Consider the following 45,493-nt stretch of genomic DNA (forward strand, 5'->3'; position numbering starts at 1 on the left):
CGCGGTTTAACGCATAGGCGCAATGAAGTACATCGTACTCCTTGCCCGAAAAATTCAATCTAGCTTTGAAAGCCATAAGTTTTAAATTTAAAGGTTAAATAATAGGTTCATTGTAGCATCCGCTACAATAACTATAGCCCAAATATTAAGCCAATTATCCTGTATGTTACTCATAATTAATTGTTAACGGTAAGTCTTTTTTTGAAAACATGAGCTCAACTGTATCTGAATGCAGATTTTAACGATAAAATTATTTGTATTTCTTTTGAAATTATTTTTGTCTCAGTTTAGCTATGTCATTTGACAGGAAAAGTATTGTAGACTTTTGAGACATTGTGTAGCTTTTTTCTACAGGATCACTTCACAAGTTACTTCCTATAGTGATGTCTTAATGATCTGTTTGCTATCGCTCAATGCCAGCGCTTACGCAGGTAGACCGGGATTTACTCTGGCGCTTTTGGATCGTTCCAATTTGCATTGACAACAATTTTAGGAATATTGAAAGTGCTGACTGTCGAATTCCGGGCCTGATCAAAGAATTTAGAGGCAATAACTTCATAAGTGATTGTTTAAATTATTGGATCTATCTTCCGGGCGAGATTAGAAAGCAACTAACAAGCGCCTTACAAGGTTGCTATGGATGTGATATTAATTCCGACAAAACAATCATCTACACATCCTTCTGGTGTAAAACCACAGGTAGAGATCATACCATTATTTCCTGCTTCAAAGATCGAGCTGGAACCCTTTCTTTTTAATAACCAATTCGTTTTAGCTAAATCATAAATTTCATCTAAAGTTAGCGGTTGGGCCGCAGGAGTGGTTTTGTGCGTATTTAAATCACTTTCATTCTCTACCCATTCCAGCGCCTCTTTAGGTATGTTTTCCAATCCTTCGGTCGAAATATTTTTATAATGTCGCTGCGTTACCTTACCATTAGTAATGGTAATTATTGTAGTACTTCTATGGTCAGGCCATGAATAATTTGATACTTTGTACTGATAGGTATTATTAGATGATTCTTTAAAACTCAACCAGGTACTGAAGCTTCGTTCAAAGCTCTTGCTATTTTCAATGTCGCTTTTACTGCAAGCAGTAATTACTAAACCTATTAGAAACAGGATTAGGGTAAAGTGGCTTTTTTTCATCATTATAAAAATAATAGTAATAACTGATCAGGTATCTTTTTACGCAAACGATGAGATCACTCATAACGCTACATTAAGCAATCCAATAGCAGGATAGGAATTTAAAATAACACATCTTTTTTAAATCGGCTTCCCCTTAGATATTCCGTTCGCTACCACTATTTATCTATTCAGTGATATAGATACCTGGCCTATTTTGGAGCGTCTTTTCGCTCTTGCGTCAGGCTTTACGTTGTCTATCCATTCAAGTGACCATGCGCCGGGGAAACAGCCCATAAAATGTTTAAAGCTATGATTAAATGATTTTTTTCTTTGGTAGCTCCATTTAATATCATGAACAGTTCCATTCCGCGCCCGCATGCAACTGCCAGATTACACAACTAAAGCTAAAAGAACTGGTAAATAATACTTAATGGTACCTGCGATATTGCGCGCAGTGATATCAAGGCCACAAGTGGCTACTGAATGGTAGTATCTGGGTTGGTAGATTGTTCGTGCTTTGTTCGTCTTTCATTCGTCTATCATTCGTCTATGCTATGGCCATAAAGCAACCCAACACGGCCGAAAGACAAGCTTTAGTAAAGCATTACACCTTTGTGCTATAAGCCATGGTGCAACCAATCCTTAACCAGTTCCGAGCCCCGGGCAAGTGGCGCTCATCCATGTTGCCACAACTGCCTTATATAATTGCTTCAGCGGCCATGTACGCATCATACGCAACATCTGTGCGTCTTGCTGAACTTGTTTCAGTATTTTAATAATGAAGTTAGGTCCTGAAATAAATTCAGGATGACGGGATGGTCATAGCGATCGTTTGTGCATAGTCGTTTAAATGCGGGTGGTGTTGCTGAACCTTGATTTGCTGAACTTGTTTCAGCATCTTTATCAGTTTAAATAAGGTCCTGAAATAAATTCAGGAGGACGGGATGGTCATAGCGATCGTTTGTGCATTAGTCGGTTATATGCGAATGACATCTCCAACCGTCTTAATGGTTCAACTAACTTCACCCTATCGCTTCAGTAAACCCTAATGCACTCGGTGCTTTCCCAAACTTCTTTTTAAAAGAACGCGAGAAATGCGACAAACTTTCAAAGCCCAAATCTAAATAAATAGCAGAAGGTTTCTGGTGTTTGGTTTCAATAAGATGCCTGGCAATATTTAGCCTTTTATCTTGCAGCCAACGGCGTGGCGGTGAGCCAAACGTTATCTGGAAATCGCGCTTAAAGCCTGCCAAACTCCTCCCTGTTAGCTGTGCGAATCTCTCCACCGGGATATTGAAATGAAAATTATTAAGCATAAATTTTTCCAGATCTATTTTATAAGGCTGTGAAAAATCGAATAAAAAGTTACGGAGCGCTGGTACCGCGAGCAGCAATAACTTTACGCCTTCCCTCACTTTCAAGATCCCCATTTCATCTGTTACGGCTGATCCCGAGCTCCGGGCATACGGAATAACAGACTGAAAATATCCTTGTAGAAATGCATTTAATGGAACTAATATATTTGGCAAACCCGTATATTTCTGCCCCGTTTCGAGCTTTTCTTCTAATGCTATTTTCCGCAAAAGATCCTCCTGGAGGGAAATTACTATTGTTTCATAATTCGCTCCGATGAGGGGTGTTTTGCTTAGCGTACCCAACTGGTTTTTACCAATCAGCAGTAATTCTCCCCCACCCATCGCAATCTTTTGCACGGCGGTTTCTAAAACCAAATCTCCCGAAACCTGTAAAATCAAAGTATGGTGGTTCCATAAGCATAGTTTCTCCTTCCGCTCTGAAGAGTGGTATGAATAAAAAATTACACCTGGAAGAATTTCTGCCGGACTGGTCATTTAGCGTTCTAAATAAGTGCCGCCAAGTATAGCACCTGTTGCAAAAGTAGTATTTAAAATGTTCATTTCTTCCCCGGTAAATACAATATCCATCGCCGTAATGTTTTCCGGCAGGCGAGACCTGCGGCTCATGCTTACCAAAGGCATAATATAATCGCCTTGCGCCTTCACCCAGGCAATCGCTACCTGTGTTGGTGTATAACCTTTGTTGTTAGCCAATTGCTTTAAAACTTCTACTTTCTTCAGGTTATTAATTAAATTTTCATCATGAAAACGTGAGAAATGATTCCGGAAATCATCTGCTGGAAGCGGGGCTTTCATTTCTCCTGTCAATAAGCCCTCGGCAGTATTTGCGAAAGCCACTACGCCAATGCCTAATTCTTTGGCTGTGGGCAACAATTCTGCTTCTATCTTACGGTCGGCCAGCGAATACCCAAACTCCAGCGCACTTATCGGGTGAATGTGGTTTGCTTCGCGAAGCTGACCTGCGGTAATTTCTGATACGCCAATATGACGAACTTTACCTTCTTTAATTAAGTCGGCCACGGTTCCGATAATGTCTTCCAACGGGACACTGCCATCCATTCGGCTCGGCTGGTAAAGGTCTATTGTTTCGATACCTAAACGGGTGAGGGAATAATTAACGAAATTTTTGATGGCGATGGGGCGCAAATCCATTCCCAGCCATTGCCCGTTGTGAAAGATGGCACCAAATTTAACGCTGATGAAAGCATCGTCGCGTCTCCCTTTAATGGCTTTACCAATGAGCATTTCATTATGGCCTGCGCCATAAAAATCACCTGTGTTCAAAAAACTGATCCCCCTGTCTAATGCTTCATGAATGGTAGCGATACTTTCTTTTTCGTCTGGCGTTGGGCCGCCCCAGATAGAAGACATCCGCATACAACCTAAACCTAGCCTGGATACGAACGGGCCATTCTGACCTAACTGAATTTTTGTGGTGTTTTTCATGATACAAAGATCAGCGAACGAAACCACTAATAGTTGACTGTACGGCTCAAATACTTTACCTCTACAGCTCAGAATAGTTGATCTTGTTAAGAATACCGGATAAAGGGCAATGGAAAAATTAGTTTCGCAGCTATAGATTAAAAAAATACTTCTGCATAATCAGGCGCAAATGTAGACGCCGATTATTAACTCACTGCTAAAAATGGATTAGCAAAAGGGTTTTCGATCGTTCAGATCTATCCGCTTGTCAATATTTTAAAGATCAATATTCTTTTTGACCATTTATCAATCAGTGAAATTTAAATGGGTCGTTATCTATAGACCAAGGCCTTTTCGTAAAAAGAGCATAAACGGATAGGCTTTCTGGTATTCGATTGACATTGTATCTGCCAGTTTTGGAATTTTCAGATCCGGATCTGGCATGGGCCACCGAATTTCATAACTGGTGAGTTTGAGGAAACGTTCGCCAGGTACACCCGGCTGGTAGCCTTTCGGCAATGGTCCTTTTGCAGAATCGGTGTTAAGTTCAAAAGCAGTAACCTCACTAACTTGTGCTAAAATTGATTCAAGTTCAATAAGATTTTTAGTCAGGTAACTTCTCATTACCTGAATACCAAAAACATCAGGATCATACCGGATACTAAAATAACTTCCCTCTGGATCAAGGTGAACCAGGTATACAGGCTCGTTGCCACCATTTGATAAGGGACTAACCGCAATATCGAAATGAGAATAGTAAATCTGTTTTTTTTTCGGTTTTGGAATGGTCAGACTTGAAATAAACCTGGCACTATCAATTTCCGAGCTAATCACTTCATCAAACGCGGTCAGTTTAGTTACCAGCGCATAAGCAAGGTCATCAAGTTCAGCCTTTGCCCGTTCATATTCTCCGATATGATCCAGAAACCAGCTGGCATTATTATTTCCCTGAAGTGATTGAAGAAATTCTAGCGTTTTTCGCATATTGTTTTTGAATCGTCGGGTAAGTTAATAATTCTATCGGGGAAACGAAAATGATCTCACCTGAGGCGTCCGAATCGCCATCTTTTCATCATGGATACCTGAGCTGCTTCCTTTTAGTCAACCCGGCATTTAATTATTTTAGCTACAGTTTACTGGAGACCAGCGGAGATAAGTTTTTTAACCGTAAAAATTAATAAATATTTCTCGAAAAGTGTTGCATTATGCGAGATCATATTATCTTTGCAGCCGTAGGGGGTGAGAGCCCTACATCACAGTCTGTAAAGATTGAGAGCGTTAATTTAGATAAAAGGTTACAACAGCGATTGTTGTAGCCTTTTTTTTTTAAAAACTGTGCTTTTGAAAAGTAAGTACTATAAAACGATGCCCACTGCGGTTGCAGCTAAACATTTAAAATCAGAGCCAGAATAACCCAAACTTTCTAAGCGCACGCCCGGGCATGTGTGTTGCGTCAAAAAAAATTAGCGAAAAGCAGTAACCGATAAGTGATCAGCAAATGCATGATTTCAAGAAGATTATAATTTGAGATTTAGGTTAACCGCGGGAGATTTGGGTTAGCGAAGGAGGTGAGATACCCATTATCTGTAATAGGATTATTAATCACCAGACATTCGAAGAATGCCTGGTGATTAATATAAATTATGCTGCAGCATTAGCAGATGTCATGGCGATATCTGTTAATAAACTATCAGTTTCTTTTTCTTCAGCGAGTGTTGCAGCTAAAAGCTCTTCCGCCTCAGTATGTTCCATTAATTTAGCATAGGTTACCAGGCAACCGTAGCTTGCAATTTCATAATGCTCTACTTTTTGTGCAGCAGAAATTAACGCGGCGCCGAGGACCGCCTGATCTTCAAAGCTTTCCATAATCTCATCAGCCTCTTCCAATAAACCTGCCATCGCTTTGCATTTTTTCGCTCTTGCAGTTAATCCTAAAGATTTAAAAACATCTTTAAGTCTTTCTATTTGTCCTTCAGTCTGTGCATAGTGCGTCTCGAAAGCAGATTTCAAGTCGGGATTTTCCGCAACTGAAGCCATTTTTTTTAATCCTTTTAGAAGCTGTTTCTCAGCGCCTAAAATATCTCTTAATTCATCCACGAATAATTCGTGAAGATGTCCGTTCGGCATTTCCGATGCCTCTTTACCTGATTTTGCCATCTTGTATAATTTTTTATTGTTTGTTTATGAAACCAGAAAACTTTAAAATAGGTTTAGAAAATTTTTAAAAATATTTTGCTTAAAGATTCAGTTTAGCTCAACTGATCCGGTGCCAATACTATCATCTTTCCCTTGTTTTCGCCATCTATAGCTGTGCCTTGCCCGAGGTAAATAAAACCTTCTGTTTTACCAGCCTCAATGGCAGACTTGTATATGGCCAGTGTATCCTGCGCATCGAGTAACGCTTTTGCGTAAGGCTCATGCAGACGCCTGTCGCAGGGATTATCCGCATCTGCATCCCACAAACCAGCATGGTGCCAGATGTGAAGGTGGTCCCAATCCGGACGGTCGATAATTGGATAAAGACAAACCCCCTGAAGCGGTACACCCGCTCCGATCGCCTTCATACATTCACGGGTAATCAGTTCAATCCAGTTGGGCCGGTGTTCTCCTGAATGGCTGGTTTCTGCTAAAACGATCGGTTTTCCGTACCTTGAATAGGCCTCCAGCAGTAGCGACGAAAGCCCCCGCCAACGCGAATCAAGTTCGAGATTTGCCCAGGGAAGAAAGGTAAATTCGCCACAAATCCACTGGTTATTGTAATAGAAATTAACTCCCATAATGTCGATCAGGTCACTGCTCCCACCCAACTCCGGGCACATTAAACCGGTTAACATATCTGTTGCCTGGTATTGCAGCTGATGTTCTTCTGCCGCTTTAGCGATCATCTCTGCAGTGGCACCTAAAGGAGGTACAATATTTACAATAGGCTCAGTAGTCATTATTTTTGTAGTAGCACTGATCGCCTTCATCGCTTTGATGCCTTGAATGTAGGCACGCACCAAAGCATATTTAAGATCCCAGCCAATTCCTTTTGCATAAGGCGTGGTGCTTGCCTGTTCGCCCCCAAGCCAGGAGATAAATCCCACCTCATTAATTGGCGTGGCAATAAGCTGCAAATCGGGTGCATAATCCTGGTAAAATTGGGCAAAAGCACTACAAAGATTCACAAACCGGTTTTGAAAATGAGGATGCAATGGACTCAGGTCGTCGGGATAACCAAAATGGCAAATATCCCAGATTTGCTGGATGCCGTGAAGCCTGCCCGCATCTATCATTTCCCTAACCACTGAAAAATCGTATTCATAAGGCCGCTTTTCAACATGGCTCCAGCGGATCCCTTCCCTCACTGTAGAAATACCAACTGTTTTGAGCAGGGCATAATCCCTGGCGGTATGCTCCAGGTGTCCGGTTAGTGCAAGCAAATCTATCCTGTTGCCATAATGATTAAGCTGGTCCGTGCATTCAAAGCCGCCCATCCAGAAAGAAGAAAAGGGCGTAGAAAAGTCTTCCATCTTAACTCGCCAATAAAGTATCCGGACGTTTCATTGCCGACAACATTTGTTGCTTCATGGCCGCGAAAGTATGCTCCCATGATTTATCACTTAGAAAAGCATCTACCTTAGCCAGCCAGGCCGCATCTGTTGCCGCTTGCAGCTCTTTTTCTATGGCATGTACAAAATCGCCATGTTTTTCGGCAATGCTTACTAACCGCTGAGTGCCATAAGGCTTAACTACATCTCTGATTGGAGTAGAAACTACCCGCACACCGGCAGCTAAATATTCGGGTGTTTTTGTCGGACTTATAAACCGGGTTGAATCGTTTAATTTAAAAGGAATGAGTGCCACATCCCAACCTGATAAATATGCAGGCAGTTGCTGATAAGATTTTTGGCCGAGATAATGGATATTTTTATGTTTTGGTAAACTATCAGGAGAAATTTTCACTACCGGACCTAACAGAATTAATTGCCAGTCTGGTCTTGCAGTGGCAATATGACCAATCAGATCGATTTCGAACCGCTCATCTATTACACCAAAAAAGCCGAGTTTTATTCCGGCTATTTTTGCCTGATCTTCCGGTTCTTCAGTATCTTCTCTTGCAGAAGCAAAATGCGTTTTATCTATGCTGCTTGGAAAAGCGTATATATTATTATGTCTGTTCTTTTTGGCCTCATAGAGCGAGTGGCCTCCTGTAAATACTACATCGGCAATATCCATGAGCTTTTTTTCCAGCATAAGAAGTTCTTTCGGTGCAAAATCAAAAGCAGAAAGTTCATCCATACAATCAAAAATTACCAGTGCTGGCCGGTGTTTTAAAGAAAATTGCAAGGCCATTGGCGTATAATACCAAAACATCCAGTCGCACATCGACTCGCTTTTTAAAAATTCATCAAGCAGATTACAGAGGGATGCATGCACTTCTTCTGCACTTTTATCCGAACGGAGGTGTGGAACCAGTAAGGTTACGTCTCCATCCCTATTTTCTTTGGCCAGAAACTCCCTACCCTCCATGTCGAATATGGGTTCTTCCAGAAAAAATACATGTTGTTCTCTGGCAAACCGGGTCATTAAATGTTGGGGTCTTTGAAATACAAAATCCCAGCGCAAATGTGAAAAGCATAAAAGATTTTTGGGCAAAGCGGATATTAACTTACTCATATATGTTTAGGGGTTTAGTTTTGCTGACAAACAGGCTTTTCCTGAAATTTAACGGCTACAGCATGTAATGCAGAGGCAATAACCTGGTGCATATCATAGTATTTGTAGGTAGCCAGCCGGCCACCAAACAGTGTATATTTTTCCTGCCTGGCGAGTTCATTATATTGTTGAAAAATTTTCGTGTTGCGCGCATCATTTATCGGATAATAGGCTTCCTTCTCTGGCGTCCATTCCTCCGGATATTCTGCCGTAACAACCGTTTTAGGTTGATTTCCAAATTCGAAATGTTTATGCTCAATCGTTCTGGTGTAAGGAATCTCACGCTCGGTATAGTTAATAACTGCGTTTCCCTGGTGGTTGGGGGTATCGTAAACCTGATGTTCGAACCGAAGGCTACGGTATTCAAGTCTTCCGAATTGATAATCATAGAACTGATCAATGTTTCCGGTAAATACAATCTGATCAGTCATGGCATCCCACTTTTCCCTGTCGGCGAAATAATCAGTTTCCAGTCTAACTTCTATTCCCTCCAGCAAACGCTCCGTTAATTTGTTGTAACCACCGATTGGTACGCCCTGGTATTTATCATCAAAATAATTATTATCGAAAGTAAACCGCATTGGTAACCGTTTAATAATAAAAGCGGGCAATTGTTCTGCAGGTCTGCCCCATTGCTTTTCTGTATAGCCTTTTATAAGTTTTTCGTAAATGTCTGTACCAACAAGTGATAAAGCCTGTTCGTGAAGATTGGTGGGCACGCCAACTTTCGAGGCTTCTACCTGAGATTTAATTTTCTCCATCGCCTCTGCAGGTGTCTTTACTTTCCATAACTGATAGAAAGTATTCATATTGAAAGGGAGATTATAAAATTCACCTTTATAATTTGCCACCGGACTATTGGTATAGCGGTTAAATTCTACAAAACTGTTCACATAATCCCAGATGCCTTTATCGTTGGTATGAAAAATGTGTGCGCCATATTGGTGCACATTAATTCCCTCCACTTCCTCACAACGAATATTTCCCCCAGTGTGTTTGCGCTTATCTATGATTAAACATCTTTTGCCGCGCCGTGTTGCTTCGTGTGCAAAAACACAACCGTATAAACCACTTCCTACTATCAGGAAGTCATATTCCTTGTCTGCTGTCATAATCATTATTGTGAGGGATACTGGCGGTTCTTTAATCGGCCGGACACTGTTTACAGACCAACCCACGACCAGCTCAAAAGATGCAACACGGGTTTTGACCGGGTTGTTTAGGTAAAAAAGCGCCAGAATATAAATCAGGTATTTAATTAATCTACCCGTATAACTACGGGGTAGAAATCAGGTAATTCGGGCTGGCGATCTGTTTAATCACTTAAAAAAGGGCATTAATGTAAGTTAAGGCGCCTTGCAATCCTTTTTCAATATTTCAGATTAAGCCATTTAACATCTTTTTAAACCCAGAACAAAACAAGCTTTTAAAATTCTGTGTTTTTGAAACTGATTGATAATAATAATCAGTAACAGGATAAAATATTTTTTCAATATGACGAGCGAAATCATGAAAGAAGTGGGCAGCATGCTCATTGAAAAACACTTAACAGTTGCTTTTGCAGAAAGTGCAACAGCCGGCAGGTTAACAGCAGAATTTTCGATGATTGATAATGCCGGGAAATTTTTAAAAGGAGGTATTGCCTGTTATGATGCCTGTATAAAAGAAGACCTCCTTCATGTTGACCACCAGCTGATTGAAGACTTTACACCAGAATCTATGGAGGTAACAAAAGCCATTGCTGTAGGACTGAACAAGGCAATCCCTTCTGATATCCAGATCGGAATAACCGGATTAACCTGCGCTGGCGGAAGCGAAACGGCAGAAAAACCAGTGGGCACCATGTTTATTTGCGGCACCAGGAATGGTGATGCCATTTTTAGTGAGCGATTGCATTTCGACGGGGAGAGAGAAGAAATTGTTGAGCACACGATAGAAAAATGCGGTGAATTGCTAAAAGATTACCTTCAATCCCTCAATTAATTAATGTTTTATGAATAGCGAAGAGAATACAAAAAAGAAAAAATGGCTCTACCGAAATGGTTTGTCGGTTTGTTTTATTTCTATCTTTCTGATCACCCTGGGTGCACAGGCCTTCACCGGATGGAAAGTCCATAATTCAGAATTGGAAGATTTGCATGCTGCTGCCCTTCCACTTTCCACTTATCTCTGCAGTGGCCACTTCATATCTGCCACCTTCGAGAATTTTGAAAGTGAATTTCTACAAATGGCGCTTTATGTAATGTTAACCATTTCCCTTCGACAAATCGGCTCTGCAGAATCTAAAAAAATAGCCGGTAAAGAAGAGGTGGACCGTGAGCCCAAGCCATCGCCAGATGCGCCCTGGCCGGTAAGAAAAGGCGGTTGGATTTTAAAAATTTATTCCAACTCACTTTCTATCGTGTTTGTAATTCTTTTTCTCATTAGCTGGGGATTGCACTTCTACGGAAGCTGGCAAGATCATAATGTGGCCCGTGAAATTAAGGGAGAAATGCGGCAAACAGTAATGGCTTATATCAGCGAGGCCGATTTCTGGTTTGAAACTTTTCAAAACTGGCAGAGTGAGTTTTTGTCCGTGGCCTCCATCGTAATCCTCACTATTTTTCTTCGCCAGAAAGGCTCACCTGAATCTAAACCTGTAGATGCACCCAACCTGGAGACCGGCAAGTAATTGCATTGTTATCACCTGTTAAACAGCGCTATTGAATCTGTAACTACAGAAACGCTAAACCAATAGAAATATTTACCTGTTTAATAGAAAATATAAACGTAAACATGGAAGAGGATGGATTGCTTTTTTCTCCGCCTTAGCTCAAAATCAACTAACAAAATGGAAAAAGACCAATTGGAGAACAATAACCGCGACGGTATCAGAGAAAGTCTCTGGCAGCCGGCATCTTTATCACAAACCCCTCAAAACCACAGCACCGAAAAAGGGTATGATGTTTTGATTATCGGTGGCGGCATTACAGGGATTACCACAGCCCTCATGCTCCAACGTGCAGGAAAGCAATGTATCCTGGCAGAAGCAAAAAACCTGGGCTACGGTACTACAGGGGGAACCAGTGCACACCTGAATACTTTCCTAGATTCTACCTACCCTGAAATAGACAGCGACTTCAGTAAAGAGGCTTCTAAAATGCTTGCGGAAGCTACACGGAGTGTAATTGAGGATATAAAATCAAATATCGACGGGCTGAATATTGATGCCGATTTCGAATATAAGGACGGCTTTCTTTTTTCACAAAACGATAAAGAAGATGAAGAATTGCAACAAATTTTAGAATCATCTCAAGAGGCCGGCATAGCGGTTAGTGAATCAGCTACCAACGGATTGCCCATTCCATTTAAACGGGCCTTGAAGTTTGATCAGCAGGCACAGTTTCATCCAATTAAATACATTAATGGCCTTGCCACAGAATTTGAACGTCTCGGCGGAAAGATCATCAGTGGCGCAATGGTGGAAAACACAACGTTTAAAGATGGGCTTCATCAGGCTACCGCCAAAGATTTGATTATCAATGCAAAGTCGCTCGTTTGGGCAACCCATATCCCGCCAGGCATTAATTTACTTTCCCTTCGCAATGCCCCATACAGAAGTTATGTGCTGGCGCTTACCCTGCAGGATGGGAATTATCCAGACTGCCTTTCTTATGATATGAAAGAACCCTATCATTATTTCAGGAGCCATGAAATTGACGGGAAGCACTATTTATTAATTGGCGGAGCCGATCATAAAACAGGTCATGAAGATCCTGTAGCAGCATTTAATGAGTTAGAAAGTTACGCCAGAGCTAATTTCAAGATTGCCACGATCGATTATAAATGGTCGTCTCAATATTATGTTCCGGTAGATGGTTTACCTTATATCGGTCAGCTTCCGGGTGGTGATGAGCATACTTATGTGGCCACGGGTTTTAACGGAAACGGGATGATCTTCAGCAACCTGTCTGCCCGGATTATTAGTGATTTGATCTTAGGTAAAGAAAATGAATTAGGTAAATTACTGAGCCCTTCCAGATTAAAACCGGTATCCGGATTCACTGAATTTATAAAAGAAAACGCAGATGTGGCCTACCGTTTTGTAGCTGATCGTTTTGGGGCAAAGCTAATTGAATCTACCAGTGAAATCGAATTAGAGGAAGGCAAAATAGTAGATTTTGAGGGCGAAAAGCTAGCCATTTACAAAGATGCAGACGGAGTAGTAACCGCACTAAGACCTGTTTGCACCCACGCAGGCTGCATTGTGAACTGGAACAATGCAGAAAAATCATGGGATTGCCCTTGCCACGGTGGCCGGTTCTCTGTTTCTGGTGAAGTAATAACCGGTCCACCCAGAAAAGAGTTGGAAAAAGTGGATTTGTCTTAACAGTTCTGAATGGAACAGTCGGCATTATAGTTTAAGGCTTTTGCTGGCGTCGAAGAATAGCTTTGATAATTTTTCCACCACCTTAGAAAAAGTTGTCAAAGCTGGATAATGAACCTAAATATAGTTTAAGGCTTTTGCTGGCGTCGAAGAATAGCTTTGACAACTTTTCTACCGCTTTAGCAATAAAGTTGTCAAAGCTGGATAATGAACCTAATTATAGTTTAAGGCTTTTGCTGGCGTCGAAGAATAGCTTTGATAATTTTTCCACCACCTTAGAAAAAGTTGTCAAAGCTGGATAATGAACCTAAATATAGTTTAAGGCTTTTGCTGGTGTCGCAGAATAGCTTTGACAACTTTTCTACCGCTTTAGAAATAAAGTTGTCAAAGCTGGATAATGAACCTAATTATAGTTTAAGGCTTTTGCTAGCGTCGAAGAATAGCTTTGATAATTTTTCCACCACCTTAGAAAAAAGTTGTCAAAAGCTGGATAATGAACCTAATTATAGTTTAAGGCTTTTGCTGGCGTCGAAGAATAGCTTTGACAACCTTTCTACCGCTTTAGCAATAAAGTTGTCAAAGCTGGATAATGAATCTAATACCCTGAACTTAAGAGCATTAAGCTAAATTTACTTTTCATTTCCCATTATTGCTCCAACCCGGGTTAATGAACTTAGCCACTCTTTTTATGGAGAATTTGAAATCGCTAACCTAAGATTCGCCGATAGGTGACAAACCCGGTTTTGTATTCAACCGCACAATAATAAAATATGGATTGTCGATTCGTTTTACAATAAGATCCAGCAGGCGCGGGAATCCAATTAACTTGTCTACCTGCTCTTTGAGCCGTTTTGAAAAGGCCACGGTATCAACTTCCGGCTTAAGAATAACCTCTAAAGTCTCCGTTGATTTCCACTCAGTGGCTAATATTTCAGAAAAATTGCCTTTCAGTATCAGTGAAAAGTTTTGCCTTGAGCTTAGCTCAGTTGTTCCGTCATTAATTCGCGCTAAATGTGGCAGTACAGCCTGGTCATTACTCTTCCATTGCTCACTTACAGCACTTCGGGAAACTTTCCCAATACGCTTTCCATTAGCCAGCACCATAACTTGCCCCGCGCCGAATAACAAAGAAAGGCGGGTGGTTTCATCATTAGAAAGATCAAATTTCTCTTCGCCAATTTGTTGCGGGTGCAATTGCGGTTTTGAGTTTTTACGGCTCTTGTGCCAAATTGCGTATACAACCCCAAGGCCTGCTATTACTGCAAGAGATAACGCGATGCCTTTATCTTTCTTTAAGCTGATGAGCTCTTTTTCAAATCTTTTCATATCTACAAGTTCACTTACAGGTACGCTAAGCATTAAACTGCTTTTACCCGTCTGGTATTTTTTATACAATTAATTCACATTAAAACTGGTGAAAATGATTATTCGCCATGCTGTATGTATGACAGTTCTAAATGAAATTTGTTTAGCAAAAAGAGAAACCAGTTATACATTTTTAAACCTAAAAAATATTATTTTTATTTGATCAGTCGTTTCATATTCAAAAAACTTGCGACATTTGAATGCAACAAATAGCAAAGGAATTTTGTATTTTGACAGCTCAATTTGAGCACTGTCCGCTCGTTTGTTAACGACGGCTTTTTGCTTTGCAGATTAACACATTACGAAACAACACTTTACACTTTAAAAATGCTTATCATTAACAGTTTCAATGAATACAAAGAATACCTTGGCAAAGAACTGGGCACTTCAAATTGGCACGCAATAAGCCAGGAGCAGATTAATAAATTTGCCACGGCTACACAAGATGCCCAGTGGATTCATACCGACGCAGAAAGATGCAAAACAGAAAGTCCATTTGGTTCTCCCATTGCACATGGATATTTAACGCTTTCGTTAATTCCTTATTTATGGAAGCAGATTGCTGACATCAGAAATGTGAAGATGGAAGTTAATTATGGGATTGAAAGCTTTAAGTTTGGTCAGCCTGTTATTGCGGGCGAAGAAGTTCAGCTCCATGCGAAACTTGAAGCCATTAGTGATTTGCGGGGCATTACCAAGGTAGTAATCCAGGCAAAATTAACGACCAAAACTGGTAAAAAACCTGTCTATACCGGAAATGTGGTATTCTTATATCACTTCAATTAAAGTCCGCTTATAGATTATTAGCCCGATTAAATTTGATTTTTGATAAAATTAATGAGGGCTTTAGTTCGCCTTTTCTATAATTTTGTTGAGTCCGATGATATGCGAAGCTCTTCCATGTACGTCGTATCTTGGCTTACCATATGCACTAATCCAGTGGATAGATCCGTCTTTCCACTTTACTTCGTATTCTGCCTTGTATACACCATTACTTTCAATTGCATCATGAACAGCTTTTTTAATCAGTTGTCTGTATTTCGGCAACATGGCGTCAAATAAATCTGAATAATCAAATTCGTCATTCACGTCATAACCATAGTTGCGTTTGAACTGATCATTGGAAACCATCTTTCCCGTGGCGAATTCCACCACTGTATAACCCATTCCCCCTGCTTCGATTGCACTCTTTAAGACTACATTGGCTTCCTGATTAAGCTGTTTAGAAATTACATAATCTGTAATATCAGCCAATATAAACATGATGTTATCGATACCGGTTTCTACATTTCTTGTAAATTGGAGTGTAATATTGATATAAAGGCTCTTAAGCTGATCTTCCTTCCACACCAGCAGCTTTAACTCGTGGCCATGCTGTAGCATTCTGGTTTCGTATAATCGGGCGATTAACTTCAATAAATCCTGTTCTTCTAAGTCTGGAATAACAACAGAAAACGGCTTACCGATCAGTGTGGAATCTTGGCCTAGAATCTCCAATAGCGCTTTATTGGCCTGGATTATGGTGTTATCTTCTCCGGAAATGATACCGATAGCGATTGGCGCTTGCTCAAACAGCAGTTCAAAATTATCCTGAAGGCTTTCTAAATCGCTGTTTGCCTTAGAAAGGTGTTGTTGATAATCAATCAAGCCAACGTTATCAGCGGTTATATTTTCATTCTCTATACGGAGGTGATCAGAAGCTAAGTGCAAGATAGCCTGATTCATCACCACTTCGGCGAGGCCGATTAAAATCTTCTGCTCTGATTCATCGAATGACCTGGCTTCAAGTCCCATTACACACAAAGCACCAATCTGGTAGCCCTGTTCGGAAATTAGAGGAGCACCGGCAAAAAATCTAACTTTATGAATATTGTCTGCTAATTCCGGTACACCAAAAACATCGTTAATAACTTTTAGACTCTTTTCAGCAACAAGGTTATTGCACAAACTTTCTTTGTCGGCTGTTAAAGTAACATCTCTAAAACCAACGCTTGCTTTATAATAGACCCCATTCTCTCCGAAAAAAGAGATGGTACACATTGGAAGATCAAAAATCTGAGCAGCAAGTGCAGCTAACCGATTAAAACTGTCTTCCGGTGGCGTTCCAAGAATGTGGTAACGATTAAGTGCATTCCGCCTGTTGGTATCGCTATCGAATGGGTGATTTGGATTTGTCATTTGTGTTGCGCTGTAAAAATTTTGGGATATAACAAGATTACGCATTCATTATTTAAAATTATAACAATAAAGTATTAGTTATTATACAATATTTAACCTTATTGATAAATCATAGTACACTAATTCTGAGATTAACTGCACCTTAATCTAAATCATATAACCAAGCAGGAAAACATTGCCATCGTTAGCAACACTGTTTACGCCTGTTTTCGATATACTTTTCCTTTATTACTATTGGTAATTAGCTGCCTGGTTCCTGGAAGCTTAAAAATGCTGATCAATGAAACCGGTATGAATAACATCCAGATATCGTTGTCTACCGGACAGTTTGCAACTTCGGCCCAGCCGCTGCTGGCTGCATCAGGATAAAGTGTATAGCTACTTTCCAGGTCCTTTGGTCCGCTATTGTATAGCCTACAATTACTGGTATTCCCTACTCTTCGGAAGCCACACTTCGAAGTAAAATTACCTGGCGACCGATCAAAGTAATCTAAACCTTTTCCAGACGGTTGAGTATAAAGGACATTACCAACAAGGCAGCCTCGCACCCCTTGCGCAAATGTCGTGTTCATGCTTAACACACAAAGCGACATTATTAAAATAAATCTTTTCATAATATACCCTAAAATAGGTATGTAAATTCAATAGTAAAACTTAAAAACAGTGGAGCGATAAGGGAAAAATACGGCTAAGGCCAAATAGATTAAAGGACAAAGTTAGCCAAAAAAATAATTTTTATACTAACTAAAAAGACAAAAATAGCTACAGTTGCAGATCATGACACTGGTATGAAACTCGGATATTCCACTATTTATTGCAAGCTATAATGCCTACAGGCCTAAGCTGCTTACTAAATCGAAACAGTAAGATATAATCAACATCGCAAATATTAAATCACAATAACGCCTTTAATTATGATTTTTTTAACGATAAAGGCATTTCGTTACACTTAACATATAACATATTGGTGCATACAGCTGGAAAGACGAATAGAAAAAAGCAACAGACAAAACCAAAATTATCAAACTTGATTTTAAATAGGAGCGGGAAAAGTATTTTATTACTCAAAGTTGCAAGAATCTATGATCGGGAAAAAAATTCAGGAATAAAAGGAAGGAGAATGGAGATATGATGATTTAGATCAAGTATTATACCTAACCAACTGCAAATAATAAACTACCGGTTAAAATACCAGATTAAAAATGAAATTAAAACCGATTCAATCGGGCATAAAAAAACAGGGAAGGAACCACCCTCCCCTGCAATCATTAACTAATCTAAACTTCCTAAAGGTAATTAGGAATTGATTAAACACAAAACATAAGCAACAATGTTGCATTTAAATGATTTATCTATTAGATCATAGAATTATAAAGATGCGCTACAACACACTATATCAACGCTGTTGATTTAAAAAATTTAACTATGTGAAGGAATTCCACCGTTATATCACTAATTCTTTTTACGTTGACCAGGTGCAAAAGGCTTAGCCGATTTAGAACCATAACCTTTTTTCGCCTGACCTGGTGGAACTTTACCACTGTTACCTGCTGTGCGTGTAGTGTAACAAGCTGTTGATAGCATTAAGCCACAAACTGCTAAGATTAAATAAATACTTTTCATAATTGTTTTTTTTATGTATGCCATAAACGTGCCAGTGTTTATAAATACGTTTTTACTGGTAAGGCAAACCTTTGGCGTAAATAAAATTGTAGTCTTTTCTATTTGTTGGTATGCTGCAAAGAAATGTACGGCAAGGCACAACGAAAATTAATATTTATGAAAATAGCTCATCTGAGCCAATCGATCCTGAATTTTTTTTTCATTGGCACAGCCTGGACTAAACGGCAGGAGGTGATCATCATATTAATTTTTCCATTAGAAACGTGAATATCAAATACCCCTAAGTGGAATTATGCTGCATTATAATTCTATACTTTCTATTTTTTAAATGGGTATTATTATTAATGAGTAGTGTTAATAGATTGAAGCAATAAAATCTACAGGCTATTCGCAACGAGACTAAAATGCAAATGCGATAAGACACGCTTATCGCATTGCAAAAACACTATGGAGATGTTTATTTTGAGAGCTATACTTTTGTTATTATTCCTAAATCTTTAGCTAATGTAGTATTTACAATATTAGGAAACAATATAAAATACAAATAATCCGTAATCCTAAAAATACAAATAAAATCATTCCAACTGTAAAAAACGGCATACATTTATCTAATAAATTGTCTGACTGACAGTTAAATAAAAATCAAAATTTAAGCTGCTATACAATTGCCTGAATTTATAGAAAAGGAAGAGGTAAAATTTTGAGATTAGAGTCTTTACAATCTGCAGTTATTTATTTTCAGACAGGTTAAGTCAACCAATAATTACAAAAATCAACAATCAAAGGATAAGTGATAAGCTTCAGTTTGATTTTAGACCGCATCATTGCCTTGCTACCAGGGTTGTGGTGTCCATTTAAAGAGATTTACTCCATCTGCCAAACAAAGCCAACCTTTTTGAGTTGTATTCAAAAATAAAAATAAATGGAAAATCATACAATGCTCCAATACTTCGAATGGTACTATCCAAAAGATGGTAGCCTATGGAGAAAAGTTCGTGAGGATGCAAAAGGCTTAAAAGAGATGGGAATTGATTCTATTTGGCTGCCCCCTGCACATAAAGGGATGGAGGGACCTGAATCTACCGGGTACGATTCTTATGACCTTTATGACCTTGGCGAATTTGATCAGAAAGGAAGCATTGCAACCAAATATGGTACCAAAGAAGAATATCTAGCTGCCGTAAAATCTGCTAAGGAAGCCGGAATTCAGGTTTATGTAGACATTGTACTCAATCATCTTGGCGGTGCAGACGAACACGAGCCGGTAATGGTGAGAAAAGTAAATCCTGATAACCGGAATGAATTTATTTCCGAGCCTTTCGAGATTGATGCTTATACTAAGTTTACCTATCCGGGCAGAAATGGAAAATATTCGGAATTTAAATGGGATTACCAATGTTTTACCGGTGTTGATTATGATGCGAGAACACAGGAAACTGCCATTTACAGCATCCAAAACCAGTATGGTGAAGGTTGGGAAGATGTACTGGATGATGAAAATGGCAATTACGATTACCTGATGTTGACTGATATTGATTTCAGAAATCCTGCCGTACGGGAAGAATTGAAACGCTGGGGAAAATGGTTTCATGAAACGGTAGGCTTCGACGGTTTCCGTTTAGATGCTATAAAGCACATGCCACATACGTTTTTCAACGAGTGGCTGGATTATTTACGTGCAGAATTGGGTGCAGAACTTTTTACCGTTGGTGAATACTGGTCTCCTTATGATCTTCAGGCAATGCTTAATTACATTGATGCTACTGAAGGACGAATCTCCCTATTTGATGCCTGCCTCCAGGCAAATTTTTCACAGGCTTCAAAAGCCGGCGAAAGTTATGACCTAACCACTATTTTGAATGGTAGTCTGGTACTGGCTCGTCCGCAATTCGCTGTTACACTTGTAGAAAACCACGATACACAACCGCTTCAATCGCTCGAACAAACAGTAGAACCCTGGTTCAGGGCACATGCCTATTCCATTATTTTACTTCGTGAAGCGGGTTACCCTTGTGTGTTTTATTCAGATGTTTATGGTTCTGCTTATACGGATAAAGGAACCGACGGAAAAGACCATGAAGTAACCATGCTTTCTCTTCCACAACTCCCGCAATTGCTAAGTTTGAGAAAAAATAAGGCTTATGGTATGCAACGCGATTATTTTGATCATCCCAGTTGCATCGGCTGGACCAGAGCCGGAGCCGAAGAACACCAGGGTTCAGGTATAGCGGTAGTTTTATCAAACGGTGAGACTGGCACTAAACACATGGAAATCGGTGTGCAATTTGCCGGACAGGTTTTTACTGATCATTTAGGTCATGTAGAGGGTGAAGTAACCATTGATGAAAATGGCTGGGGTACATTCCCTTGTAATGCCGGTTCAGTATCGGCCTGGGCGCTTCGCGACTAACTTTAATTTACCGGAATTTTAATATAGCACTTCCGCCCCTTCTTTTAAGGAGGGAACGGAAGCGCTTATCTGGTTTTGAACCCAACCTTGATCTTTATTTAACTGTCCAGTAAGGAGATGCTGTTCTTGCTGTAGAAAGATAGCTTTCAATTTTCTTCACCATATCCGGCTGACTTGCTGCTACGTCATTTGTTTCGCCAAGATCTTTGCTTAAATCATATAGTTCGAGTTTATTTTTACGTTTTACTCCTTTCCATTTGCCATAGCGAACGGCCTGCTCAAAGCCTAACTCAAAAAACTCCCAATATAAGAAACGATCGGCCTCTGGTTTCCAGCCTTTAATAGCTGGTAAAATGCTTACTCCATCTGTGTGAAACCCCGAACTTTTACCTGCAAGCGCTGCGAACGTTGGCATGATGTCAGCAAAATATCCCGGAACAGTACTGGTTTTAGGTGCATTTTTAATAAATGGTGCCCAGGTGATGAACGGGATCCTGATTCCACCTTCATAAAGATCTCTCTTGTATCCTTTCAGCTTTCCATTGGAGTCGAAAAATTCGGATACCGCTTTGAGTCTCGTGGTTGGTTCCGATCTTGGCCCGTTATCTGAAGCGAAGAAAACAATTGTATTTTTTGATAAGCCACTTTTTACCAGGTAATCTTTTACTTTTCCAACTGACTGATCTAAATAATGAACCATAGCGGCATAGATTTTCATATCTTCCGGCCAGTCTTTATTTTTATACATCGCCAGATCCGGCACTTCCAGTGGAGAATGTGGATTATTATAATTCAGCATCAGGAAAAAGGGTTTCTCATTTTTCTCTTGCGTTTTCAGATAAGCCAGCGCCTCATCCGTGCACATATTTGCTTCATAATAACCTTTTTGATCGTTTGCATTTCTGTCTACAGGAACTAATTTTCCGTTGATATAACGGTGATCCGGCCAGTAAGTGCTGGCATAAGTGGATGGAATATTGATCAGCCATCCTGAAAATTGATCAAAGCCACGTTGCAAAGGCGTAGCCAGCGAATCGTAACCGTCTACATGCCATTTCCCAACAAGCGAAGTCCGGTATCCGGCATCCTGCATCAGGTTGCCAATGGTATAATCATCTTTGGTAAGGTTTGCACGGTAAACAACATTTTTCCCTTTCTTTCCAGCAATTCCACCCTGATCAGTCGCGTTACCCCTAATCGTGGCGTGACCAGTATTTAATCCTGTCAGGATGGATCCACGTGAGGGTGAACAAACCGGTGCACCGGCATAAAAATCGGTGAAACGGGTGCCTTCCTTTGCCAGCCGGTCAATATTAGGCGTAAGGATTTTTTGCTGGCCATAGGCGCCAACATCACCATAACCTAAATCATCCGCCAGGATAAAAACAATATTAGGTTTTTGGCTGGGTTTTGACTGTGCAAAGGTGAACCCGCTCCAAAGAATTAAAACACCTGCAATCAATAATTTTTTTCCACTCATTATATTCAATTAAAAGTCAATCCAACATATTAGTTATAGCCGGGATTCTGTGTATAAAGGCCTGGCGCTGTTTGTATTTCTGCGGCAGGTACCGGATAAATAATATAATCTGGCACTATTTCATTAACTTTAGTCATGCCATCAGCATTCCGCCAGGCATTCATCTGGGTAATGGCCAAACCCGATCTTACCAGGTCATTCCAGCGCAATCCTTCGCCTAAAAACTCTCTTTGTCGCTCCTGCATAAGCGTTGCAAGGGTTACATTAGCTAACGGGCCTACTCCTGCCCTGGCCCGCACGCGATTCACAATCGCATCCACATCTGCCTGTGACCCAGTCGCCCCGTGAAGGATACACTCCGCTTTCATCAATAAAATATCCGTATAACGCAAAACTATAAAATTAATCGACCAGTCCCGTCCTGATAAACCTCTTTTAGGCACATCGATATATTTTTTAATAAACGGGCCAGGTGCATATGTTGTAGCCACATTAAAAGGATAGCGAAGATCTGTTCCGCTTACCGTATTTGTGGTATAAGCATTCACCAGGCTTTTTGACACTGGAAAGGTGCTCGATCCGTATCCATTGCCGAAACTGTTGGAAATCCCACTACTCGTCCAATACGCTACAGGTGCCAGATGAGAAGGAAAACCTGCGCCATTTAAGCTCGAAGCAAATTGAATATCGAAAACTACCTCGCTGTTATTTTCATTGGTGTAAGAAAATATATTGGCATAACCGGACCCGAAATTAAACGGACTTCCGGTAATTACCTGATCAAACAAAGCAGCGGCTTTATCATATTCATTGCTGTTTAAACCTGGTCCGTTGATGCCATAAGTGGGACCAGATTTAGTTAAATAGACCAAGCCCAGTAAGCCCTTCGCTGCTGCTGCAGTAGGCCTGCCGAGATCAATCCCCGTAAATGTTGCCGGCAAATTTGTTGCGGCAAACTGAAGATCAGATTCGATTAACGCATATACATCCGCAACCGGACTGCGTGGAATTGAGGCCACTTCAGCAGCGCTTTTCACCGTAGAAATTAGGGGTACCTGCCCGAAGGTTCGTACCAAAGAAAAATAATAAAATGCCCTTAAAAAGCGAACCTCGGCAGCATACCGTATAGCATTAGAGGCTGACAGCGCACCTGCTTTGGTTTGTAACGCTTCGAGTACGGTGTTTGCATTGTAAATGCCATTAAAGTTTGCCCGCCAGGCAGTAGTGATAAATCCGGTAGTGGTGATGTTCGGTGTAAAATTATTAATGCCATCCCAATCGCGGTTCCCATCGGAAGTAGCGTTAATGTTATCGCTCCGCATTTCACTCAGCCATAAAGCCTGACTTGGATAATTATTCAACTGTGAATACACGCCATTTACCGCTTGTAGAAAATCGTTATTATTGGTAAAAAAGTTATCGGTTGCCAAACTCGATTCGGGCGTTTGATCCAGCTGCTTTTCGCAGCTAACTAAAATCAGCAGGAAAGAAAAGAGGGTTAGATATGTTTCTATTTTCATCTTATTTTATGCTAAAAGCCAATGTTTAAACCAATCGAAGCCGTTTTACTAAGCGGCATCGAACCATAATCTCCGGATACTGCGTAACTGCTATTCCCACTTACGTTGGTGTTTTGCGCCTCCGGATTTGCACCTCCTGTGTATTCATCATGTGAAAAATAATTTTCTAAGGCCGCAAATATTCTGGCCGATGAAATGGCCCGGGTTTTAAAAACGTGTTTCAGGTTATAACCCAGCGTAATATTTTGAACACGGAAGAAATCGCTCGAATAAACCCAATCAGAAGTTACGTTAGGATAGGTATAATTGGCTGCCAACCTGCCCCTGGGTGCATCTGGATCTGGGTTTGCAGGCGACCACCGGTCCCGCCATACCCCAAGTACATTGGCAGTAGTACTCCCGGAGAAATCTATGGCACGGCCGAGGTAAGATAAGATTGAACCCCCATGCTGACCATATAGTTGAATTCCCAGATCGAAATCTTTGTATTTAAAAGTATTAGTCCAGCCCCAGGTATATTTTGGATTTGCCTGCCCGGCTACCACGCGATCGGCAGCACTGATTCTTCCATCGCCATTGGCATCAAGGTATTTTGCATCGCCTTCCCTTTGTCCGGAAACTTTTGCTACGGCAGGGTTAGCGATATCTGCCGCAGTTAAAATCCCATCCGTTTTCGTAATGTAATAGCTGAAGGCAGGAAGGCCTTCCCTCAATAAATATGGCGCATTACTTCCGCTATACGCAGAAGCAACTTCAATATCGGCATGGCTCGGCCCAAGATCTGTTACCTTGTTGCTGTTGAAAGCAATGTTGGCATTCATTGTCCACGAAAAATCTGTGGTTCTTATATTTGTTGAAGCTAAGCCAAACTCTAAACCCCTGTTTACCACCGCGCCAATATTTTGAAGACTGCTGCTAAAACCGCTGGCAGATAACACGGGCAAATTCAGCAAGAGATCGGTGTTTTTTTTATGGTAAGCATCAAAAGTGAAATTAATGCGGTTTCCGAACAAACCGAGGTCTAATCCAAGATCGTAAGTGTCTGATGTTTCCCATTTCAGCGCTTTATTGGCGAGGCCGGAAACCACTTGCCCCGTAGCGGTAGTTGGGATATTTCCACCAAAAACATAGTTCGAATTTACTAAAGTACTGATCGCGTTATAATCACCAATGTTGTTATTACCGGATTTGCCCCAGCTTAATCTCAATTTTAAATCGCTGATGGCTTTCACATCCTTAAGGAAAGATTCTTCCGAAATTTTCCATCCGGCAGATAAGGAAGGGAAAGTTCCCCAACGGTTTTTTGCTCCGAATTTTGAAGAAGCATCCCGTCTGATTGTTCCGGAGAAGAGATACTTATCCTTAAATGCATATTGTAAACGGCTATAATAAGAAAATAAAGTATTATTCGAAGCGGTAGACGTACCCGTTGTGGTTACTCCGGCCGCATTTGCAATGGCATTACTTAAGGTCTTTATAATGTTATTGGCAAAACCTCCGGCAGTTGCCAGCCTCACCCCTTCCGAATGCACAATATTGTAAGATACACCGGCAATTGCAGAAATTTTATGAACGCCGGCGATTGTACTGGTGTAGTTCAGGGTATTCTCATTAAGGAAATTTTGCTTTTTATTAACGATATAAGCACCTGTAGAATAAAGCCCGGGATTGGTGAGTAATGAGGAAGCCACCCCAAGCAAAACCTGATCTGAAGTATATTGTGAAGTATTCCGATCGATATTATCATAGTTTACGGTAGACCGCAGGGAAAGACCTTTCACAATTTGATAATCTCCATATACGGAGGCCAGCAATCGAGAGGTTTTGATCTTGTTTATTGCCGTTTCTATGTAAGCATAAGGGCTGATGGATCTTGGACTGGACCAGGTATAAACATTGTTGCCATATGCGCCGGTATTTAGCCCGGCAGAACTTTCTACCACCGGAACCATGGTCAGGGCAGTCATCAATTGGTTATCTTTTCCCTCTACCGGCGGCGCATTATTGATGGAATAGGAAGGTGCCAGATTAAGACCGAACTTCAATTTCTTGCTGGCATTGGCTTCAATATTGGCCCTTAATCCATAATTCTTAAAATTGGAATTAATCAGTGTTCCGTTTTGATCGAGGTAATTTGCCGAGATGAAATAGTTTACGTTTTCTGATCCGCCACTGGCAGAAACCTCATAGTTTTGATAAGGTGCATTTCTAAACACGGCGTCTTGCCAGTCTACGTAATCCAAACCGGGATGGCCTGGTTGTGCCCACCTTGGATCTGTCATCATTGCCGTGTTGATGGTTCCTGCCGGCAAACCAAGAATTACGGCCTTTTCTGTATTGGTTTGCCCGGCGGTACGGCCAGGGCCTGAAGCTATCCAGGCATTATCAGCCAGCGCTGTGGCCTGGGCAATCCATTCTTCAGCACTTAAAACGTCTACTTTTCTTGATACAGAACTTATTCCGGCATTGGCATTCACACTAATCCGGGCTTTGCCGGCTATTCCTTTCTTAGTCGTAATAATCACTACACCATTTGCCGCACGGGATCCATAAATTGCCCCGGCAGCGGCATCTTTTAATACCTGAACACTCTCAATATCATTAGGGTTTAAGTTATCCAACGGACTATTTGAAATGCTGCCGGCTGAATTTTGACTGGCCACATCCAAAGGAAATCCATCTAATACGTAAAGTGGTTCATTGCCGGCAGTGATTGATCCGGCGCCGCGAACCTGAATGCTTAAACCAGCGCCGGGTAAACCGCTTTGCTGCCGTACCTGCACGCCTGCCATCTGCCCGATTAGTGCCTGCTCAACCCTGGCAATTGGTTTTTCTTCTATACCTTTCGCATTAAATGTTGCCACGGCTCCTAAAACATCGCTTCTTTTTTGAGTTCCGTAACCCACTACAATGACCTCATCAAGTTTGCCTTGCTCCGGATCGAGTTTAATTGCCAGTGGCTGACCTTTATATAAAACTTCCTGTGTTTTGTAACCGATAAAGGTGAAGATTAAAGTTGGTTGTTCTTCATCGGTAATGAGCTGAAACGCTCCGTCATTATTAGTAGAAACAGCTTGTTTATTTCCTTTAACCCTAATACTCACACCCGGAAGCGGCTGATTTTTTTCATCAGTAACCTTTCCTTTAACAGTTGTTTTGTTTGATATCAGGGGGATAAAACCCGCGGCTACCACTGCATTTGCCATCGGGTCAATTGTACCGAAATGTATAGCGGTAAGACTACGTAAAGAAGAAATAGGGTTCATTTTTAATGCTTTGCCGCTTTTCTTCGCAGAAGCCTGAAAGACTGAAGACATCAGGATGATTCCTGTAAATCCGGTAAGCAAAAAACTTTTGGGCAAAAGGGAGCTATGAGAGTCCTTCCAGGACTTTCCGCTTATTTTCATAATTAATTAGGTTTGTGTTAATCATAAAATTGCAAAAGGATGTGCTACAATTAGCGATTTCCATACAGATTTCATAGATTTAACATGATTATTGAATAGCTTGACCGGATGCAACGCCAATTGAACTCCGGTTTATGGTCTTAATCAGGGAGAATGCAGCAATGCATTTTCCTTTTTTATTTTAGTAATTATTGTTTGTCTTCTTCCTCCTTTCTAGCTTATGCCACCTACATTTGGCGTATTAGTCTGTAAAACACCTTTAATAGCTGATCGCTTTATTGTTTATTTTTCTCCAACCTGAATAGTTAGTGTCAAATATACATTAAGTCTATATATTTAGTAGTCTTTTTTAAAAAAAATTAAGCTTTCTTAACTGCTTCATTCTGACTTTAATTAACCGTGAATGTTCATTAATTCGATAAAAATAAAACAATGTAAAGATGACAGCGGTTGCTATATCAGCAGTAAATATAATCTGCCTGCTTCGTTAGTCAAGACTTAATGCAGCAGTGCTGAAGGTTAAAATACTGCATTCCAAATGAATAGCCTATGTTTGAAGATAAAATACGGGAAGCCGAAATCATTTTTGAGGAAGTAAAGAAAAACGCAACCCTCCGGTTGGAGGTACTAAAATTAGACGCAGTGCACCATGTTGCCAAGCTTAGCGCAAACTTGATTACCAATACCTTCACTTTAATTTGTGCCACATTGGCCTTCCTTTTCGGAACGGTTACGCTCGGTTTCTTCTTTTCTGATCTGTTTCACAGTTTCGCACTGGGATTCGGGGGCCTCACTTTGTTTTATATCCTGGTAGCAATAGGCGTAAGCATGACAAAAACCAGCTTGATTGAGCCCGGGCTGATTAATTTTACCATCCGAAAATTCTTATCGATACAGAACAATGGAGACAAAAAAGAACAAGAACATTAATGATATTGTTGCTTTCGATGAGCGGCGCGAGGATATAGAAACCCAGATTAAGCAAAGTGACGAACGCCTGCAGGAGTCAGTAAAAAAAATAAAATCTTTCGATCTAAAACCGATTAAGGATAGCATTACGAACTTACCCTGGCAAAGCGACCTTGATACGGCAGACGACTTACGACAGAAGTTTTTACCCAGGATGACCTCCAAAATCCTCAATGCAACAATTCTCCGCAAAAGTGGATTCTTTAAGCGAATGATTTTGTCTACAGCAGCCAGCCTGACCGTTAAAAAGGCGCTTAAAAAAAGCCCTGTTAACACTGCACCTATTCTCCATGCACCAGTAGATCAACCTCGGGGGAAGATAGCAATGCCATCCCGGGAACCAGAAAATTCAGCGCCTGATGAAAAGCCTGAGCCCGAGGCAGAAGAAAAAATAAAATTAAGCTTTAAAGGGATTTTTGCAGTTCTGAAATCAGCTTTTGATGGATTTGCTGATCACAAAATTACCAAACTGAGTGGGTCTCTGGCTTACTACACGGTATTTTCAATGGGACCATTGTTAGTCGTTATCATTTCCCTTTGCAGTATATTTTATGAAAAGGAAGCAGCACAGGGGAAAGTCTTTGAACAGTTGAAAGATTTTTTAGGCAATGATACTGCCCTTCAACTTCAAAGTTTAATCAGTAGTGCGGCCATTGGCGATAAAGGTACAATTGCCTTTATTATCGGGTTGGTAACGCTGTTGGTGGGTGCAACAAGTATTTTTGCCGACATTCAGGATTCGATTAATACCATCTGGGGCATTAAGCCGAAACCAAAAAGGGGCTGGCTAAAAATGTTACAAAACAGGTTTTTATCTTTCTCCGTGATTGTGAGTCTGGGTTTCTTACTGGTGGTTTCGCTGGCAGTTACTGCTGTTTTAGATGGATTTAACACCAGGTTACAGGCAAAATTTAGTGATGTGTCTGTTATCGTATTTTACATCCTTAACCTGGTGATCACTTTTGGCGTAATTACCGCCATTTTCGGTGTGATTTTCAAAGTTTTACCAGATGCCAATATCAAGTGGAGAGATGTAGTGTCCGGAGCTGCAGTAACCGGAATCCTATTTATCATTGGTAAATTCGGCATTTCTTTCTACATCTCAAAAACCGATGCCGGCGGAACTTATGGTGCAGCGGGTTCTTTGGTCATTTTGTTATTATGGACTTACTATTCTTCCATTATACTTTATTTTGGTGCTGAGTTTACCAAATCTTATGCCCTGGCTTACGGATCAGAAATCAGACCTAACCATTATGCTGTTGGCATCAAGGAAGTTGAAATGGAGCAGGAAAATAGTTCACTGCAACAAACCCAAAACCAATAAAAACTATAGTACAATAGCTGGCTCTTTTAGCCAGCTATTTGAATCAAAACCAGTATGTAGCCTATGAAATTTGCAGTGAGAATAAAATATCTGGTCTTTTGTCTGATGCTCTCTTTGCTTGTGTTGGCAAGTTTCCGCTCCCATGGGCAGCATACGGAAATTAAACCGGTTGATTCGGCCAAAACCATTCCAGATACCTTGCTTTTCAGGATTCAGACTGCACAATCTGCCATTACAGAAATAAATGCGGCCAATAAAAAGGGATACGACATTGAGGGAATTAAAAGGCAAATTGATGCGGTAAAAGAAAATGTAAATCCTCTGGAAAAAGCTTTTAAGGCAAAGGATGAACTGGATACGAAAAATTTATTGAGCTTCGATCTGATCCTGCGGGATGCCGATACAAAGTTGAAAAGCATTACAGCAATACTGGTGCAGAATAGCAACACCCTTCAGGAAATGTCTGATCAGGTGGTGAGTATAAGCAATGATACGCTGCTTAGAAATGATAAAAAAGGTCAGGAAGGAAATAAATTATATCAACCTCAGATTTCTGAACTCAAAACCCGTTTGCAGGAGGCAGGAAAGCTAACAGGCGAAAATCTTAAGCAGGTTAACATACTCTTAGCCAGCACATCTGCATTGAATGTTATAGTGAACGATTTACGTGCACAAACCGCAGAACGACTGGAGCTTTCCGGTAAACTGGCCCTAAGCAAACGCAACGCATACCTTTGGGTGGCACCACTGCGAAACCCGGCAAGTCAAACCACGGGCAATCTCATGTCGGCTTCTTACCAGGGCCAGCAGCAGATTCTTAAATACTTTATTCATTCTACCTGGGATAACCGTTTCCTGGCGATATTACTTTCGATTGTATTTTTTGTTTGGGTTCGCCGGAATTTCAAAAACTCAAAACGCGCTTTGGTCAGGCGACAACTGGGCGAACTTAAATTCGAATACCTTAAACCACTTCCGGTTTTTTCTACCCTGATTGTATTGCTTAACATTACGCCGCTATTTGAGCCAGATGCCCCTTCCCTATACATCGAATTGATCCAGTTTTTATTGTTAATCGTAATGACAGTTCACCTCTGGAACATTTTAGAAAAAAAACAACTTCAGTTCTGGATGCTGCTGATTGCGCTGTATACGCTGTTGATTATTGGAAATGCGGGCGTAGATGATGCCATTCCCCTTCGACTGGTATTAATCGGCATAAATATTTTCTTCATCTGGATTGGCATTCAGCTTTTCAATACCGTAACCTTCAAAGAATTTTCGAAGAGATATGTTAAAGCGGTGCTGGTCGTACTCATTTTAATGAATGGGCTTGCAGTGTTATTTAACATTTTTGGAAGAGTTGATATGGCTAAAGTAACCAGTGTTACAGGCGTAATCGGACTTATTCAGCTGGTTGGTTTAAGTGTATTTATGCAAATTATGCTCGATGCGCTTGATCTGCAAATGAAAATCAGTTCTGTCAATAAAGGCATTTTTTCCAGAATCAATCACAATAAAACGAAAGAGAAATTTAAAAAAGGTCTCTCTGTTCTTTGTGTTTTATTATGGGTAATGGTGCTGCTCATTAACCTGAGTCTAATTGGCGGCTTGTGGGGTTGGATTAGCGAAGTGCTATCTAAACCGAGGGTTTTCGGCAGCATTCATTTCAGCTTTGGCAACATTCTCTTTTTTGTAACCATTGTTTACATCGCGAATAAACTGCAAAAACACGTTCCGTTATTATTTGGCGAAGAACGCATCACCTTTAACGAAGATAGCGGCCATAAAGGATCAAAAGTGGCCCTGATACGTTTAGTAATTATCGTTGCAGGTGTGTTGCTCGCCGTAATGGCATCTGGTTTACCAATGGATAAATTAACAGTGGTATTGGGTGCTTTCGGTGTAGGTATTGGTTTAGGGATGCAGAATATCGTAAACAATTTCGTTTCAGGGATTATTCTCATTTTTGAAAAACCATTCCGTATCGGAGACTATGTAGAACTTGCCGATAAAAAAGGAAAAGTGCGGGATATTGGCATTCGCTCCAGTAAACTCCTTACGCCTCAAGGTTCTGAAGTGATTATTCCAAATGGCGACTTATTATCCGGCAGGTTAGTAAACTGGACCCTTAACAATGATTTTATTAAAACCGAACTCATTTTTAAGGTTAGTGCAGACAGCGATTTTGAAGCCATCGGAAAATTAATCACAGACATGTTAAATGAGGCAGATAATACCGTTAAAAAATTGCCTCCGGAAGTATTGCTGAACAATATTACTGCTGATAGTCTGGAGATTAAGGTATTATTATGGATTAATAATATTTACGTAGAAGCTGAATTTAAAAGCCAGTTCTTACAACAACTGGTTAAAAAACTTAAAGATGCCGAGGTGAAAATTATGTAGTAGTGGTAACCAATTTACTTTGCCACCAAACCTTTTTTTATGTAGGTAGTTGTATGAATGCGGGTTTCCGAACTACAAAACATATCTACAATGACAAAAACGACACTAAACGTTAATCAGCAGCGTTATGAACTGAACCTGCTTCCGTGGGTTTCTCTGCTTGATGCTTTACGGGAACACCTGAAGCTGACAGGTACGAAAAAAGGTTGCGATCATGGACAATGCGGTGCGTGTACCGTTATTTGTGATGGTAAAAGAATCTTAAGTTGTTTAACCCTTGCGGTGATGAAAAATGATTCGGAAATCACCACCATTGAAGGTATTGCCGGAGGTGATGAACTTCACCCGATTCAACAAGCTTTTATAGACCACGATGCTTTTCAATGTGGCTATTGCACCCCTGGCCAGATCTGCAGTGCCGTGGGGATGCTTCAGGAAGGCCATGCCCACACGCGAGAAGAAGTGCAGGAATTAATGAGTGGAAATCTTTGTCGCTGTGGCGCGAATGTTGGAATTATCGATGCCATTATGGAGGTAAAAGACGGAGGCACTCATGAATAATTTCGAATATAAACAAGCTGGCAATACTAAAAATGCGATCGAGTTAATTAACAATACTCCTGATGCTGCATTCGTAGCCGGAGGAACTAACCTCATCGACCTTTGGAAATACGACCTCACCCATCCTTCCGGTCTAATCGATATTAATCACCTGAATGAAAACGCAGAGATTACAACGCTGAAAGACAAGAAAGTTCGCTTAGGTGCAGCTGCAAGGAATGCAGACACGGCCTATCATCCAATAATAGAAGGAAGATATCCATTACTGTCAAAAGCTATTCTGGCAGGAGCTTCTGCACAGATCAGAAACATGGCCAGCAATGGCGGCAACCTGTTGCAGCGCACCCGTTGTTATTATTTTTATGATGCAGATGTGCCTTGCAACAAGCGGGAACCTGGCTCTGGCTGCCCCGCCAAAGAAGGATACAATAGGATTCACGCCATTTTAGGAACCAGTGAAGAATGTATTGCCGTTTTCCCATCGGATATGTGCATTGCGCTAGCTGCTTTAGAAGCCGTGGTTAATGTAAGCGGACCAAACGGCGACCGCAGTATTCCTTTTGAGGATTTTCACCGCCTGCCAGGCGATCGCCCGGATATAGATAATACGCTGGGAAAAGGAGAAATTATCACTTCTATTGATTTACCGGAAGAAGGTTTTTCTGAACACTATTCTTACCTAAAACTCCGCGACCGCCATTCTTATGCCTTTGCCTTAGTATCGGTTGCTACCGCCTTTAAACTGAATGGAAATGTTATCGAATCTGCAAGAATTGCGCTTGGCGGTGTTTCACATAAACCATGGCGCAGTATTGAAGCAGAAGCGTTTCTGAAAGATAAAGAGGCAACGGCAGAAAATTTCGCAGCAGCAGCCGATCTGATTTTAAGAGGCGCAAAGGGGTTTGGATCAAATGATTTCAAAATTCAACTCGCAAAAAAAGCAATTATTAGAAATGGCTTAATGGCGCTAAATCCAGAAAGTCAGTTACCAGGAGCACTTCCATCTGCATAATTACTACGAAACACATGAAAATGGACAAAAATATAAATGTAGGCCAACCCATTAGCCGTTTGGAAGGAAAACAAAAGGTAACAGGTACTGCAAAATATGCCGCTGAATACGAGGTTAATAATTTACTTTATGCCTATGTTGTAAACAGCACAATCACCAAAGGAAAAATTCTGAGTATCGATACCAGCAAAGCGCTTGCTTTACCAGGCGTAATTGAGGTACTTTCTCATGAAAACAGAACAAAACTGGCGTGGTTCGATGTGCAATATGCCGATATGGACGCGCCTCCGGGAACTGTTTTCAAACCTTTTTACGATGAAAACATTCTTTATAATGGTCAGCCAATTGCGCTGGTAGTTGCCGAAAGCTTTGAAATGGCCCGGTTTGCGGCTACGCAGGTTACCTTTCAATATAAAGAAGAGCCTTTTAAAACCTGTCTGAAAGATAACCTTGGTTTAGCAAGAACAGCAAAAAAAGGTTTTGCTACCGCATTAAAACCACCTCCGCCCCCACCCACCGGCAATTTTGAAAAGGCATATGAAAGTGCGGCAGCTAAAGTAGAAACTACTTATAGCCACGGCACAGAGCACCACAATCCGCTCGAACTTTTTGCCACCACAACCATCTACCAGGGCGATGGGAAACTGACGATTTACGATAAAACCCAGGGAACGATTAATAATCAACTTTATGTTGCTAATATCTTCGGACTTAAATATAAAAATGTAAGGGTTTTGGCACCTTTTGTAGGTGGAGGATTTGGTTCCGGTCTTCGACCGCAGTACCAGTTATTTCTATGTGTAATGGCGGCACTTCACCTCAAACGGAATGTTAAACTAGTTTTGGAAAGGAAGCAGATGTTTTCTTTTGCCCACCGTCCGCCAACAATTCAAAACCTGCGCTTTTCAGCAGATATTAATGGTAAACTAACGGGGTTAAATCACTCCTCGAAAAGTGAAACATCTTCTTTTGAAGACTATTTCGAGCCGATTGCATCATGGAGCCACAGGCTTTACCCTGCTCCCAACACCTTGTTTGAACAGGAATTGGTTCCGCTGGATGTACACACACCGTTAGATATGCGGGCGCCCGGCGGCAGTACAGCCCTGCATGCGATTGAGTGTACCATGGATGAGCTGGCTTATCAATTGAAGATCGATCCGCTTGAACTGAGATTAATCAACTATTCTGAAATGGATCCGTCAGCTAAAAAACCCTATACCAGCAAAGCCTTAAGGGCTTGTTACCTGGAAGCAGCAGAAAAGTTTGGCTGGGATAAGCGAAAGCCAGAACCAAGAAGTATGGAGCGCGGCAACAAACTGGTCGGTTATGGAATGGCAACCGGAATTTGGGATTCCCTTCAATTTCCCTCACGTGTGGAAGCCATGATTAATGCCGATGGAAAAATGGTGCTGAATAATGCCGTGACAGATATTGGCACAGGAACCTTAACCGTTATGACACAAATTGCAGCTGATCAGCTTGGACTAAACATGGAGGATGTCGATTTTCAATATGGCGACAGCAAAAAGCCTTTCTCCATGTTTCAGGGCGGTTCGGCAATGACTTCTTCAACAGGTGTTGCCATTGTAGTAGCCGCAAAAGAACTGCGCAAAAAGTTATTAAAAAAAGCCAAAGAAATGACTGATTCACCGTTTAAGAAAGCGGAAGATGATCAGGTCACTTTTCAAAATGGAACCATCTTTCTCAATAGCGATCCAAATACTTTGGTTACGTTTAAAGAACTGATTGCTTTTAATAAAGGGAAAACAATTAAGACCACCAACATGGGAAAACCACATATGCTGAAACTGAAAAACTACAGCCTGGCTACCCATAGTGCATCTTTTGTTGAGGTAGAGGTTGATAAAGATCTTGGTGTAGTTACGGTAACCAGGGCGGTAACGGCGGTGGCTGCTGGAAAAATTATCAATCCGAAAACTGCCAAAAGCCAGGTTTACGGCTCAATGGTTTGGGGAATCAGCAAGGCGCTACACGAGGAAACGATTATGGATCCAAACCTTGGAAAGTATATGAACAGCAATTTGGGTGAGTATCATCTGCCTGTTCATGCCGATATTAAACAACTTGAAGTTATTTTTGCCGATGAACCTGACGAGTTAATTAATGAACTTGGCGTAAAAGGTGTGGGCGAAATTGGTCTTGTAGGCATGCCGGCAGCAATTTCGAATGCCATATTTCACGCTACAGGCAAGCGCATTTACAAGTTGCCGATTCATTTTAACGAGTTAATCTAAGTTGCTAACGTGCCATTAAAAACAATGATTATCAGAAAACTATGGGCCATAGCAATCCTATGCACAATTGCCTTTAATACAGCCGCTCAGACCGAAAATTCCGGATGGCTGTTTATCTCTCACACGCAGCAAATTAATAAAAAATTCGATGTCTTAGCAGACTTGCAGTTTCGGTCGTCCGATCAGTTAAATGATTTGTCGGCATTGCTTTTCCGTACTGCTTTAAATTATAACATCAATAAAAAACATGCGGTTGCGCTGGGTTATACCTTTCTTGGAAAATGGGAAGCGGATGAAATGCAAATGAAGGTTTTTACGCCGGAGAATCGGATTTACCAGCAATATCTCTTTGATTTCAACACCAAACGTACAGAATGGACTTTGAGATTTCGTTTAGAACAACGTTTTATTAACCAGGAAAATCGCACAGATTTCTCTCAGCGTGCGCGTGCGTTCATAGCGGCACAAATTCCAATCGCCGCGAATGCCGATTTCAGTAAGGGCCTTTATGCAGGTGTTCAAAATGAACTCTTCCTCACGGTTCAAAATAAAGATAAAGTGAACGGGCATATGTTCGATCAGAACCGCTCCCTGGCATCAGTAGGTTACCGCTGGAGCAAGAAAATTGATACAGCGTTTGGTTATATGTTTTGGTCGCAAAAGGAAGAAGAGGGTTATGCTAAAACGAATGTCTGGCAATTAATGATTACAACGAGTTTTTGACATTAGGGAACTCACCTATTTCAGAACTGCAATAGTTAAAAGAAATTAAAATCTTTATTCCACGCCTTTTCCCCTCAGGGGAAAAGGCGCTGACAGTTGGGTAGGCCACCTATTCCTCCATATTATATACACCAGATTCTCCTTCCAATTCTCCTTCATTATGAGTCACCAGTAAAACCGTTATGCCCTGGGCAGCAAACAATGCCATAAGTTGCGCTAGCAAGTTGCTTTTCAGCTTTTTATCCAGCGCAGAAAAAGATTCGTCCATTAACAGCAAAGCGGGTTTTGTAGATAAAGCGCGTAAAATAGCAAGCCGTTGCTGCTGTCCGCCGGAAAGCTTGCCTGGCAAATGCTGACGAAAACTTTCCATTGCGCCGATTGCCAGCAACTGATCAATGTAAGCAATATCTTTCGTTCCGTATTTCAAATGTTCTTCAACCGTCATGTTTGGAAACAGCGCATAATCCTGAAACACAAAACCAACATTCCGCTCCTGGATTCGTCTTGAAAATTTTGTTTTGGCATCAAACCAAAGTTCACCGTTAAACTTAATTACGCCCTGATTGGGCGTCACCAATCCTGCTAAAATTTTCAATAAGGTGGTTTTCCCCACACCAGACGGACCAGTAATCCGGGTAATTTTTCCGGTTTCGAATTGGGTATTGATGTTTAAATCCTCCCAGCCTTTATACGTTTTAATACGCTTGGTGATGTTTATTTCAATCATTCAAAGGGATTTTTAACGGCTTTCTTATTAAAGATGAAAACAGCAAGTACAATGACGAAAGTAATTGCGAACAGCATCAACGCATAGTGATTAGCGCTCGTATAATCCATAGTTTCTACGGAATCGTAAATGGCAATCGAGGCTACTTTTGTTACACCGGGAATATTTCCGCCAATCATCAATACTACTCCAAATTCGCCAAGTGTATGTGCAAAGGTTAAAACCGCGGCAGTGTATATGGATGCCTTAATATTGGGCAGCAAAATATGAATCAAGGTTTGCCAGCGGGTTTTGCCCATGGTGTATGAAGCCTGTGCAAGGTTTCCGGGCAGATGACCAAAGGCCGATTTTACCGGACTGATCATAAATGGCAGACTGTAAATAATTGAGGCCAATACTAATCCCTCGAAAGAAAAAACCAACTGAAGATTAAGGTGATCGTGGAGCCACTTCCCAAAGCCATTGTTCGGACTAAAAGCCAGGAGCAGGTAAAAACCCAACACGGAGGGTGGCAACACCAACGGCATGGTGATCAGTGCCTCAACCAGTATTTTTGGCATGGTGCTCTTTCCCGAAAGCCAGTAAGCAACGGGAATTCCGAGTACTAAAAGTATGGCTGTGGTAATCAGGGCGAGCTTAAGGCTTAGAAAAATCGGTTCAAAATCCATCTTAACTTTTCTTCACTACAGGTAAATGATAGCCAGTTTTACGGATAATATTTTGTGCTGATGCCGATGAAAGATATTCGTAAAACTTTGTCGCTTCCTTTAGCAATCCTTTCTTTGCATAGGTTAACAAAATTGCACCCTGCTCAATCACCTGATAACTTTCAGGGTCTATCCTCGCCCATTTAAGTTTAGAATGATCTATATTTTCGTATAAAAAAGATTCTGTAGTAAAGCCTAAACCAACAGCACCAGTTTGAAGGTAAGTATTTACCTGCGAAATGCTCTCCCCATAAACCAGTTTTGAGGCTACCTTATCCTTTAAATTGTAAAAGGCTAAAGCTTCTTCGGCGGCTTTGCCATAAGGTGCTGTTTTCGGATTGGCAATTGCAAGCCTGCCCGCTTTTGCATCAAGCAATGCATTTTGCCAGTTTTTCAGATTTACTTTTGCATTTCCACAAATGATAAGGCTGCCTAAAGCATAAATTTTTGGCTTTTGTAAGCCAAAGCCCTTTGCAAATAATTGATCAGGAAACGCCATATCTGCAGACAAAAATACGTCATAAGGTGCGCCATTCATAATTTGTGTAGTGAGCTTTCCGGAGGCACCAACGATAGTTTCCATCTTGATTCCGGTCTTTTTAAAGAAGTCAGCCTGGAGTTTTTTGATTAAGCTCTGTGCATTTGCCGCCACGGCCACGCGCAGTACCTGCGCCGAAAGTGGTGTGTAAGCAACCAGGCAGCACAGCAAAATCAAGATCTTAATACCAAAAGGCTTTCTCATAAAGGAAAACTTACTATAACAATTTAACAGAGGGCTAATTTAGCTAAATTAACAAGGAAAAGCCATTCGGGTTTGGGTGATTTTCCAATTTGCACCTTAAAAACAACCAGAAAAAACTGACCCTTAAAAAAATCAAAACAATCCACGCTGATATTGTTAATAGTTATAGCAATGCCGCAACTATTTTCAACATATAGTGGTTAACTTGCATTACCCGAAAATTATCCCATGAAAGAGATTGCAGATATTATAAAAGCATACGAAAAGGCCAGGAAAGAAGGAAAAAAAACTGCTTTGGCCACCGTAGTTAAAGTGGAGGGTTCTTCTTATCGCAGGCCGGGCGCAAGAATGCTCATCACTGAAGATGGCATTTTAACGGGTGCCATTAGTGGCGGTTGCCTGGAAGGTGATGCCCTCAGAAAAGCACTCAGTGCCATCCATCAGCAAGAAAACAAATTGGTTACTTATGATTCTATGGATGAAGACGATGCAAAATTTGGCGTTCAGCTCGGTTGCAACGGGATCGTTTATATTTTGTTTGAACCAATCTTCGATGATTCAGCAGCCAATCCGATTGCCATTTTATCAGCATTGCAGGGTAAACGCGAAAACGCGGCACTGGCTGTACTGTTTTCTTTAGCGGGAAAAAATCAAATCGGCACGAATGCTTTATTAAGAATGAATGATCAATATACCAGCGGGGAAAATAACCTTTTACCACTTTTCAGTAACGACCTTCAAAAGGTTCTGGAAACAAAAAAATCAGCTTTTTTAGATTATTCAATAAACGAAGAGCCTGTAAACGCGTTTCTGGAATTTATCAGTCCGCCGGTTTCCCTTATTATTGCTGGTGCCGGCAATGATGCACAACCGCTTGCAAACTTTGCTGATTTGCTGGGCTGGAATGTTATCATCGCCGATGGCAGACAAACACATGCAAATAGCCAGCGGTTTCCGAATGCTAACCAGATTTTAGTAACCAAGCCCGAACAATTGCTTCCGCAGTTGGAAATTGATGAAAATACAGCTTTCGTTTTGATGACACATAATTACAATTATGATCTTGCGCTCCTTGACCTATTGTTGCCTACAAACGCACCTTACATTGGTACATTAGGCCCGAAAAAGAAGCTGATTAGAATGTTGGATGAGCTGAACCTCAATACAGAAGGGAATCAGTCGCGGGTGCATGGACCAATCGGATTAGACATTGGCGCCGAAACGGCAGAAGAAATTGCTATTTCCATTGTTACAGAAATTAAAGCTGTTTTATCAGGTGCATCTGCAGGTCAGTTGAAAAAGAAAGATGCGCCTATTCACGTTCATGAAAGCGAGATTAATTAATGAATACCGGAATCATTATCCTGGCTGCCGGAAATTCCAGCCGGCTGGGCAGGCCAAAACAGCTGCTGAAATTTAAGGATAAAACGCTGATCGAGTTGACCATTGATGCTGCCTTAAAAACTCCATTTAAACCGATCGTGGTGGTGCTGGGCGCTTTTGCAGATCGGATTCAGGAAAAGCTATCGGCTGAGATTCAATTTATAATCAACGAGCGTTGGCAGGAAGGAATGGCATCCGGTATTGCGGCAGGCCTTGCAGAAATATTAAAGCATTCGCCCGAACTGGAAAACATTATGATTGCGGTTTCCGATCAACCATTTATCAATGCGAAGGTACTACTGGAACTGCAGGAAAAACAATTCAGCACAAAAAAAGGTATTATTGCAAGCCGTTATGCCCAAACAACTGGTACCCCGGCGTTGTTCAATAAAAAGTACTTTCCTCAGCTTTTATCCCTTACCGGAAATAACGGCGCAAAATCTATGTTAAAATTACATGATAATGATGTGGAAACAGTTGCATTTGCGTTGGGTAATATTGATATTGATACCGAAAACGATTACCACAATTTAATACACAATTAATGATAGCAGATTCATTTGGAAGAATTCATGATTATTTAAGGATATCCTTAACCGATAACTGCAACTTCCGCTGCTTTTATTGCATGCCGGAGGAGGAATATGACTTTACCCCTGCCTCCAGGTTAATGCAAACTGAAGAAATTATTAAGCTTGCCAAAGTTTTTGTAGACCAGGGCGTGAAAAAAATCAGGCTCACCGGTGGCGAACCTTTGGTACGTAAAGACGCTGCTGCAATTATTTCTGCATTAGGAAAATTACCTGTGGAACTGGTGATTACCACCAATGGAACCAGGATTGCAGAAATGCTTCCTACCTTAAAAGAGGCCGGAATAAAAACCATTAATATTAGCCTGGATACGCTACAACCAGAAAAATTTATGCTCATTACCCGCCGGGATGTTTTCCATCAGGTACGCAGCAATATCGAATTATTGCTTCAGGAAAAAATTACTGTTAAAATTAACATGGTGGTAATGAAAGGCCTGAATGATAACGAGATCAAAGACTTTATCAACTGGACCAAGCACAACCCTATTCAGATCAGATTTATAGAGTTTATGCCTTTTAGCGGCAATAAATGGACGAGCAATAAAATGTTTTCACTTCAGGAAATTCTGACTAAGGTTGAAAAAGATTTCACGGTTTTACCAGTGGAAGGTGCACCGCACGATACTGCGAAACATTTTATGATTCCAGGGCATGAAGGCTCTTTCGCTATTATCAGCACCATGACAGCACCTTTCTGCAGCACTTGCAACAGGATGCGTTTAACGGCCGATGGAAAACTTAAAAATTGCTTATTCTCTAACGGCGAAACCGATTTGCTTACTGCGCTGAGAAATGGTGAAGAGGTGCTACCGCTCATTAAGGCTAACATTTGGGCTAAGAAAAAGGAACTTGGTGGTCAGTTGATCAGTCATTTTGAAAAGCTTGATGCCGAAGCGATTAACAACAGAAGTATGATTACAATTGGAGGATAGATGATTACTGTAGAGCAGGCCAAACAAATTATCGCTGATAGCATTAGCCATCTCGAACCTGTAAATATCCCGCTTAACCAGGCAGCCAGACATATTTTAGCTGCTGATATCTATGCGACATTTGACATTCCGGCTTTCAGACAATCATCTATGGATGGTTATGCAATTAAATATGAGGAGTCGTTAAAAACCTATACACTGGTTGGCGAAATGGCTGCTGGAGCAAGTCAGCCTTTAACCATAAGAAAAGGAGAAACCAGCAGGATTTTTACCGGCGCACCACTTCCTGACGGTGCAGACACCGTGATTATGCAGGAGAAGATTTCCCGATCGTCTGATCAGATTACCATTGAAGATCCTAAAGCAACACCAGGGTTAAATGTGAGGGAAAAAGGTGCGGAAATAAAAGCCGGTGTACTGGCCATGCAGGCAGGAAGTTTGCTTACACCAGCAGCATTAGGCTTTCTGGCCGGAATTGGCATTTGCGAAGTCACCGTTTTTCCAATGCCTAAAGTTAGCATCATCCTTACGGGGAATGAATTACAGCAACCGGGGAAACCGCTGGCATTTGGCCAGGTATATGAATCCAATTCTTATTCACTTTCGGCTGCCTTAAAATTAGAAGGCGTTCATGATATAGCGGTGCATTGGGTAAATGATAACCTGGAGTCGTTGACTGAAATGCTTCATATGGCGTTGGACCAAAGCGATGTTGTATTGCTTACGGGAGGCGTGAGTGTGGGCGATTATGATTATGTAATTGCTGCCGCTGAACAATGTGGCATTGACCAGCAGTTTCATAAAATAAAGCAAAAACCAGGCAAGCCCTTATATTTTGGCACAAAGGATCAAAAACTTGTTTTTGGTTTGCCTGGGAATCCATCTTCTGTATTAAGTTGTTATTACAATTACGTTTTACCCGCAATAAAATCGCTTTCAAAACTAGAAAACAGTGTCAGAGAACTTGAAGCAGAACTTGAAGTTGATTACGAAAAACCAATCGGACTCACCCATTTTTTAAAAGGAATTTATACCGATGGAAAAGTGACGCCCTTGAATGCGCAGGAATCATTTCGCTTAAGTTCTTTTGCCCAATCAAACTGTCTGATTCGCTTAAATGAAGATCAGCAGCATTTTATTGCGGGAGATACAGTAATGGTGGCGTTGCTCCCACACTAAGTTATTGGTTTTATCAGCTTATATTCGCAACTGAATATTTGATACTTATGTTAATAATTTTAAGCCGGTTTCTTAAAGAATCAGTTAAAATAAATATGCTTAAACTAAATTAATATGAAATTAGAAATCATCAGCTTTGGTAAAATTTCTGAATTTATTACCGGGCAGGAAATTGAAGTTTCAGAAATCGACAATACCGATCAGCTTCAGCAGTATTTAGAAACATCTTTTCCCCAATTGTTAGGAATGAAATATAAGCTGGCGGTGAATCAAAATATTATTCAGGCCAATCAGCAACTTACAGAAAACGATCAGGTGGCCATTATGCCACCATTTTCAGGAGGTTAATTTAATGGATCAGGAACGATACAGCAGGCAGCTGATTTTGAAAGGATTTGGAATAGCGGCACAGGAAAAACTTGGCAATGCCCGCGTATTGGTTATTGGCGCAGGAGGTTTAGGCTGCCCCATATTGCAATATCTGGCTGCAGCAGGTGTTGGCAAAATCGGTATGGTTGATGATGATATTGTTTCACTCTCAAATCTTCACCGGCAAATTCTTTTCGATACCAGCGACGTTGGGAAACCTAAAGTACAGGTAGCGGCACAGAAACTCCGAACAATGAACCCTGATATTTTAATTCAGGAACATCGCCTGCGTTTGAATCAACATCACATTTTTGATTTGCTGGAAAGTTATGATTTAATAATAGATGGTACCGATAATTTTGAATCAAGATATTTAATTAATGATGCTTGTGCGCTTCTTCAAAAACCATTGGTATTTGCAGCGGTATCGGGTTTTGAAGGGCAACTGGCTATTTTTAATGTGGAAGATAAAGATGGTGTTGCTACAAATTACCGCGACCTCTTCCCTATTCCGCCCAAAAATGGTGAGGTTTTGAACTGTGCCGAAAACGGCATTTTAGGCGTGCTGCCAGGAATTATTGGAACAATGGCTGTGGCCGAGACGATTAAACTAATCACCGGAACCGGCAAGCCGCTGATTAATAAATTACTCCACTATAATTTGCTTAATCAATCGCAATATGAACTAAATATTTCACCAGCAGGCAATTATGATTTACCCAACAGCAAAGCAGATTTTCTAATGATAAATTACGATCAAACTTGCGCCACGGCATCGGTTTTTGAAGAAATAGATGTAGCGCAAATGCAGCGTTTACAAACACAGGAGGCCGCTTTGGTAATCGATGTGCGGGAGAAACACGAATTCCCGATCCTGGATAAAGAAGTTTACCTGCAAGTGCCAATGTCTGAATTTGACGCCTTTCTGCAAAACAATATCGAAGCCCAAAACATTGTACTGCTTTGTCAGCATGGCATCAGAAGTGTAGCAGCTGCTGAATTATTGCAGGAAAAATACGGCAATACAAAGAAAATTTACAGCTTAAAAGGCGGCATTTCAAAGTGGAGAAATCACTTTCTAAAAAAATAACATGAGTGAAAAAAAGATAAAAAACATCTTTATGGATGGCGCAATTAGTCCGGCTTTTATAGCAGATAGTATTGCTCAGCATTCAACAAAAACCGCTATTGGCGGTCACAGTATATTTATGGGTCAGGTAAGGCGCGATGAAATAAACGGGAAATTCGTAGCAGCCATCGACTATACCACTTACCAGGAAGTGGCGCTGGCTAAGATGCATGAGATCCGGGAGGCCATTTTTGAGAAATATCCGTTAAGCTGTATGCATGTGCACCACAGTTTGGGCAAGATCAAAGCCGGCGAAATTTGTCTGTTTGTATTCACCTCTTCTGCGCATAGAAAGCCTGCCATAGATGCTTGCAATGAACTGGTGGAACGCATTAAGGCAGAATTACCAATTTGGGGAAAAGAAATATTTGAAGACGAATCGCATCAATGGAAGGAAAACATTTAAGATGGTAAACATTACTAAAAAATCAAATTCATTACGAATTGCGATTGCCACGGCTACCGTTAAAGTTTCTAAACAGGAAACCATTGATGCAGTGGTACAACGGAAAATCCCTAAAGGAGATGTTTTTGAATTTGCCAGGGCTGCAGGGTTATTTGGCGTTAAAAAAACGAGTGATGTTATTCCGGACTGCCATCCGCTCCCGATTGAATTCACTTCGATTACTTATGAAGTTGAAGGATTAAACATCATCATTTCTGTAGAAGTGCATACCATTTACAAAACCGGTGTAGAGGTTGAAGCCATGCATGGTGCATCTGTTTCGGCATTAACCATGTATGATATGCTAAAGCCAATTGATAAAGGAGTTGAAATTCAGAACATTCGCCTGCTTAAAAAGTCTGGTGGAAAATCTGACTTCAAAAACCTTAAATTCCCTGAATTAAAGGCGGCTGTAGTGGTTTGCTCTGATTCTGTATTTGGGAAAACCGCAGAAGACCATTCGGGTAAAGCCATTATCGCCAGGCTGGAACAATTTGGGATTGAAACAGCGCAATATACGGTTGTACCAGATGAAGTTGAAGCGATCCAGGATACGGCTAAAGAACTTTCCAACAGCAACATCAGTCTTCTTATTTTTACCGGCGGAACGGGCCTTTCACCAAGAGACGTAACTCCTGAAGCGATAAGTCCTTTAATCGACCGCAAAATTGAGGGCATTATGGAGACCGCCCGAACTTATGGACAAGAACGAATGCCTTATGCGATGTTATCAAGAGGAGTCGCAGGTTTTATTGGTGATACCCTGGTATTAACTTTTCCAGGATCAAAAAATGGTGTAGAAGAATATATCGATGCTTTATTCCCACAAATTTTACACCTTTTTAAAGTAAATAAGGGTCAGAAACATTAATCTGCCCCTCATACGTCCTCCTGAACTTGTTTCAGGATCTTTTATCACAATCTTTAAAATTAGAAACATTAAGAAATTAAGGCCATTAAGATAAGTCCTCCAGAGATTGTAAAATGAACTGTGTCAGTTAAGGAATTAAGAATTTGATTTTTTAACTTTATGATACAGATTATGAGTGA

General features: G+C 40.9%; 39 protein-coding genes. 21 read left to right on the forward strand and 18 right to left on the reverse strand.

Translation table 11 applies throughout. The features are described from left to right. Positions 1–623: 623 nt before the first annotated feature. The 8 genes from GJU39_RS17910 to glf all read right to left on the reverse strand — a co-directional run bounded on the left by GJU39_RS17910 (position 624) and on the right by glf (position 9,741). The gene (locus tag GJU39_RS17910) at positions 624–1,151 is read right to left on the reverse strand and encodes a hypothetical protein (protein ID WP_154282373.1); all 528 of its coding nucleotides are present in this window, start codon (positions 1,149–1,151) and stop codon (positions 624–626) included. A 1,001-nt stretch (positions 1,152–2,152) separates the two neighbouring features. Continuing rightward, positions 2,153–2,980, reverse strand: a complete 828-nt coding sequence (locus GJU39_RS17915) for a helix-turn-helix domain-containing protein (protein ID WP_154282374.1) — start codon at positions 2,978–2,980, stop codon at positions 2,153–2,155. Beyond that, complete coding sequence (locus tag GJU39_RS17920; protein ID WP_154282375.1) at positions 2,981–3,952, reverse strand: aldo/keto reductase; 972 nt, start codon at positions 3,950–3,952, stop codon at positions 2,981–2,983. It lies immediately after the preceding gene. A gap of 315 nt (positions 3,953–4,267) precedes the next feature. Next, entirely contained in the window at positions 4,268–4,915 is a 648-nt protein-coding gene (locus tag GJU39_RS17925; RefSeq protein WP_154282376.1) for a DUF2461 family protein, read from the reverse strand. 657 nt (positions 4,916–5,572) lie between these two features. Next, a complete protein-coding gene (locus GJU39_RS17930) occupies positions 5,573–6,088 on the reverse strand; it encodes a YciE/YciF ferroxidase family protein (RefSeq protein ID WP_209437683.1) in 516 nt (171 codons plus the stop codon). Positions 6,089–6,180: 92 nt separating this feature from the next. Then, a complete protein-coding gene (locus tag GJU39_RS17935) occupies positions 6,181–7,443 on the reverse strand; it encodes an amine oxidase (protein ID WP_209437684.1) in 1,263 nt (420 codons plus the stop codon). Position 7,444: 1 nt separating this feature from the next. Continuing rightward, a complete protein-coding gene (locus GJU39_RS17940) occupies positions 7,445–8,590 on the reverse strand; it encodes a glycosyltransferase family 1 protein (RefSeq protein WP_154282377.1) in 1,146 nt (381 codons plus the stop codon). A 14-nt stretch (positions 8,591–8,604) separates the two neighbouring features. Further along, on the reverse strand, positions 8,605–9,741 hold the full coding sequence (gene glf / locus GJU39_RS17945) for a UDP-galactopyranose mutase (protein ID WP_154282378.1): 1,137 nt from the start codon (positions 9,739–9,741) through the stop codon (positions 8,605–8,607). A gap of 382 nt (positions 9,742–10,123) precedes the next feature. Here glf and GJU39_RS17950 point away from each other — a divergent pair, with 382 nt between their 5' ends. The 4 genes from GJU39_RS17950 (at position 10,124) to GJU39_RS17965 (ending at position 13,622) form a co-directional block, all read left to right on the forward strand. Continuing rightward, positions 10,124–10,612 (forward strand): CinA family protein, encoded by a 489-nt coding sequence (locus tag GJU39_RS17950; RefSeq protein ID WP_154282379.1) that lies wholly within the window; start codon positions 10,124–10,126, stop codon positions 10,610–10,612. Between the two features lie 10 nt (positions 10,613–10,622). Further along, the gene (locus GJU39_RS17955) at positions 10,623–11,300 is read left to right on the forward strand and encodes a DUF6766 family protein (RefSeq protein WP_154282380.1); all 678 of its coding nucleotides are present in this window, start codon (positions 10,623–10,625) and stop codon (positions 11,298–11,300) included. A 159-nt stretch (positions 11,301–11,459) separates the two neighbouring features. Continuing rightward, the gene (locus GJU39_RS17960; RefSeq protein ID WP_154282381.1) at positions 11,460–12,998 is read left to right on the forward strand and encodes an FAD-dependent oxidoreductase; all 1,539 of its coding nucleotides are present in this window, start codon (positions 11,460–11,462) and stop codon (positions 12,996–12,998) included. Between the two features lie 282 nt (positions 12,999–13,280). Then, positions 13,281–13,622, forward strand: coding sequence for a hypothetical protein (locus tag GJU39_RS17965; protein ID WP_154282382.1), 342 nt, complete (start codon positions 13,281–13,283; stop codon positions 13,620–13,622). 84 nt (positions 13,623–13,706) lie between these two features. Here GJU39_RS17965 and GJU39_RS17970 read toward each other — a convergent pair whose 3' ends face one another. Continuing rightward, positions 13,707–14,390, reverse strand: a complete 684-nt coding sequence (locus GJU39_RS17970) for a hypothetical protein (RefSeq protein ID WP_154282383.1) — start codon at positions 14,388–14,390, stop codon at positions 13,707–13,709. A gap of 297 nt (positions 14,391–14,687) precedes the next feature. On the opposite strand from GJU39_RS17970, the gene GJU39_RS17975 reads away from it, so the two are divergent. Further along, the gene (locus GJU39_RS17975; RefSeq protein ID WP_154282384.1) at positions 14,688–15,146 is read left to right on the forward strand and encodes a MaoC family dehydratase; all 459 of its coding nucleotides are present in this window, start codon (positions 14,688–14,690) and stop codon (positions 15,144–15,146) included. 60 nt (positions 15,147–15,206) lie between these two features. Here GJU39_RS17975 and GJU39_RS17980 read toward each other — a convergent pair whose 3' ends face one another. The 3 genes from GJU39_RS17980 to GJU39_RS23435 all read right to left on the reverse strand — a co-directional run bounded on the left by GJU39_RS17980 (position 15,207) and on the right by GJU39_RS23435 (position 18,161). Next, entirely contained in the window at positions 15,207–16,538 is a 1,332-nt protein-coding gene (locus tag GJU39_RS17980) for a PAS domain-containing protein (protein WP_167515716.1), read from the reverse strand. A gap of 197 nt (positions 16,539–16,735) precedes the next feature. Next, the gene (locus tag GJU39_RS17985) at positions 16,736–17,110 is read right to left on the reverse strand and encodes a hypothetical protein (protein ID WP_154282386.1); all 375 of its coding nucleotides are present in this window, start codon (positions 17,108–17,110) and stop codon (positions 16,736–16,738) included. Between the two features lie 880 nt (positions 17,111–17,990). Beyond that, entirely contained in the window at positions 17,991–18,161 is a 171-nt protein-coding gene (locus GJU39_RS23435; protein ID WP_167515717.1) for a hypothetical protein, read from the reverse strand. A gap of 922 nt (positions 18,162–19,083) precedes the next feature. Between GJU39_RS23435 and GJU39_RS17990 the strand changes: the two genes are divergently transcribed. Next, positions 19,084–20,571: an alpha-amylase gene (locus GJU39_RS17990; RefSeq protein ID WP_154282387.1), complete on the forward strand. Its 1,488-nt coding sequence runs from the start codon at positions 19,084–19,086 to the stop codon at positions 20,569–20,571. A 94-nt stretch (positions 20,572–20,665) separates the two neighbouring features. Here the strand turns inward: GJU39_RS17990 and GJU39_RS17995 are convergent, their stop codons facing one another. From GJU39_RS17995 to GJU39_RS18005, 3 genes are read right to left on the reverse strand one after another with little or no spacing between them, the layout of a single operon-like run. Beyond that, positions 20,666–22,051, reverse strand: coding sequence for an arylsulfatase (locus tag GJU39_RS17995; protein ID WP_154282388.1), 1,386 nt, complete (start codon positions 22,049–22,051; stop codon positions 20,666–20,668). A 29-nt stretch (positions 22,052–22,080) separates the two neighbouring features. Beyond that, positions 22,081–23,571 (reverse strand): RagB/SusD family nutrient uptake outer membrane protein, encoded by a 1,491-nt coding sequence (locus tag GJU39_RS18000; RefSeq protein ID WP_154282389.1) that lies wholly within the window; start codon positions 23,569–23,571, stop codon positions 22,081–22,083. A gap of 11 nt (positions 23,572–23,582) precedes the next feature. Further along, positions 23,583–26,933, reverse strand: coding sequence for a SusC/RagA family TonB-linked outer membrane protein (locus GJU39_RS18005; protein WP_245227997.1), 3,351 nt, complete (start codon positions 26,931–26,933; stop codon positions 23,583–23,585). 594 nt (positions 26,934–27,527) lie between these two features. Here GJU39_RS18005 and GJU39_RS18010 point away from each other — a divergent pair. The 7 genes from GJU39_RS18010 (at position 27,528) to GJU39_RS18040 (ending at position 36,237) form a co-directional block, all read left to right on the forward strand. Beyond that, on the forward strand, positions 27,528–27,908 hold the full coding sequence (locus GJU39_RS18010; RefSeq protein WP_154282390.1) for a hypothetical protein: 381 nt from the start codon (positions 27,528–27,530) through the stop codon (positions 27,906–27,908). Then, on the forward strand, positions 27,880–29,274 hold the full coding sequence (locus GJU39_RS18015) for a YhjD/YihY/BrkB family envelope integrity protein (protein WP_154282391.1): 1,395 nt from the start codon (positions 27,880–27,882) through the stop codon (positions 29,272–29,274). The genes GJU39_RS18010 and GJU39_RS18015 overlap by 29 nt, the downstream gene beginning before the upstream one ends. 63 nt (positions 29,275–29,337) lie before the next feature. Next, complete coding sequence (locus tag GJU39_RS18020) at positions 29,338–31,683, forward strand: mechanosensitive ion channel domain-containing protein (protein ID WP_245228004.1); 2,346 nt, start codon at positions 29,338–29,340, stop codon at positions 31,681–31,683. Between the two features lie 90 nt (positions 31,684–31,773). Then, complete coding sequence (locus tag GJU39_RS18025) at positions 31,774–32,244, forward strand: (2Fe-2S)-binding protein (protein WP_245228005.1); 471 nt, start codon at positions 31,774–31,776, stop codon at positions 32,242–32,244. Then, on the forward strand, positions 32,237–33,256 hold the full coding sequence (locus GJU39_RS18030) for an FAD binding domain-containing protein (protein ID WP_154282393.1): 1,020 nt from the start codon (positions 32,237–32,239) through the stop codon (positions 33,254–33,256). Before GJU39_RS18025 ends, GJU39_RS18030 begins: the two co-directional genes overlap by 8 nt. A 20-nt stretch (positions 33,257–33,276) precedes the next feature. Next, positions 33,277–35,514, forward strand: coding sequence for a xanthine dehydrogenase family protein molybdopterin-binding subunit (locus tag GJU39_RS18035; protein WP_154282394.1), 2,238 nt, complete (start codon positions 33,277–33,279; stop codon positions 35,512–35,514). 24 nt (positions 35,515–35,538) lie between these two features. After that, positions 35,539–36,237, forward strand: coding sequence for a DUF2490 domain-containing protein (locus GJU39_RS18040; RefSeq protein WP_154282395.1), 699 nt, complete (start codon positions 35,539–35,541; stop codon positions 36,235–36,237). Between the two features lie 109 nt (positions 36,238–36,346). Here the strand turns inward: GJU39_RS18040 and GJU39_RS18045 are convergent, their stop codons facing one another. From GJU39_RS18045 to modA, 3 genes are read right to left on the reverse strand one after another with little or no spacing between them, the layout of a single operon-like run. Next, on the reverse strand, positions 36,347–36,964 hold the full coding sequence (locus GJU39_RS18045) for an ATP-binding cassette domain-containing protein (RefSeq protein WP_154282396.1): 618 nt from the start codon (positions 36,962–36,964) through the stop codon (positions 36,347–36,349). Continuing rightward, positions 36,961–37,632 carry a molybdate ABC transporter permease subunit gene (modB, locus tag GJU39_RS18050; protein WP_154282397.1) on the reverse strand — a complete coding sequence of 224 codons (672 nt, stop codon included), beginning with the start codon at positions 37,630–37,632 and terminating at the stop codon, positions 36,961–36,963. Before modB ends, GJU39_RS18045 begins: the two co-directional genes overlap by 4 nt. Position 37,633: 1 nt before the next feature. Next, entirely contained in the window at positions 37,634–38,413 is a 780-nt protein-coding gene (gene modA, locus GJU39_RS18055) for a molybdate ABC transporter substrate-binding protein (RefSeq protein WP_154282398.1), read from the reverse strand. 228 nt (positions 38,414–38,641) lie between these two features. On the opposite strand from modA, the gene GJU39_RS18060 reads away from it, so the two are divergent. From GJU39_RS18060 to moaCB, 8 genes are all read left to right on the forward strand, one after another. Then, on the forward strand, positions 38,642–39,757 hold the full coding sequence (locus GJU39_RS18060; protein ID WP_154282399.1) for an XdhC family protein: 1,116 nt from the start codon (positions 38,642–38,644) through the stop codon (positions 39,755–39,757). After that, positions 39,757–40,341 (forward strand): nucleotidyltransferase family protein, encoded by a 585-nt coding sequence (locus tag GJU39_RS18065; protein ID WP_154282400.1) that lies wholly within the window; start codon positions 39,757–39,759, stop codon positions 40,339–40,341. Before GJU39_RS18060 ends, GJU39_RS18065 begins: the two co-directional genes overlap by 1 nt. Further along, positions 40,341–41,321, forward strand: a complete 981-nt coding sequence (moaA, locus tag GJU39_RS18070) for a GTP 3',8-cyclase MoaA (protein ID WP_154282401.1) — start codon at positions 40,341–40,343, stop codon at positions 41,319–41,321. Before GJU39_RS18065 ends, moaA begins: the two co-directional genes overlap by 1 nt. Then, positions 41,322–42,500 carry a molybdopterin molybdotransferase MoeA gene (locus GJU39_RS18075; protein WP_154282402.1) on the forward strand — a complete coding sequence of 393 codons (1,179 nt, stop codon included), beginning with the start codon at positions 41,322–41,324 and terminating at the stop codon, positions 42,498–42,500. Between the two features lie 114 nt (positions 42,501–42,614). After that, positions 42,615–42,848 carry a MoaD/ThiS family protein gene (locus GJU39_RS18080; protein WP_154282403.1) on the forward strand — a complete coding sequence of 78 codons (234 nt, stop codon included), beginning with the start codon at positions 42,615–42,617 and terminating at the stop codon, positions 42,846–42,848. 4 nt (positions 42,849–42,852) lie between these two features. Next, positions 42,853–43,959: a ThiF family adenylyltransferase gene (locus GJU39_RS18085; protein ID WP_154282404.1), complete on the forward strand. Its 1,107-nt coding sequence runs from the start codon at positions 42,853–42,855 to the stop codon at positions 43,957–43,959. 1 nt (position 43,960) lies between these two features. Then, positions 43,961–44,404, forward strand: coding sequence for a molybdenum cofactor biosynthesis protein MoaE (locus GJU39_RS18090; RefSeq protein ID WP_154282405.1), 444 nt, complete (start codon positions 43,961–43,963; stop codon positions 44,402–44,404). A gap of 1 nt (position 44,405) precedes the next feature. Next, positions 44,406–45,314, forward strand: a complete 909-nt coding sequence (moaCB, locus tag GJU39_RS18095; RefSeq protein ID WP_245228007.1) for a bifunctional molybdenum cofactor biosynthesis protein MoaC/MoaB — start codon at positions 44,406–44,408, stop codon at positions 45,312–45,314. Positions 45,315–45,493: the final 179 nt, after the last annotated feature.

This window comes from Pedobacter petrophilus, from assembly GCF_009674725.1.
Taxonomy (GTDB): Bacteria; Bacteroidota; Bacteroidia; order Sphingobacteriales; family Sphingobacteriaceae; genus Pedobacter; species Pedobacter petrophilus.

Bases quoted from the DNA above. Each gene is read 5' to 3' on its own strand.
- GJU39_RS18040 (WP_154282395.1), top strand. From the start codon at position 35,539: ATGATTATCAGAAAACTATGGGCCATAGCAATCCTATGCACAATTGCC.
- moaCB (WP_245228007.1), top strand. From the start codon at position 44,406: ATGGTAAACATTACTAAAAAATCAAATTCATTACGAATTGCGATTGCC.
- GJU39_RS18085 (WP_154282404.1), top strand. From the start codon at position 42,853: ATGGATCAGGAACGATACAGCAGGCAGCTGATTTTGAAAGGATTTGGA.
- GJU39_RS17995 (WP_154282388.1), bottom strand. From the start codon at position 22,051: ATGAGTGGAAAAAAATTATTGATTGCAGGTGTTTTAATTCTTTGGAGC.
- GJU39_RS17975 (WP_154282384.1), top strand. From the start codon at position 14,688: ATGCTTATCATTAACAGTTTCAATGAATACAAAGAATACCTTGGCAAA.
- GJU39_RS17940 (WP_154282377.1), bottom strand. From the start codon at position 8,590: ATGAGTAAGTTAATATCCGCTTTGCCCAAAAATCTTTTATGCTTTTCA.
- modA (WP_154282398.1), bottom strand. From the start codon at position 38,413: ATGAGAAAGCCTTTTGGTATTAAGATCTTGATTTTGCTGTGCTGCCTG.
- GJU39_RS17915 (WP_154282374.1), bottom strand. From the start codon at position 2,980: ATGACCAGTCCGGCAGAAATTCTTCCAGGTGTAATTTTTTATTCATAC.
- GJU39_RS17950 (WP_154282379.1), top strand. From the start codon at position 10,124: ATGACGAGCGAAATCATGAAAGAAGTGGGCAGCATGCTCATTGAAAAA.
- GJU39_RS18090 (WP_154282405.1), top strand. From the start codon at position 43,961: ATGAGTGAAAAAAAGATAAAAAACATCTTTATGGATGGCGCAATTAGT.
- GJU39_RS17920 (WP_154282375.1), bottom strand. From the start codon at position 3,952: ATGAAAAACACCACAAAAATTCAGTTAGGTCAGAATGGCCCGTTCGTA.
- GJU39_RS18015 (WP_154282391.1), top strand. From the start codon at position 27,880: ATGGAGACAAAAAAGAACAAGAACATTAATGATATTGTTGCTTTCGAT.
- GJU39_RS18030 (WP_154282393.1), top strand. From the start codon at position 32,237: ATGAATAATTTCGAATATAAACAAGCTGGCAATACTAAAAATGCGATC.
- GJU39_RS18025 (WP_245228005.1), top strand. From the start codon at position 31,774: ATGACAAAAACGACACTAAACGTTAATCAGCAGCGTTATGAACTGAAC.
- glf (WP_154282378.1), bottom strand. From the start codon at position 9,741: ATGACAGCAGACAAGGAATATGACTTCCTGATAGTAGGAAGTGGTTTA.
- GJU39_RS18010 (WP_154282390.1), top strand. From the start codon at position 27,528: ATGTTTGAAGATAAAATACGGGAAGCCGAAATCATTTTTGAGGAAGTA.
- GJU39_RS18000 (WP_154282389.1), bottom strand. From the start codon at position 23,571: ATGAAAATAGAAACATATCTAACCCTCTTTTCTTTCCTGCTGATTTTA.
- GJU39_RS17925 (WP_154282376.1), bottom strand. From the start codon at position 4,915: ATGCGAAAAACGCTAGAATTTCTTCAATCACTTCAGGGAAATAATAAT.
- GJU39_RS18065 (WP_154282400.1), top strand. From the start codon at position 39,757: ATGAATACCGGAATCATTATCCTGGCTGCCGGAAATTCCAGCCGGCTG.
- GJU39_RS18035 (WP_154282394.1), top strand. From the start codon at position 33,277: ATGGACAAAAATATAAATGTAGGCCAACCCATTAGCCGTTTGGAAGGA.
- GJU39_RS18060 (WP_154282399.1), top strand. From the start codon at position 38,642: ATGAAAGAGATTGCAGATATTATAAAAGCATACGAAAAGGCCAGGAAA.
- GJU39_RS17960 (WP_154282381.1), top strand. From the start codon at position 11,460: ATGGAAAAAGACCAATTGGAGAACAATAACCGCGACGGTATCAGAGAA.
- GJU39_RS18020 (WP_245228004.1), top strand. From the start codon at position 29,338: ATGAAATTTGCAGTGAGAATAAAATATCTGGTCTTTTGTCTGATGCTC.
- GJU39_RS17980 (WP_167515716.1), bottom strand. From the start codon at position 16,538: ATGACAAATCCAAATCACCCATTCGATAGCGATACCAACAGGCGGAAT.
- modB (WP_154282397.1), bottom strand. From the start codon at position 37,632: ATGGATTTTGAACCGATTTTTCTAAGCCTTAAGCTCGCCCTGATTACC.
- moaA (WP_154282401.1), top strand. From the start codon at position 40,341: ATGATAGCAGATTCATTTGGAAGAATTCATGATTATTTAAGGATATCC.
- GJU39_RS17935 (WP_209437684.1), bottom strand. From the start codon at position 7,443: ATGGAAGACTTTTCTACGCCCTTTTCTTCTTTCTGGATGGGCGGCTTT.
- GJU39_RS18045 (WP_154282396.1), bottom strand. From the start codon at position 36,964: ATGATTGAAATAAACATCACCAAGCGTATTAAAACGTATAAAGGCTGG.
- GJU39_RS17955 (WP_154282380.1), top strand. From the start codon at position 10,623: ATGAATAGCGAAGAGAATACAAAAAAGAAAAAATGGCTCTACCGAAAT.
- GJU39_RS18080 (WP_154282403.1), top strand. From the start codon at position 42,615: ATGAAATTAGAAATCATCAGCTTTGGTAAAATTTCTGAATTTATTACC.
- GJU39_RS17985 (WP_154282386.1), bottom strand. From the start codon at position 17,110: ATGAACACGACATTTGCGCAAGGGGTGCGAGGCTGCCTTGTTGGTAAT.
- GJU39_RS17930 (WP_209437683.1), bottom strand. From the start codon at position 6,088: ATGGCAAAATCAGGTAAAGAGGCATCGGAAATGCCGAACGGACATCTT.
- GJU39_RS17990 (WP_154282387.1), top strand. From the start codon at position 19,084: ATGGAAAATCATACAATGCTCCAATACTTCGAATGGTACTATCCAAAA.
- GJU39_RS17910 (WP_154282373.1), bottom strand. From the start codon at position 1,151: ATGATGAAAAAAAGCCACTTTACCCTAATCCTGTTTCTAATAGGTTTA.
- GJU39_RS23435 (WP_167515717.1), bottom strand. From the start codon at position 18,161: ATGAAAAGTATTTATTTAATCTTAGCAGTTTGTGGCTTAATGCTATCA.
- GJU39_RS18075 (WP_154282402.1), top strand. From the start codon at position 41,322: ATGATTACTGTAGAGCAGGCCAAACAAATTATCGCTGATAGCATTAGC.